At 71.5% G+C, this 55,866-nt stretch carries 52 protein-coding genes (2 of these 52 only partly in view); 23 read left to right on the top strand and 29 right to left on the bottom strand.

The features are described from left to right. A protein-coding gene (locus OG715_RS14100) for a hypothetical protein (RefSeq protein ID WP_266269065.1) crosses the window boundary here: on the top strand, positions 1 to 6 show its 3' portion. Its footprint begins 210 nt before the window's first position; 6 of the gene's 216 nt are visible here — the last part of the coding sequence; its start codon lies beyond the left edge, outside the window; its stop codon occupies positions 4 to 6. A 452-nt stretch (positions 7 to 458) separates the two neighbouring features. After that, positions 459 to 1,943, top strand: coding sequence for a restriction endonuclease (locus OG715_RS14095; protein ID WP_266269064.1), 1,485 nt, complete (start codon positions 459 to 461; stop codon positions 1,941 to 1,943). Positions 1,944 to 2,047: 104 nt separating this feature from the next. Here OG715_RS14095 and OG715_RS14090 read toward each other — a convergent pair whose 3' ends face one another. The 4 genes from OG715_RS14090 to OG715_RS14075 form a co-directional block, all read right to left on the bottom strand. Further along, complete coding sequence (locus tag OG715_RS14090; RefSeq protein WP_266269062.1) at positions 2,048 to 2,575, bottom strand: hypothetical protein; 528 nt, start codon at positions 2,573 to 2,575, stop codon at positions 2,048 to 2,050. A 79-nt stretch (positions 2,576 to 2,654) separates the two neighbouring features. Continuing rightward, positions 2,655 to 2,987 (bottom strand): hypothetical protein, encoded by a 333-nt coding sequence (locus tag OG715_RS14085; protein WP_266269061.1) that lies wholly within the window; start codon positions 2,985 to 2,987, stop codon positions 2,655 to 2,657. 120 nt (positions 2,988 to 3,107) lie between these two features. Continuing rightward, a complete protein-coding gene (locus OG715_RS14080; protein ID WP_266269059.1) occupies positions 3,108 to 4,613 on the bottom strand; it encodes an ATP-binding protein in 1,506 nt (501 codons plus the stop codon). Between the two features lie 17 nt (positions 4,614 to 4,630). Further along, the gene (locus OG715_RS14075; RefSeq protein WP_266269058.1) at positions 4,631 to 5,080 is read right to left on the bottom strand and encodes a DUF6238 family protein; all 450 of its coding nucleotides are present in this window, start codon (positions 5,078 to 5,080) and stop codon (positions 4,631 to 4,633) included. A 269-nt stretch (positions 5,081 to 5,349) separates the two neighbouring features. On the opposite strand from OG715_RS14075, the gene OG715_RS14070 reads away from it, so the two are divergent. Further along, entirely contained in the window at positions 5,350 to 6,540 is a 1,191-nt protein-coding gene (locus tag OG715_RS14070; RefSeq protein ID WP_266269057.1) for an IS110 family RNA-guided transposase, read from the top strand. An 8-nt stretch (positions 6,541 to 6,548) separates the two neighbouring features. On the opposite strand, the gene OG715_RS14065 is transcribed toward OG715_RS14070, so the two are convergent. From OG715_RS14065 to OG715_RS14045, 5 genes are all read right to left on the bottom strand, one after another. Continuing rightward, positions 6,549 to 8,018: a PrgI family protein gene (locus OG715_RS14065; RefSeq protein WP_266269056.1), complete on the bottom strand. Its 1,470-nt coding sequence runs from the start codon at positions 8,016 to 8,018 to the stop codon at positions 6,549 to 6,551. 147 nt (positions 8,019 to 8,165) lie between these two features. Next, complete coding sequence (locus tag OG715_RS14060; RefSeq protein WP_438268099.1) at positions 8,166 to 9,650, bottom strand: SCO6881 family protein; 1,485 nt, start codon at positions 9,648 to 9,650, stop codon at positions 8,166 to 8,168. A 22-nt stretch (positions 9,651 to 9,672) separates the two neighbouring features. Further along, the gene (locus OG715_RS14055) at positions 9,673 to 10,374 is read right to left on the bottom strand and encodes a hypothetical protein (protein ID WP_266269054.1); all 702 of its coding nucleotides are present in this window, start codon (positions 10,372 to 10,374) and stop codon (positions 9,673 to 9,675) included. Positions 10,375 to 10,376: 2 nt separating this feature from the next. Beyond that, positions 10,377 to 10,688 carry a DUF6112 family protein gene (locus OG715_RS14050; RefSeq protein ID WP_035800273.1) on the bottom strand — a complete coding sequence of 104 codons (312 nt, stop codon included), beginning with the start codon at positions 10,686 to 10,688 and terminating at the stop codon, positions 10,377 to 10,379. Between the two features lie 72 nt (positions 10,689 to 10,760). Next, on the bottom strand, positions 10,761 to 11,927 hold the full coding sequence (locus OG715_RS14045; protein WP_266269053.1) for a C40 family peptidase: 1,167 nt from the start codon (positions 11,925 to 11,927) through the stop codon (positions 10,761 to 10,763). 565 nt (positions 11,928 to 12,492) lie between these two features. Between OG715_RS14045 and OG715_RS14040 the strand changes: the two genes are divergently transcribed. After that, entirely contained in the window at positions 12,493 to 13,242 is a 750-nt protein-coding gene (locus OG715_RS14040; protein ID WP_266269052.1) for a DNA-methyltransferase, read from the top strand. Between the two features lie 90 nt (positions 13,243 to 13,332). Here OG715_RS14040 and OG715_RS14035 read toward each other — a convergent pair whose 3' ends face one another. Beyond that, the gene (locus OG715_RS14035) at positions 13,333 to 14,265 is read right to left on the bottom strand and encodes a DUF5655 domain-containing protein (protein WP_266269051.1); all 933 of its coding nucleotides are present in this window, start codon (positions 14,263 to 14,265) and stop codon (positions 13,333 to 13,335) included. Between the two features lie 176 nt (positions 14,266 to 14,441). On the opposite strand from OG715_RS14035, the gene OG715_RS14030 reads away from it, so the two are divergent. Continuing rightward, positions 14,442 to 16,073, top strand: a complete 1,632-nt coding sequence (locus tag OG715_RS14030) for an ATP-dependent nuclease (RefSeq protein WP_266269050.1) — start codon at positions 14,442 to 14,444, stop codon at positions 16,071 to 16,073. Next, positions 16,070 to 17,698: a UvrD-helicase domain-containing protein gene (locus tag OG715_RS14025; RefSeq protein ID WP_266269048.1), complete on the top strand. Its 1,629-nt coding sequence runs from the start codon at positions 16,070 to 16,072 to the stop codon at positions 17,696 to 17,698. Before OG715_RS14030 ends, OG715_RS14025 begins: the two co-directional genes overlap by 4 nt. Before the next feature lie 101 nt (positions 17,699 to 17,799). On the opposite strand, the gene OG715_RS14020 is transcribed toward OG715_RS14025, so the two are convergent. From OG715_RS14020 to OG715_RS14005, 4 genes are all read right to left on the bottom strand, one after another. Continuing rightward, entirely contained in the window at positions 17,800 to 18,600 is an 801-nt protein-coding gene (locus OG715_RS14020; RefSeq protein ID WP_266269047.1) for a hypothetical protein, read from the bottom strand. Positions 18,601 to 18,755: 155 nt separating this feature from the next. Next, on the bottom strand, positions 18,756 to 19,409 hold the full coding sequence (locus OG715_RS14015) for a hypothetical protein (RefSeq protein WP_266269045.1): 654 nt from the start codon (positions 19,407 to 19,409) through the stop codon (positions 18,756 to 18,758). Continuing rightward, positions 19,410 to 19,679 (bottom strand): hypothetical protein, encoded by a 270-nt coding sequence (locus tag OG715_RS14010; RefSeq protein WP_266269044.1) that lies wholly within the window; start codon positions 19,677 to 19,679, stop codon positions 19,410 to 19,412. It abuts the gene before it with no gap. Next, positions 19,676 to 19,942: a helix-turn-helix domain-containing protein gene (locus tag OG715_RS14005; protein WP_327064141.1), complete on the bottom strand. Its 267-nt coding sequence runs from the start codon at positions 19,940 to 19,942 to the stop codon at positions 19,676 to 19,678. Before OG715_RS14005 ends, OG715_RS14010 begins: the two co-directional genes overlap by 4 nt. A gap of 131 nt (positions 19,943 to 20,073) precedes the next feature. Between OG715_RS14005 and OG715_RS14000 the strand changes: the two genes are divergently transcribed. Both OG715_RS14000 and OG715_RS13995 read left to right on the top strand, forming a co-directional pair. Beyond that, a complete protein-coding gene (locus OG715_RS14000) occupies positions 20,074 to 20,811 on the top strand; it encodes an integrase core domain-containing protein (RefSeq protein WP_266269041.1) in 738 nt (245 codons plus the stop codon). Between the two features lie 166 nt (positions 20,812 to 20,977). Continuing rightward, complete coding sequence (locus tag OG715_RS13995) at positions 20,978 to 21,748, top strand: transposase (protein WP_266269040.1); 771 nt, start codon at positions 20,978 to 20,980, stop codon at positions 21,746 to 21,748. Positions 21,749 to 21,805: 57 nt separating this feature from the next. Here the strand turns inward: OG715_RS13995 and OG715_RS13990 are convergent, their stop codons facing one another. After that, positions 21,806 to 22,549: a hypothetical protein gene (locus tag OG715_RS13990; RefSeq protein ID WP_266269038.1), complete on the bottom strand. Its 744-nt coding sequence runs from the start codon at positions 22,547 to 22,549 to the stop codon at positions 21,806 to 21,808. An 809-nt stretch (positions 22,550 to 23,358) separates the two neighbouring features. On the opposite strand from OG715_RS13990, the gene OG715_RS13985 reads away from it, so the two are divergent. Both OG715_RS13985 and OG715_RS13980 read left to right on the top strand, forming a co-directional pair. Next, complete coding sequence (locus OG715_RS13985; RefSeq protein ID WP_266269037.1) at positions 23,359 to 23,640, top strand: helix-turn-helix domain-containing protein; 282 nt, start codon at positions 23,359 to 23,361, stop codon at positions 23,638 to 23,640. A 169-nt stretch (positions 23,641 to 23,809) separates the two neighbouring features. Then, entirely contained in the window at positions 23,810 to 25,063 is a 1,254-nt protein-coding gene (locus tag OG715_RS13980) for a tyrosine-type recombinase/integrase (RefSeq protein ID WP_266269036.1), read from the top strand. A 194-nt stretch (positions 25,064 to 25,257) separates the two neighbouring features. Here OG715_RS13980 and OG715_RS13975 read toward each other — a convergent pair whose 3' ends face one another. Next, positions 25,258 to 25,515, bottom strand: a complete 258-nt coding sequence (locus OG715_RS13975) for a hypothetical protein (protein ID WP_030391599.1) — start codon at positions 25,513 to 25,515, stop codon at positions 25,258 to 25,260. A gap of 113 nt (positions 25,516 to 25,628) precedes the next feature. Further along, positions 25,629 to 26,027 (bottom strand): ACT domain-containing protein, encoded by a 399-nt coding sequence (locus tag OG715_RS13970; RefSeq protein ID WP_266269035.1) that lies wholly within the window; start codon positions 26,025 to 26,027, stop codon positions 25,629 to 25,631. A gap of 181 nt (positions 26,028 to 26,208) precedes the next feature. On the opposite strand from OG715_RS13970, the gene OG715_RS13965 reads away from it, so the two are divergent. After that, a complete protein-coding gene (locus tag OG715_RS13965; protein ID WP_266269034.1) occupies positions 26,209 to 26,868 on the top strand; it encodes a PadR family transcriptional regulator in 660 nt (219 codons plus the stop codon). Between the two features lie 34 nt (positions 26,869 to 26,902). Here the strand turns inward: OG715_RS13965 and OG715_RS13960 are convergent, their stop codons facing one another. Further along, a complete protein-coding gene (locus OG715_RS13960; RefSeq protein WP_266271859.1) occupies positions 26,903 to 27,058 on the bottom strand; it encodes a hypothetical protein in 156 nt (51 codons plus the stop codon). 71 nt (positions 27,059 to 27,129) lie between these two features. Then, the gene (locus tag OG715_RS13955) at positions 27,130 to 27,360 is read right to left on the bottom strand and encodes a hypothetical protein (protein WP_107452606.1); all 231 of its coding nucleotides are present in this window, start codon (positions 27,358 to 27,360) and stop codon (positions 27,130 to 27,132) included. A gap of 467 nt (positions 27,361 to 27,827) precedes the next feature. Here OG715_RS13955 and OG715_RS13950 point away from each other — a divergent pair, with 467 nt between their 5' ends. Beyond that, positions 27,828 to 28,529, top strand: coding sequence for a bifunctional DNA primase/polymerase (locus OG715_RS13950; RefSeq protein ID WP_266269032.1), 702 nt, complete (start codon positions 27,828 to 27,830; stop codon positions 28,527 to 28,529). 54 nt (positions 28,530 to 28,583) lie between these two features. Here the strand turns inward: OG715_RS13950 and map are convergent, their stop codons facing one another. After that, on the bottom strand, positions 28,584 to 29,429 hold the full coding sequence (map, locus tag OG715_RS13945) for a type I methionyl aminopeptidase (RefSeq protein ID WP_266269031.1): 846 nt from the start codon (positions 29,427 to 29,429) through the stop codon (positions 28,584 to 28,586). Between the two features lie 134 nt (positions 29,430 to 29,563). Here map and OG715_RS13940 point away from each other — a divergent pair, with 134 nt between their 5' ends. Then, a complete protein-coding gene (locus OG715_RS13940; RefSeq protein ID WP_266269030.1) occupies positions 29,564 to 29,797 on the top strand; it encodes a hypothetical protein in 234 nt (77 codons plus the stop codon). Positions 29,798 to 29,813: 16 nt separating this feature from the next. Here the strand turns inward: OG715_RS13940 and OG715_RS13935 are convergent, their stop codons facing one another. After that, positions 29,814 to 31,157, bottom strand: a complete 1,344-nt coding sequence (locus OG715_RS13935; protein WP_407661106.1) for an MFS transporter — start codon at positions 31,155 to 31,157, stop codon at positions 29,814 to 29,816. Between the two features lie 150 nt (positions 31,158 to 31,307). After that, positions 31,308 to 31,931 carry a hypothetical protein gene (locus tag OG715_RS13930; RefSeq protein ID WP_266269027.1) on the bottom strand — a complete coding sequence of 208 codons (624 nt, stop codon included), beginning with the start codon at positions 31,929 to 31,931 and terminating at the stop codon, positions 31,308 to 31,310. 47 nt (positions 31,932 to 31,978) lie between these two features. Here OG715_RS13930 and npdG point away from each other — a divergent pair, with 47 nt between their 5' ends. Together npdG and OG715_RS13920 are read left to right on the top strand one after the other, a co-directional pair. Then, positions 31,979 to 32,671 carry an NADPH-dependent F420 reductase gene (gene npdG, locus OG715_RS13925; RefSeq protein WP_045940430.1) on the top strand — a complete coding sequence of 231 codons (693 nt, stop codon included), beginning with the start codon at positions 31,979 to 31,981 and terminating at the stop codon, positions 32,669 to 32,671. Positions 32,672 to 32,810: 139 nt separating this feature from the next. Beyond that, positions 32,811 to 32,996, top strand: coding sequence for a hypothetical protein (locus tag OG715_RS13920; RefSeq protein WP_266269026.1), 186 nt, complete (start codon positions 32,811 to 32,813; stop codon positions 32,994 to 32,996). Between the two features lie 36 nt (positions 32,997 to 33,032). Here the strand turns inward: OG715_RS13920 and OG715_RS13915 are convergent, their stop codons facing one another. Continuing rightward, entirely contained in the window at positions 33,033 to 33,848 is an 816-nt protein-coding gene (locus OG715_RS13915) for a site-2 protease family protein (protein WP_266269025.1), read from the bottom strand. Positions 33,849 to 34,054: 206 nt separating this feature from the next. On the opposite strand from OG715_RS13915, the gene OG715_RS13910 reads away from it, so the two are divergent. After that, positions 34,055 to 37,450, top strand: a complete 3,396-nt coding sequence (locus tag OG715_RS13910) for an AfsR/SARP family transcriptional regulator (protein WP_266269024.1) — start codon at positions 34,055 to 34,057, stop codon at positions 37,448 to 37,450. A gap of 92 nt (positions 37,451 to 37,542) precedes the next feature. Here the strand turns inward: OG715_RS13910 and OG715_RS13905 are convergent, their stop codons facing one another. The 3 genes from OG715_RS13905 to panB all read right to left on the bottom strand — a co-directional run bounded on the left by OG715_RS13905 (position 37,543) and on the right by panB (position 40,397). Further along, the gene (locus OG715_RS13905; protein ID WP_266269023.1) at positions 37,543 to 38,355 is read right to left on the bottom strand and encodes an ABC transporter permease; all 813 of its coding nucleotides are present in this window, start codon (positions 38,353 to 38,355) and stop codon (positions 37,543 to 37,545) included. Next, entirely contained in the window at positions 38,352 to 39,383 is a 1,032-nt protein-coding gene (locus OG715_RS13900; RefSeq protein ID WP_266269022.1) for an ATP-binding cassette domain-containing protein, read from the bottom strand. The genes OG715_RS13905 and OG715_RS13900 overlap by 4 nt, the downstream gene beginning before the upstream one ends. A 144-nt stretch (positions 39,384 to 39,527) precedes the next feature. Beyond that, complete coding sequence (gene panB / locus OG715_RS13895) at positions 39,528 to 40,397, bottom strand: 3-methyl-2-oxobutanoate hydroxymethyltransferase (RefSeq protein ID WP_266269020.1); 870 nt, start codon at positions 40,395 to 40,397, stop codon at positions 39,528 to 39,530. A 265-nt stretch (positions 40,398 to 40,662) separates the two neighbouring features. On the opposite strand from panB, the gene OG715_RS13890 reads away from it, so the two are divergent. The 3 genes from OG715_RS13890 to OG715_RS13880 all read left to right on the top strand — a co-directional run bounded on the left by OG715_RS13890 (position 40,663) and on the right by OG715_RS13880 (position 44,403). After that, the gene (locus tag OG715_RS13890) at positions 40,663 to 42,309 is read left to right on the top strand and encodes an MFS transporter (protein ID WP_266269019.1); all 1,647 of its coding nucleotides are present in this window, start codon (positions 40,663 to 40,665) and stop codon (positions 42,307 to 42,309) included. A gap of 123 nt (positions 42,310 to 42,432) precedes the next feature. After that, positions 42,433 to 43,074, top strand: coding sequence for a TetR/AcrR family transcriptional regulator (locus OG715_RS13885; protein WP_266269018.1), 642 nt, complete (start codon positions 42,433 to 42,435; stop codon positions 43,072 to 43,074). Positions 43,075 to 43,356: 282 nt separating this feature from the next. Continuing rightward, complete coding sequence (locus OG715_RS13880) at positions 43,357 to 44,403, top strand: endonuclease/exonuclease/phosphatase family protein (protein WP_407660978.1); 1,047 nt, start codon at positions 43,357 to 43,359, stop codon at positions 44,401 to 44,403. Between the two features lie 25 nt (positions 44,404 to 44,428). Here the strand turns inward: OG715_RS13880 and OG715_RS13875 are convergent, their stop codons facing one another. Next, positions 44,429 to 46,183 (bottom strand): NAD+ synthase, encoded by a 1,755-nt coding sequence (locus OG715_RS13875; protein ID WP_266269016.1) that lies wholly within the window; start codon positions 46,181 to 46,183, stop codon positions 44,429 to 44,431. 151 nt (positions 46,184 to 46,334) lie between these two features. Between OG715_RS13875 and OG715_RS13870 the strand changes: the two genes are divergently transcribed. Together OG715_RS13870 and OG715_RS13865 are read left to right on the top strand one after the other, a co-directional pair. Then, a complete protein-coding gene (locus OG715_RS13870; protein WP_266269015.1) occupies positions 46,335 to 47,696 on the top strand; it encodes a glutamine synthetase family protein in 1,362 nt (453 codons plus the stop codon). A 186-nt stretch (positions 47,697 to 47,882) separates the two neighbouring features. Then, the gene (locus tag OG715_RS13865; protein WP_266269014.1) at positions 47,883 to 49,094 is read left to right on the top strand and encodes a hypothetical protein; all 1,212 of its coding nucleotides are present in this window, start codon (positions 47,883 to 47,885) and stop codon (positions 49,092 to 49,094) included. Here OG715_RS13865 and OG715_RS13860 read toward each other — a convergent pair. After that, positions 49,061 to 50,221, bottom strand: a complete 1,161-nt coding sequence (locus tag OG715_RS13860; RefSeq protein ID WP_266269012.1) for an acyltransferase family protein — start codon at positions 50,219 to 50,221, stop codon at positions 49,061 to 49,063. The genes OG715_RS13865 and OG715_RS13860 overlap by 34 nt on opposite strands. Before the next feature lie 183 nt (positions 50,222 to 50,404). Between OG715_RS13860 and OG715_RS13855 the strand changes: the two genes are divergently transcribed. Continuing rightward, the gene (locus OG715_RS13855) at positions 50,405 to 53,422 is read left to right on the top strand and encodes a bifunctional [glutamine synthetase] adenylyltransferase/[glutamine synthetase]-adenylyl-L-tyrosine phosphorylase (RefSeq protein WP_266269010.1); all 3,018 of its coding nucleotides are present in this window, start codon (positions 50,405 to 50,407) and stop codon (positions 53,420 to 53,422) included. Between the two features lie 72 nt (positions 53,423 to 53,494). Here the strand turns inward: OG715_RS13855 and OG715_RS13850 are convergent, their stop codons facing one another. Further along, positions 53,495 to 54,403: a phosphatase PAP2 family protein gene (locus tag OG715_RS13850; RefSeq protein WP_266269008.1), complete on the bottom strand. Its 909-nt coding sequence runs from the start codon at positions 54,401 to 54,403 to the stop codon at positions 53,495 to 53,497. Between the two features lie 329 nt (positions 54,404 to 54,732). On the opposite strand from OG715_RS13850, the gene pulA reads away from it, so the two are divergent. Further along, on the top strand, positions 54,733 to 55,866 hold the 5' end (the start) of the coding sequence (gene pulA / locus OG715_RS13845) for a pullulanase-type alpha-1,6-glucosidase (protein WP_407660977.1). 4,425 nt of this gene lie beyond the right edge of the window; the window shows 1,134 of its 5,559 coding nt (coding positions 1-1,134); it begins with the start codon at positions 54,733 to 54,735; the stop codon falls past the right edge of the window.

Below are 55,866 nucleotides of genomic sequence, written 5' to 3'. Positions count from 1 at the left end.
CGCTGACAGGCCGACGGTCAAGATCGGTTGGCAACCGGTCAAGATCACTCGTCAGAGGACGGCAGGGGCCGGTCCGGTCCTACCAGGCTGGCTGATCATGAACGCCGAACACCCCGCCGCCCGTTGTACCGCCCGTTCTCCGAGCCCGCCACCGACACTCCCGTCCAGGTGGACTACCGGGCCCGGCTGCTCCCGGTTGAGCGGGCCGGCCTCTTCCGCGAGCCGGCCGACGGAGGCCCCCGTTCCCGCGCCGGGCGGGTGCCGCTGACTGGAGCAGGGCGCGCTCGCCGATGTCAGCGACCGCTGGGGGTACTGACACTCAATCAGCTCCTTGAATCCGAGTCTCTGGGGTGCACATCTCCCCATTAGGATTCCGTCATCACCGAATCCCAGGGGGGACCTTGTCCAGTGCCAGCGATCGACCCGAAGACCCGGCTGTGCACGGCACGGATCGGACCTTGGCATTCGAGTCGGTCATAGGACAGGTCATCCACGGTTGGAGCCCGAATAGGAGCGCACTGGGGACCTGCAAGGCCAGTGACCCCGGGGCTGTTCGCCTCATCTGGCTTCGGCACATCGGACGCGACGGATCAATCGCTGAACGGGATGAGGATTCCGACTGGCGAAGCGATGTTCCGGATCGATCGCGTCTTCAGGCCGGCGACATTGTGCTGTCCCGCATCGTCTCCGGTCGTCCTAAGGCGGCAGGTGTTCAGGAGGCCGACCTTCCTGCGGCTGCCATGGGCGGCACCGTAGTCCTGCGCCCTGTGAGCCCCCTGGCACCGGAACATGAGCGCCTGATCCTGGCGTTTCTCCGTTCTGACGCCGTCGGTTCGTTGGTCTCTGGAGAGGTTATTCCGCGCATCCAGTTGACGGCCTTGAAGGCGTTGGGACTACCTCGGAACGATGAAGCACTGTCCGCAGCCTTGGGCGACCTCGCCGCCGCCGGGCGGCGGCTGGGAGCCTGGAGCACCGACGCGGTGGCGCTGGCCGATACGGTCTTTGACAGGGGAACAGACCTTACGGAGGCCAGGCGGGCGATCCTTGCTGCGGGGCAGGTCACCCGCCTGAGGGCTGAGGCGGCTGCAGAGCTGGACGCCCCGGACTACATCGCGCGGACCCGGCTCCCGTATCCCGTTGCTTTGCGTTGGCGGGAGGCCGAGGTGCGAATGAGTGCTGGCGATCGGAGGATCGCCTACACGGCCACCCTTGGTGCGGCAGAGTCACTGCTGGCTTACACCGCCCTTGTCGCGGCTGCACTTGCCAGGGAAGCCAAAATCGACCTGACCTCCGTCGCGGACGTCCAGCGCAAGCTGGCGAATGCCCCCGGAGGGCCGGGATTCGGTGATTGGGCCAGCATCCTGACAGAGGTGGGGGGAAAGAAGTGCCGCAGCTTGCGGCTCGACCATCCGCTTCACGAACTGGGGGCGCTCCTCAAGGACGAAGCGGCCGACAAGGCGCGAATCCGCCTCGCCGGCCGACGGAACGACTATGCCCATGACCGGCAGCCGACCGATGTCGAGCTCCCGGCCGCACTGGACGAGGTGTACGAGGACCTGTCCACCCTGCGCACCCGTGCTCTCTTCCTCGCTGACCTTCCCTTGATCCACGTGACGGGCGTGGCCTGGGATGACTTCCGAGGGGAGGAGACGATCAGCTTCCGGCGCCTCATGGGTGATCACAGCGTGGTCCCGACCTCTACCATGCCGTACAAGGGCGACAGGGTGGAGACGGGAAGCCTTTACCTGGCGGACCGGGACCATCGGCTGTACCGGCTCAGGCCCTTCCTGACCTGTGAGTTGTGCGAAAAGTGCCACACCTGGTCGGTCTTCCACGCCGACAAGATCAAGGCCGTGGGGCTGGTGCAGAAGAGCCTCGAACATGGTCATCACTACCCCTACCGCGGTGACACCCAGGTTCTCCAAGCAGCTGGCCTGTTGTAGTCGCGGGTGCGGCACGGCCGCGACGAGTACAGGCGCACCGTCTAGACCTGACTCTCGGCCTCCCCATCGGTCAAACTCACCTGGCAAAGGGTCAAGATCGCTTGTCAGAGGACACGGGGCACCGGGTCCGGCCCCCGCACGCCCTCCCGGGCGGCGGCCGGAGCCACTGAGGTGGGAGCGGGCCGAGGCGGACGCGAGGGGGACCGGCTGACAGCGGCGGCCAGCCGGTTGCTCCGGGAGGCAAGTTCACGGCCGAGGCTGTCGTTGACGAGGTGCAGCTCCTCGCCGAGGTCGGCGACTCGGTCCGCCAGGGTCTCCAACTCGGCCCCGTACTGACGCGCGGCGTGGTCCCGGCACCAGTCCGCGGCGGCGCTGAGCAGCTCGTGGAGCTGGTTGACCGCGCCGAAGCTGCTGCTGACGAGTTCGCCGAACAGGCTCGGGAACTCCGCCTCGTCGGCGGCAGCCAGACGGCGGGTGGCGCGGTCGAGGCTCTCCGGCGAAGACGCCTGCACCCGGGAAGAGGACGGGCGGTAGAGCGGCGAAGCGTTGTCGGGGAGATGGGCCGGATCGCTCGCCAGCTCGCCGGGCCTGCGACGGCTCCCCTCGTACACCCAGTAGCTCAGGTTGCTCATGGTGGTGAAGTCCCTGCCCAAGTCGGTTGGCGGTTGGAATCGTTGCCTGCGGGGCCGTGGCCGCGAAGGACGCGAACGGTCAGCGGGTGCGGCGCACTGTTGGTGCGGTGGCCGGGGCGGCGGTGGCCGCCTCGGCCACCGCACCGTGGCGTCCGCCGGTGCTGCGGGCGAGGGCGACGGTGGTCCGCTGCCGGTCGGCCCCGGCCGGGATGTCCGGCAGGGCTTTTCCCTCCCGGCTGAACTCCATCTCGACGTAGCCCAGAGGCACGGGGCGAGTGAGCCGTTCCTCCGGAGCAGGGCGGAAGACACCGGTGGTGTGCAACCACCCGTTCCTGTCCGAGCCCTCCTCGGTGAGGATCAGATCCCAGTTGGCGTCGTGGCCGCTGCCCCTGGCGATGCGTTGGGCGGCCATCAGGGACTCGAAGGCGGTGAAGTCCTCCTCCGTCAGCTCGGAGTGGTCGGTATAGACGATGCGCGGGCGTCCGGCGTGTGATACTGATCCTCAACTCGGTTTATTTGATTGGTAGTTCGCCTAGGCGGCCATGCGGAAGTCGGTGTCGTAGAGACGGCGCTCGCGCTGGTGGAGGAGGTGCTGCACGATGAAGCTGAGGCCCGCCACCTTCCACAGGCCACGCCCGCGGGGCAGAGCGGCGATGGCCTGGGCTTCGACGCCGGTGAGGCCGAGCAGGACCATGGACGCCGCGATCTGGTCCGGCTCCTGCCGGTAGATGATCCGGGTGCTGCAGTCCGCGAGGAGGCCCTCAGCCAGGACCCGGCCGCGCGATCCCGCGTCACCCGCGGACAGCAGATCGGAAAGCCGGTGCAGGATCAGCAGGTTGGCGATGCCCAAGCCGCGGCTGAGCTTCCACTGCTGCTGCATGCGCTCCAAGAGACCGACATGCCGCATGATCCGCCACGCCTCGTCGTAGATCACCCAGCGCCTCCCGCCGTCGGGGTCGGCGAGTGCGGACTCCATCCACGCGCTCGCGCACGTCATGGCCAACACCAAGGCCGTGTCGTCGCCGCTGGAGCCCAGGCGTGACAGGTCGATCGACAGCATCGGCGCGTCCGGGTCGAAGCTGACGGTCGACGGCGCGTCGAACATGCCGCTGAGGTCACCGTGGACGAGGCGGCGCAGGGCGTGCGCCAGGTCGTCGACAGACCGGCCGAGACCGCCGGCCTCGTCGCCGAGGGCGGCGTCCAGGTGCTCGGGGCGGCCGAGGGCGTGGGCGATATCACCCAGCAGCGGCACGGTGCCCGCCGCCTCGGCCTCGGCGACGACCAGGTCGAGCGCGACATCGAGACCGGTGTGCTCCATCGGCAGCAGATCGCGCTTGAGCACAGTGGCCGCGAGGCTCGCCAGCAGCAGGAGGCGCCGCTTACGGACCTCACTGGTCCAGTCCTCCTCGCTCACCCCGGCAGGCCGCGCCGGTGCGTCCAGCGGGTTCAACTTCCCGGGCAGGCCGGGGCCGAGCGCGATGGTCTGGCCGCCGAGGGCCTCGGCGAGAGCAGACCACTCACCCTTCGGGTCGGACGGAATGTAGATCTTGTACCCGTGGGCGATGGCCCGGGTGGCGATCGACTTGGCCAGCGCCGACTTGCCCATTCCGATCACCCCGCACAAAACCGCATTCGGGTTCGTGAAGCCCTCTATTCGGCCGGAGTTGTACAGCGCGAACGGGTCGTAGCAGAAGCTGCCTTCGGCGTGGAGGTCCCGGCCGATGAAGATCCCCTCGGAGCCGAGTCCGGCCTCGGCGAGGAACGGATACGCGCCGCCCGCGACGGCGGTGGTCATCCGGTGCTTGGGCAGGCGGAGCTTTCCGCCGCGTGCCGAGGCGCGTCCGGGCCGGCCGGAGGCGGGGTAGGTGGCTCGCAGTTCGGGGTCGACGCCCTCGAACTCCTTTCGCTCCGAGGGGGCTTCGGCGCGGCGGGCCTTGGTGCGGGCCTCGGCGAACTCGGCCCGTGCGGCGCGCTGTTGGGCGCGGGAGGTCTTGCGGGGGACGAACAGGGGGCTGGCGGTGGCGCGGTTCCTGGGCATGATCACGGATTCCGGGGTCAGTGGCGGACGAGGCCGGTGAACGGCGAGTGCAGATCGGCGGGGGTGGTGCGGCGCCGGACCAGCTGGGCGGCCTCCTGGTGGCGGCGGCAGATGCTCAGCTCCGGGGCGCCTTCGGGTCGGCGGGCCCGGCAGGCTTCGGCGTCGGGGACCTCGCCGCTGCCCGGCCGGGGAGCGGAGTGGTAGGCGGCGTGGAGGTGCTCGGCGGCCTGCCACAGGCGGGTGCGGGTGGCCTTGAGGTGGTCGCCCTCGACCGGCAGCAGCGGGGAAACGCGCTGGGCATGCGCGTCGAGGAGGCCGTGCAGCGCGACCAGGTGCTCGTGGAGGGAGTCCAGCTCGGCCCGTGAAGCGACGAGCGGGCCTGCGGGGATGTTCAGGGCGCGGTGGAAGTCGATCGCGGCGGTCGCGTACGGGATGAAGTCCTGCGCGGTGGCGGTGGTGGCCGGCATCGGGGTGCTCTTTCGGCGAAGGGGGTGGCCGGCATCAGGCGGCCCTACGTTGTTGATGGGTCGGTCGGGCCAGTCGTAAGGTCCAGATCACCCGGGGGTGCTGGGTGTGGCTTTCAGGCGGCTGCCGTTCGTGGCTCACCTCGCTTCGCCGCCCGGCACCCCACGACGACTCGGCCGCTGATTAGGAAGTGCGACGAAGATCGCTGAGTAGGGCAATGCCGGCGAGGTCGTCCGTGGTACGTACGGCAACGACGAGCTCCAGGAGCGCGATGAACCGGATATGGGCGGGGATCGACAGCGGCAAGAGCCACCACCACTGCGTCGTCCTCGACGTCGAGGGCAGGAAGCTGCTGTCCCGGCGGGTGGCCAACGACGAGCCGGAACTGCTCCAACTGCTGGGCGATGTGCTCGCGCTGGGCGAGGAGGTCACCTGGGCGGTGGACATGGCCGACGGCGGCGCCGCACTGCTGATCACGCTGCTGGTCGACCACGACCAGCCCCTGCTCTACATCCCCGGCCGGGCGGTCAACCGGGCCACCGACGGCTACCGCGGTGAGGGCAAGACCGACGCCCGCGACGCGCTGGTCATCGCGGACCAGGCCCGAGTGCGCCGCGACCTGCGACCGATGCGCCCGAGCGACGAGGCGACCATCGAACTCAAGCTGTTCACCGCCCGCCGCACCGACCTCGCGTGCGACCGAACCCGGGCGATCAACCGCCTGCGCGGCACTCTGACCAGCATGTTCCCGGCGCTGGAGCGCGCGTTGGACCTGACGACAAAGGGCCCGCTGATCTTGCTGACCGGCTACCAGAGCCCGGCGGCCATCCGCCGGGCCGGCGCCGGCCGCCTGGAGAGGTGGCTGCATAACCGCAAGGTCCGCAGCGCCTCCGCGCTCGCCGCCACCGCCTACGAGGCGGCGGAGCGTCAGCACACCTCCGTTCCAGGGGAGAAGACCATCGCCCAGATGGTGCGGACCCTGGCCGAGGAGGTGATGATCCTCAACGAGAAGGTCGCGGAGATCGACAAGCTCATCGAGGGTCGGTTTCGCGAGCACGAACTCGCCGAGGTGATCGCCAGCATGCCCGGCATCGGGCCCGTGCTCGGCGCCGAGTTCCTCGCTGCGATCGGCAGCGACATCACGTCCTTCGCCACCCCGGACCGCTTGGCGTCCTTCGCCGGCCTGGCCCCGGCCCCGCGCGACTCCGGACGGATCAGCGGAAACCTGCACCGTCCTCAGCAGTACCACCGCGGGCTCCAACGTGTTTTCTACACCTCGGCGTTGATCAGCATCCGCTTCAATCCGGACTCCCGGCGTTTCTACGACCGCAAGCGCGCCGAGGGCAAGCGACACACCCAAGCGGTCCTCGCCCTGGCCCGTCGGCGCGTCAACGTCATGTGGGCGCTCATCCGTGACGGTCGGTGTTTCCAACCTGCACCTCCAGTGACGTCAGCGGCTTGACAACTTGATTAGGAAGCGAGGGCGAACGGCAGGGCGGATGCGGTGAACGCCTCGGCCTGCTGCCAGGTAAGGGGGCGCAGGTCGAGCTGGGCACCGACGGCGGCCGTCTCGACCACCGCGCACGCGGAGCGCAACTGCTCCTCGGTGTCGGCCGAGACGGTCAGCAGGCCGGTCAGGGCGACGTCGGCGTGGCCGGCGATCAGCTGCCGCTCGCGGGCCTGGATGTCCTGGTACTCGACCGAGTCGGCCTCGGAGGCGACCTGGCCCTTGCGGGCGCGCTCGGCCGAGTCGGCGATCACGCTGGCCTTCTTGCGCTGGACGTCGCGCATCGCGGCATCCAGGTCCTTCGGCTCGTAGGCGAGGGAGACGGTGCGGCGCACGCCGGGGGCGAACATCACCTGGTGCAGGAACCCGGGGCTGGTCTCGGTACGGGGCCAGTTCTCCACCCAGTAGGTGGTGTGGTGGGCGGAGTCGGTCGAGATGTGGTCGGCCTTCTCCACCACGACCACCGGACCGGCCGCTGCCGGATCGGCGGCCGGGCGGCCGTCCTCGGACCAGCGGTCCAGTGCCGCAAGGGCCTTGGGGTCGTAGGTGGTGCGGGCGACGGCGGCGATCTCGGTGGCGGACAGCCAGCCGTTCGGGTTGAGCCCGGCGGTCCGGGCGGACTGCTCGAACGCCGAGGTCAGCTGCGCGAGGACGCTGAAGCCTCCCGTCAGGCCGCCGCCGGCCTGGTTGATCAGCCGCCGGGCGGCCTTGAAGTCCAGCGCGATGGCGACGTAGGACTCGTGGGGGGCGGCGGCTGGGCCCGCGCCGCGGATCAGTTCGTCGTAGAGGGCGCCGGCCAGCGGGGCGTCGGGCTTGCCGTGCTCCTCCCAGTACCGGCGCAGGGCGTCGCCGGAGTCGGGGACAGTCCGCTCGATCACCTGGATGCGGGCGACGTGGCCGGTGCGGGCCAACGCGGCCAGAGAGCGGCCCCAGCCGTTGACGTTGGCGTTCTGGGTGCCGGGGTCGAGCAGGGCGTACGCGCGGCTGCTGACCTTCACGACGGCGGTGAGGCTACCGGCGTGCGGGTCGTGGACGGCGCCGTAGCGGCGGTCCGGGGCGGTGAGTACGCGCAGGCTGGCCGCGCTGCCGGGCAGGTGCAGCAGTCCTTCGCGTACCGGCCGTCGGGAGGGGCGGGCGAGCCAGATCAGCTGGCCCCGGAAGCGGCGGAGCGCGTACCGGACGGCGATCGGTGCCCAGTCGGCCAGGGTGCGGCCCCGGTAGCGGATGAGGACGAAGGCGGCGACACCGGCCCACAGGGGTATGAGCTGGAGCGCGCCGACGACTCCGCGCGTGACGAGGACGGCGAGCAGGAGCAGGCCGGTGGCCGAGACGGTGATCAGCTGCGAGGCGCTGAGGCCGAGAAGGATTCCACGGCGGCTGCGGTGCGGGAACTTGACCGACGCGGGAGCGTCGGGCTTCGGGATTGAGGACATCGAGGTTCCAGAGGGGGTGAGCGTGCGGGCGGCGGGCGGGGGCGCGGCGCTCTTCTGGACTTCATGGCCGGACTCCTTCAGCAGAGGGAAAGGGCGGTGGGGCCGGGGTGGGCCGCAGGACGCGGCCCACCCCGGGTGGTGGTCCGGTCAGGAGCCGGACGCGGGCGGCTGGTTCGGGTAGATGAACCTGACCGGGTCCGGCGCGGAGGTCCCGGTGGAAGGCGGTACGGCCGCCGACGGGCCTTCCGGAGCCGGAGCCGGAGCCGGAGCCGGAGCCGGAGCCGGGGCTGACGGCGAAGGCGTGGCTGGGGCCGAGGGTGCGGGCGAACCCGTGCCAGGCGGGGCGACGGTGCCGGCGGTGAAGAAGCCCCCGGTGCCCGGAGTGGCCGAGGCTGCCTGCTCTCCGCCGCCTTCGGCCTGCGGCTGTCCGCCGCCGCCCTCGGAGGACGGGCGGGTGACCAGGGCAGGGATGCCGGGCCGGGTGACCAGGGCCCGTCCGCGGTCGCCGGGCGCGCTCGGGTCCTCGCCGAAGCGGAAGGTTGTCGGCTGCTGGGCGGGGCCGGCGTCGATGCCTTCCTTGCTGATGCGCCCGGTCGGGTCGATGCCGCCGGCACCGCCCCCGTCCATGCCGGGGACCTGGCTCGGCCCCTGCGGCATGGGGGTGCCGGTGCCCATCTGCATCGCGAGGCTGCCTGCGGTCTTCGCCGCTCCTGCCGCGACGGCCATCCCGGCGACGCCGGTGCGGTGGAGGTCGTCGTGACCGCCGCCGTCGGTCGCCCAGTGGACGAACTTGTAGACGGCGTAGGGGCAGAGCAGCACCAGCACCATGATCACAATTCCGGCCATGGCGTCGGACAACGCGCCGAGGCCGTCCTTGGCGTCCGTCTTGCCGATTGCCGAGACGCCCACCAGGAAGACCACGGTCATCAGCAGTTTGCTGACCACCAGGGTGGCGGTCGCCTCGATCCAGCCGCGCCGCCAGCGCTTGGCCACCTCCCAGCCGCCGCCGGCCCCTGCGAACGCGGCGAGCGCAACGAGGACCAGGACGCCGACCTTGCGGGCGACCATGACGCCCCAGTACAGGAACGCCCCGATCGCGCAGCCGACCGCGACCAATGCTGGGATCGCCCAGCCGAGGGGGAACATCGCTCCCAGCTCTGACACCTTGACCAAGCGCCTGACCGCGTCGTCCACCGATGTGTTCGCGGCTTTGAACAGGCCGGCGGACAGGGCGTCCACCGTGGTGACGGCCACGGCGGTGAAGCTGATCGCGCAGAAGGAGAAGAGGACGCCGGTCATGGTGCCCCAGGCGGCCTGGGCGAGGGCGCGTTCGTCCCGGCGCCAGGCGGCGAGGATGAGCTGGGCGCAGAACGTGCCCACCGTGAGGATCAGCCCGATCGGCAGGATGAGCTGGTAGTTGTCCCTGAACCACGGGGCGCTCAGGTCGATGGCGGTGGTCTGGTCGACCGCGCGAGCGGCGAGGTCGGTGGCGCTGGCCGCCAGCTCGCCCATGCTCTTGGCGATCCACGCGCCGATGCCGTCGGTGATGGACTTGCCGGGGTTGGAGACGAAGCTGACCGCGTCGACCACGGTGCAGACTTGGCTCATCAGGGGTATGTCGCAGACGCCCACGAAGGGCACCTCCTTCGTGGTGTCAGGGCGCGACGGACGGCATTACGCCGACCAGAGCGCAGGGACGGTCGGGGCGGCACTGCACCGCGAGGGTGGCCGAGCGGTCCTCGGCGCCGCCCTGGGGCGAGCCGTTCCAGGCGATCGACTGCTTGCCGGAGACGGTGACGGCGTAGACGTACGCCTGGGTGATCGCCCCCGGATCGGCCTGCAGCGCACGGGTGAAGGACTCCGGGAAGTGCGCCTCGGCCGCGGTCGCGGTGGCGAACTGGCCGGAGTCGGCCATCCGCCCCCACAGCATCGGCGAGGGCACCTGGCGCTCGACCGAGTCGGCGTCGACGTACTGCCCCTCGGCCGTCAGCCACCGGTGGAGCGCGGCCACCAGCTCGGGCTGGGAGTAGACCCGGGTGTCGTACGACCACAGGGCCACCGCCGCCGCCTTCCCGAATGCGATCGGGTCACGGGTATCCGGCGGCGAGGGCAGAGCTGCCGACCGTCCGCTCGGCAGAGCCGACGGCGAAGCCGGGGCGGAGGCCGTAGCGGGCGAAGTCGGCTGTACGGAAGAGTGGTTGGACGGTGCCCGGTTGTCGCGGGTGAGGTAGGAGAACAGGCCGGTCAGCGCGACGAGCGCCACCAGGACCACGGTGCCCAGCAGCGCCCGGCGGCGCACGAGGGCGCCGCCGGATATCCCGCTGCGGGAAGCAGAGGAGGGGAATCGTTTCTGCATGATCACTTGACCTGGCTGCCGAGCGCGCTGAAGAAGGCCACGACGCCGTTGGCCGCGCCCAGCAGCAGCGCGGCACCCGCACTGACGAGTACGCCCTTCTTGCCGTTGGCCTCGGCCTGGTGGCCGCCCGAGTGGTGGCCCCAGGCCCACACACCCGCGCTGACCGCGAGCGCGCCGACCACCGCGATGATGCCGAACAGGTTCAGCGAGCCCATCACCTGCTTGAGTACCGAGAGGCCGGGCAGGCCGCCCTCGTTGGGCTGGATGCCCGGGTCGTAGGCGAGCTGGGTGACCGCATCGGCGAGGTAGGACATGAGAACTCCAGGGGAATGCGGGCACGCGAAGGTGCACCGAAGAGAAAGGGGAAGAAGGGGAGAAAGCGCCGGTCAGAGGACTCGGCGGGCAGCGAGGATGTCCGGCTGCCAGGAGGCGAGGGTCGAGACCTTGACCACGTCACCGGTCTTGGGGGCGTGCACGACGAGCCCGCCGCCGATGAACATCCCGACGTGCTCGGGCCGCAGGGCGGTACCCCGGGTGAACAGCAGGTCGCCGGGCTTCAGGGCGCCGGCGGAGACGGCGGTGCCCTCGGTGACCTGCGTGTAGGTCGTCCGGGTCAAGGTGATCCCAGCGGCCTTGTAGGCCATCTGCATGAGCGAGGAGCAGTCGCACCGGCCCATCGGGTCGGTGCCGTGGGAGTCGGTGCACGAGCCGCCCCACTGGTAGGGCGTGCCGAGCTGGCCGAGCGCCCAACGGATCGCGGTCTGCACCTGGGGCGGTGCGTCGGCCGGGATCGCGTAGCCCTCGGGGAGGGTGCCGGGCGGGATCGTCCCGAAGCCGCTGCCGTCGCCACCCGCAGTCGAGCAACCGCCGCCCGCCGAAGGGGCGGTGGGAGACGGGGTGGCCGGAGACGGGCTCGCGGTCGGCGACGGTGACGGGTTCGAGCCGGTCCCGGGGTTGGCCAGCAGCGGTGCGATGGCCTGCTGCAACGCCGTCGCCAACGGCTCCCACTTGGCGTAAGCGTCCGGGTAGCCGCTTCGCTGTACCGCCTGGGCGGCCTGGGTGATCGTCATCGACTGCCAGCCGGAGACCTGCTGGAGACCCTCGTAGAACTTCGTCGAGGCGTACACCGGCTGCATGATCTGCTCCGGTGTGCCCCAGCCCTGCGACGATCGCTGCTGGAAGAGGCCCAGGCTGTCGCGGTCGCCGTAGTTGATGTTCCGCAGCCCGCTCTCCTGGAGCGCGGTCGCCAGCGCGACGACCTGCCCGCGGACGGGGATGTGCATCGCGATACCGGTGGCCTGGATGGCCTGGGCGTTGGGGATCTGCTCGGCCGGCTTGTCCAGCCCCGCGACGCCCGGAGCGCTGAGCGGGCTCGATCCGTTCAGGATCGCCTTCACCTGCTGAGCGACGGCGGCGGTATCCACAGGCTGTGAATCACTGCCAGGGACGCAGGTGGCGGAGGCGCTCCCGGCGGCGGCGACCACGATCGGCAGGGCCAGAACCAGCGGGCCGACCGCGACGAGGCTGAGGAAGCTGCCCGCAGTCTTCCTCATCGTCGCCGCCGCTCTGCGAAGCGGACGACGGCAGGAAGTGGTGGATCGAGGCAGGGCTGTGCCAGGGCATGCTGCATCGCAGCGGCTCCTCGGAGGTTCGTAGGAGACGCGGTGCCAGCCTCTCGTGCAAAGAAGTCGCCGGCACCGCGCCGGTGGTGAATCCGCCGCTCAGGGCGGGCCCGGGTCAGGGGAGTTGGTAGCTCCGGGACGCCGGTCTCGGGTCATGCGCGGCAGCCAGCCGCGCTCGTAATCTCAGCCGGAACACGAGGTCTCCTCGAAGAGTGCGAAGGGGAGCGCAGACCCGCAGGGTGCCCCGCTGGACGGGACAACACGGATCAACACGAGCCTTCCCGGGCCGAGTTGGCCTCCTGCCCGGTTGGCATGGCGAGACAGTAGACCCGAAGTCCGGCCGGACCAAACAGGGCCTTCACCAGCCACGACTCCCATCGCGCCGCCGTTAGGTCCGGCCGGGAATCGCGGCTACCGTCCCGCTCATCCCCGCTCCCGGCGGCAGCCGCCGGGCACCGCCGGGAGCGGGTCCACCCCTGCCCTGAGAGAGGCCCCCATGAGCAACTACACCCTCCACCGAGGCGACGCCCTGACCGTCCTCAAGTCCCTTCCCGACGAGTCGGTGAACGCCGTCATCACCGACCCGCCGTACAACTCGGGCGGGCGGACCTCCTCCGAGCGCACCAGCCGCGACGCCCGCGCCAAGTACGTGACCTCCAACTCCGCCCACGACCTCAAGACCTTCCCCGGCGAGAACCGCGACCAGCGCTCCTACCGCTCCTGGCTGACCGAGCTGCTGACCGAGGCGTACCGAGCGAGCACCGAGCACTCGGTCGCGATGGTCTTCGGCGACTGGCGCCAGGAACCCACCACGAGCGACGCGCTCCAGATGGCCGGGTGGACCTGGCAGGGCACCATCCCGTGGATCAAGCCCGCCAGCCGCCCGCGCAAGGGCGGCTTCAAGCAGTCCGCGGAGTTCATCACCTGGGGTGTCAAGGGCACGCTCGACAACAGCCGGGCGATCTACCTGCCCGGCCACTTCGTCGCCAGCCAGCCTCGCAAGGACCGGGTCCACATCACCCAGAAGCCGGTGGAGATTATGCAGCAGCTCGTCCAGATCTGCCCCGAGGGCGGCACCGTCCTCGACCCGTTCACCGGCAGCGGCTCAACCGGCGTCGCCGCCCTGCGTGAAGGCAGGAAGTTCCTGGGCGTCGAACTGTCGCCGCACTACGCCGAGGTAGCCGAGAAGCGCCTGCGAGCAGAGCTGACCCAGGACGACTTCGTCCTCGCCGGGCCGGAGGCGTGACGGTGAGAACCACGGGCAGCCGGCACCGCACGGGTCGCAGACGCAGAAGGGCGGCTGGAGCATCATGCTCCAGCCGCCCCCGCGCTTTCGTCAGGCCGCCTCGACCGCCCGCCGGGTCAGCGGCACCGCCTTCTCCAGGTCGGCCGCCGAGGCGATCCGCACCTCCAGGTCACCGGTCCCCAGGTGACCGATCCCGCGCATGTCGCGCGTGAACCCCTCCTCCAGCTCCACCGTGTCCGGGTCCAACCGCAGGTACAGCAGGATTGCGCGGTGCGAAGGCGACGGCCGGAAGATCACGCTCGCCACGTTCTGCAGACGGCGGTACGCGATGTAGTGCCGCAGCGGGACGACCTCCACCTCCCCGGACGCGGTGAGTGCCTCGTCCAGCTCGCCGTACAGATCCCGGAGGCACTCCGGGGCCTCACCGAGAACCGGCAGCTCGGACGCCTCGGCAGCCGGCGGCACCACAGTCGCGTTCGATCTGCGTACGGCCGCCGTGCTGACGGCAGCGGAGACCGGCTCGACCAGCTGAAGGCTCAGCAGCCCGCCGTCGAAGACCCGGTAGCGGACCAGCCCGATCGGCCAGACCCGGCCCAGGTCGCCGACCGCCACCCGGTCGTGGTGCGAGAACCCGGCCGCGATGCACAGCGCCCGCGGAGCACGCCAGTCGACGGACTCCGCCACCTCGGCGCCCAGCTTCTCCCTGACGAGCGCCTCGAACTCGTGACGGCTGCTCTTCAACCAGGTGAGGTAGGAGACCGCCTGTGAGACGACCCCGCTGTCGTTGCCCTTCTTGAACTCGATCACGACCGGCACGCCGTTCTCGTCCAGGCCCAGCGAGTCCACCCGGCCCCGGTGCCACGGACCGGTCGGGTACTCCGACGCCAGGAACCGGATGCCGAGCATCGCCTCCATGCTCGCCTCCACTCGGCGCTGCAACTGCACCTCCAGCGCCACCGTCGAGCTGCGCAGCTCCACGTCCTGGCCGTCCGCCCCGAGCCGGAACACCTTGAGATCGCTCACTCAGCCCCCTTCGCACGATCGTACGGAGAGACGAATCAACGAACGGAACGGGATATTCCCCCTTCGCTGGCGACCTCGTGCGGCCCGCAGATGAGCAGCTCGGACGGCTTCCAGAATGAGGTGGTGATCAAGTGGCCATAGCTGGGAAGATCACCCCTACGGGGCCAACTCGGACGATGAGGTACAAGTTGCGGATTATCAGGATCGCGTGGGAGAACTACCGTCGGCTGCCTGACGGTGAGATCGATGTACGTAACCACATGGTGCTGGTCGGCCCCAACGACTCGGGTAAGTCGAGCATCCTCCGCGCCGTACACATGTGCCTCGGCATGACCCGCGCGCAGCTGATGTCCGCGGTCACCGTTCGGGACCTCACTGATGCGACCAAGCAGCTGAGGTTGGAGGTCGAGCTCTCGGACCTCGAACCGGACGACCTCGCGGCGTTTCCGGACGAGGTGATCGTCGGTGACGCGAACACGATCAAGATCGCGGTCGAGGCGGACCTCAATCTCGTGGACGCCGAAGGCGATGACGCCGAGGAAACCAAGGAGGTCCGTCGATTCTTCATCGATGCCGGACACGGGCGCGGTCCATCGAGGGCTCAGTTCGATGCCATCGGGTGGGCCTACGTTCCTGCCGCTCGCTCGCTGGTGCGAGAGCTGGCCGGCGCCGGCGGGACGATGCAGGAGCTGCTCGGCAGCCTCGATCTAGGCCGCGACGCCGCAGCTATCGAGGAGGCCGCCAAGCAGCTGAGGGAGGCAGTCCAACAGGCCGCAGCAGTAGGCGCGTTCGGTGCTGAGCTCGCAACTACGCTCTCCGATGCACTGCCGAAGCCCGTGAGGGCGGACCAGGTCCACATCTCGACCGCCGGTGATCTGATCGGCTCCCCCCTCGCGGGGATGACGGTCGCGATCCAGGACGGAGATCACCTGGCTCCCCTCGCCGAGCAGTCCGATGGCGTGCGAGCTCTCTCCGTGCTCGCGCTTCTGGGCATGTCTCAGCGGGCGGCCCGAATCGTCGGGGTCGATGAGCCCGAGACGCACCTGCACGCCAGCGCCCAGAGAGCCGTAGCGCGATCCTTCCGAAAGAGCGCCGGGCAACGCCTCGTGGTCTCCCACTCCGCCGCCCTCGTCGGCCAGATGGACCCCCAGGACATCGTGGCATTCGGCGCCGACCGGAGGCCCCGACAGCTTCCAGCCGATGCGTTCCCAGCGGGCGGTGCTCAAGCCGCCAAGTACTGGATTCCCAGCATCATAGATGCCCTGACGGCACGTCGGCTGCTCTTCGTCGAAGGTCCGAGCGACAAGATGATCTGCGAGACCGTCGCGGACCTCATCGGCCTCTCACTCGACCGAGTCGGCGTAGCCGTCATCGCGCTCGGTGGCGGTGCCTCCTTCGGGCCCGCGTACAAGGTACTCGGACCGACGGGCTTCGACGTGCCCATCTATGGGGTCACCGACGAGGACAAGCGGGACGAATGGGCGAAGGTTCTCGGAACGGCTCCGGAGACGTTGGAGGCCCAAGGCATCCTGGTCTGCAGCCCTGACCTTGAAGCCATGTACGGAAAGGCGCTCGGGCGGGACAAGCTGCTCAAGCAGCTCCTCAAGAGCCCGGACTTCTACGAGGCCGCGATCGTCGCGGCGAGCGGCGCCCAAAGCCTGGACGACGTCACGGAGGCAGACCTGGTCGCATTCTGCGGAAAGCGGAGGAAGGTCCAGGCTGCTGCCGCAGTTACGGCGGGACTCACCCTTACCGATGCAGAGCGCATGACCGAGCTGTGCGACCACCTTCGGGCGGTAGCGGAGTGACGGAGACCGATCCGCCCGCTGACCCGCGCCAGAAGCTCCGTGAGCTCGGCCCCGCCGACCTTCTCGTGGTAGCTCCCGCGGGCTGTGGGAAGACCTATGCCCTCGCAGACCGTGCCGCCGGCCTGATCAGGGCGGGCCACATCGCCTCCCCGCGCAAGATCCTCGCGCTCACCTTCTCCAACAAGGCCCGGGACAACCTCAACGCGCGCCTACGGCAGGTAATGTCCGCGCGGGAGAGCGCCTCGGTTGCCGTGAGCAACTTCCACGGACTGGCCGGCCGGATCCTCCGGGCGCACGGCAAGGTCCTCGACCTCGACCCCCAGCAGGCGTTCCCCGAGCGGGTACAAATCAACCGCCACCGCGAGGCGGCAGGGATCAACTACAAGAACAGCCAAGCCGCCGACCTCGCTCTCTCCCAGGCCAAGGTCGGGCTCTGGGACGACGACGAGGTCCTCCGCCGCCTTGCAGCAGCAGGCAACGCCGAGGCACTCCGGTACGAACTGGCGCTGCGCGGAGCAGGGCACATCGACTACAACGACCTCATCCGCCAAGGAGCGCGCCTCCTCGCCGACCCCCGAGTGGCCCAGCTCTACCACGAGCACTTCGCCGTGGTCCTCGTCGACGAGGTCCAAGACCTGAGCCTCCTCCAGTTCGGCATGGTCCAAGCGATCGGGACCGGGCGAACGACCTACGCAGGCGACCCAGCACAGGGCATCTATGCCTTCGCCGGCGCCGAGCCGGACCTCGTATTCGAGGCAATCCACGCCGTCGTCCAGGACACCGTGGAGCTCAACGTGTCCTACCGTTCCAGCCCGGCCGTCCTGGCCGCCGTCAACGTGCTCGCCGACGAACTCGGCACCACCCGCCTTCGCTGCGCGAATCCCGAGAAGTGGGGGGACGACGCCAGCGTCGAGATGGTGATCAGTGACGATCCCGACGACGAGGCCCGTGCACTGGTCCCAGAGATCCGCCAGCAACTGGAGGCCCAGCCGGACCTGACCATCGGGGTAGTCGCTCGCCGAACCACGAGGCTGAACGAGCTGATCACCGCCCTCGACGCCGACGGGATCGCCTTCCAGAACTGGCAGCTGGACACGCACCAGCCGGAGATCGTCGGCCTGCTCCAGCGCCACGTGCGAGAAGCCACCGCGCGGCAGATCGCGCCCGAGGCCCAGCTTCAACGGTTGGCCGAGCTGTGCCAAGCAGACCTGCCGGTCGACGCGGCCGAGGCAAGCGACCACTTGAGCGGTGCAATCGCATCGTTGCGAGAACAGCTCGATGCGGACATGACAGTCGCACAAGCCGTAGCAACCTGCAGTGCCGCGCAGGCCTCCGAAGCGCCGGTCACCCCTGGGCTTCATCTCCTGTCGGGGCACGCCGGCAAGGGCCAGGAGTTCGACGTCGTGTACATCGTCGGCCTGGAGGAGGGACAGATTCCAGACTTCCGCTCGACCACCGACGCTCTGCTGGCCGAGGAGCTCCGGGTGCTGCACGTCATGGCCTCACGGGCCAAGAAGCGCCTTGTCTGCACTCGGGTCGAGAACCGGTGGTGCACAGAGACGTGGTACAAGGCAGAGGGGCCGTCTCGGTGGTGGCACCTCCTGGCGAATGTGGCCACCAACTGACTCGTGCGTGGGCGTCGGCAGCACCATGGCCGACCGTCCGCGTGGGCCTCGGGCGTGACGGCCCTGCCCACAGGCGGGCGACGTGCTGGTTCGTCCAGGCCCTACACCCGGTCGCGCCTGAGAGTCGTCTCGCCGAGCCCGAGGGCCATGCTGCCCATGAGCTGACGAGCGAAGTCCTCCAGGATCGAGGGGTTGGTAGCGAGGAACTCCATGACCCGCTCGGTTCGCTGCTCAGGCGAAAGCTCTTTCAGTTCCTGCTGCCATGCCAGGGTGGCAGCACCGCCATCCTCGACCTCGGCACTCACGATGAGGCTCCAGAGCGCCTGCTGGGCGTCCTCACGAGCGAGCCAAGTCATGAACATCTGCTGGAACTGCTCGCTCGTCACAGTGGCCTTCGGGCCGCTGGGCGCGATGGCAGCATCCTGGGAAAGCGCGTCAGCCTCAACCCCCGGAACAGCAACAGGAGGTGTCGCCGCGACCCCGGCTCGCAAGGTCTTCTTCCGGGCTCTGCGGGCCTGCTGCTTCAGCACCAAGGCTTCGCGCCTGGCAACGAGGACCGGCACGGCCTGGGTGTGCAACCAATGGGCAACGAGAGGTTTCGCGATTTCTACGAGACCATCGATGACCTGGACCGCGATGTTAACCATGGCCTGTTGGCCGGGGGTGAGCTGAGGACGCTGATCCTCCACGTACTCGGTGACGTAGACGATCTCGGGCTTGTCTGTGAAACCTGACTCCTTTTCGGCCTTCAGGCGGATCTCAACGTGCTCCGGCCCCTTGTCACTCGTCTTGGGAGTGAACCCACGACTCCAGCCTTCGCTCTTCCGCGAGTCGGCGAGACGCTCGCCCCTGGGGATGCGAACAACTGCGTCGACCTCTTCGTACTTCTGGTCCTCGGCCATGCGTCCTCGGCAGTGCTCGGGTTGTCCTCGGCGCTCGTTCGACGAGGAAGTCGCGGTAGTAGAAACTTACCCATAACCGTAGCTGCAGCGTCCGACGATTCGGCAGGTTCGGCGAGCATCGCATCAGCCGCCACAGAGCCGCAGGTCCAAGGTTGTCACCAGTCCCCTTGCCGGATCCGCTCGTCGGACACGATCCCGTAGACGTACCGCCCAGAACGTTCGGGGCATCGTGGAATCTCCGACGGCCCCGCGATCGGCCATGCCTCCAGCGCTGACCTGATCTCGTGCCACTGCACGTTGCGCCGGCTCTCGACGATGACCAGGGTGTAGCGGTTGGTTTGGTAGGTGAAGGGCTTGCCGGTCTTCGTGTAGAAGACATCGCCCTGGTGCTCCTCGATCCGAGGCCTTGCCGTCTCCATGTTGGGACCGGCCGGCACCGGCTCGGGCGGAGGTGGCGGCACTGGATGCCCTGCCCACCGGAGCCGTTCCTCCAGCGTTGGCTCCCGGCTGCTCCGATGCCAGGATGCACTCCCTCGCACGGTGGTCGAGGTGACCGCCAGCTTTGTTCCGTCCGGCAGCACCCCACGGCCAGGCTCTCGGTAAGGCTCCGCAATCGTGATGTCACGCCGCTCATAGCCAAGCCTGCTGGCAACTGACTCCAGGGTCCCCATCTGAGTGTTCCCGACGTACGACCACTGGTCCTCGCTCGCATCGTCCGAGAACTCCACGACGCCGACAAGGTAGACCCCGTCCTCGTTCGGGTCGCCGAAGAGCTGCCGCAAGCGGTCGGTTCCAAAGTCGCCCGTCATCTATCCGTCCACCCCTGCATCGCCGCTATCAGATTCTCCGTCGATCAACGCGATCACAGTCTCCTTGGCTTGCGGCTGAGTGTCACGCGTCAGACTTTGTGCCAGGGATCGTTTCTTGCGGGTCCTGCTGTTTGAAGGAGTTTGATCGATCATGGCGAGGCCACCGGCGCTGCCGCCGGGGGAGAAGGTCCGGCGACGCCAGGCCCGCTCGGGCACGCCGATGAGCCAGCAGAACCTCGCGGTCGGCATGCCCGCCTCGGTGCGGATCACCTTGAGGTCCTCGAAGGGCCCAGCCGGCCCGCCGCGGACTTCTTCCACACCCGCAGCTCGACCGCGGCCTCACCCAGCGCCTGGGTCAAGTCGGCTACCTGGGCCTCGAATTGCTGTTCCCGGGTGCTGGGGCCAGACTTGCCCGCAAGGCCGGCCCGGCCGGACTCCAGGAACTGGCGCCTCCTGTTCCCGATCGACTGCTCGGACACCTTCGCCCGCCGCACGGCCTCGACAACGGTCATCTCACCGGCCAGGATCGACACGCCAGGCCCGCGCCCGCCAGGGCGCGCAGGCCGCAGGACCGTGGCTGTGTCCGGCGCGCGAGGGTGTCCGGGAGAACGCCCCCCCGTACGCGCTCGTGCACCCGGCCTGGGGCCGCCGCAAGGTGTGGGCGATGTGCCCCCATGACGGCCAATGCGTCTCCCAGGCGACCGTGCTGCGGCTGCTGCGGGACGAGGGCCTGCTGTTGGAGGCGAACTACCAGCGGGAACGGCGCCGGCTCGCCGCCCGCCGCAAGGCTGCCTTCGCGACCGAGCCGACCGGCCCGAACCAGGTCTGGCAGCTCGACTTCTCCGAGTTCGAGACCACCTCGGGCGGGACCTGGCGGCTCGCGGGCTGCCGTGACTACTGGTCGAAGTACGAGCTGGGCCGGCACGTGTCGCCCACCGGGAACCAGTACGACGCCGTCGCCGCGATCGAACTCGCCATCAAGGAAGCGGAGCTGCTGGCCGGAAAGCCACTGGCCGAGCTGGCCCCGCGCGACGCGGACGGGACTGTGAAGCCGCTGGTCACGATCGTAACGGACAACGGCGGACCGTTCCGCTTGTTCCGGTTCGAGGCGTTCATCGCTACCCGGCCGGAGCTGCGGCACGTGCGCACCCGGGTCCGCACGCCCGGGCAGAACGGCTCACGCGAGCGCGGCTTCGGCTCGCTGAAGTACGAGAAGCTGTTCCTGGAGGAGATGCCCGACATCCTCGACCTGGTCCGCCACGCCGAGGATTACCGGATCGAGTACAACACCGTCCGCCCCCACGAGGCCCTTGCCTGGAACCGGCCCCACGACGTCCAGACCGGCGCCGCCGACCCGCTCGCCCCTAACTTTCCCCAACCCGAAAACCTGCCAGTTACTTGACGCAGGACACCCGACCGCGGCAGGAGACGGGACAGCACCTCCCACTCCACATCCGAAAGCTCATGCCGACGCACCACAACCCACATGATCCCACGCCAGCTTGAACCCTTTGAAGACAGAACCTAAAGGTTGTTCCGGAAGGTCGGTGGCTGGGCATTTCTCCGGTATGGGTGGGGTGCTTCGGGCTGAGCCGGTGTGGGTGGAGACGTTCACGGGGCTGCGGATGCGGCAGTTCGAGGGTCTGGTGCGGGTGGTGCGCGAGCGCGGCGGCAACGGGCCGGGCGGCGGCAGGCCGTGGTGCCTGCCGCTGACGGACCGGGTCCTGCTGGTCGCCGTGTACTACCGGACGAACCTCACGATGCGCCAGCTCGCGCCGCTGTTCGGGATCTCGACGGCCACGGTCTGGCGCATCGTCCGGCGCCTGGGCCCGCTCCTGGCCCTGGAGGCCGCTGCCCGCCCGACCCCGGGCGTGGAGCGGCTGTGGATCGTCGACGGCACCCTGATCCCGGTGCGCGACCGGAGCGTCGCCGCGTCGAGCCGCAACTACCGGTTCTCGGCGAACGTGCAGGTCGTCGTCGACGCCGACACCCGCCTGGTGGTCGCCACCGCCCGCCCCGTGCCGGGCAACAAGGCCGACGCCCACGCCTGGCGGGCCTCCGACCTGCCCGCCACGTGTGCCGACGCCACCGTCCTGGCCGACGGCGCCTACATCAACACCGGCCTGGTCGTCCCCCACCGCAAACGCGCCGGCCGTCCCCTCCTGCGGGCCCAGGAGGAGGACAACGCCGAACACCGACGCGTGCGCGCCCGCGTCGAACACACCTTCGCCCGCATGAAGAACTACAAGATCCTCCGCGACTGCCGACAGAAGGGCGACGGCCTGCACCACGCGGTGCAGGCCGTCGCCCACATGCACAACCTCGCCCGAACCGCATGAAACCAGCAGGCCAGACCACACACCGACCCGCCCACACCCAGACTTCTGCAACAACCTTTAGGACCGCTCCTCGATGGGGCTCGGGCCCATGGCCTCGGCCGCCGGCCGGTCCGCCTCCGGGCACCTGTGGGCTCGGGTCAGCGGCACGAAGCCCGAGGGCAGGTCAAAGCCGGGGACGAACAGCACGGTCGTTGCCAGGATCCCGGCGCGCCCGAGGTGGAACTCCATGAAGACCGCCGACAGGACGTCCTGCTGCTCCTTGACCTCCCGGCACTCGTCGGTGAGTAGTTCGGCGGCCCAGGCCCAGCGGCGCGCCTCACTGGGCAGGCAAGCCTGCAAGGCGTCGAGCGCGCGCAGCCGGTCGTCCAGCAGAGCGACGTGCTGAGCGACCACTGCGGCGACTCCGTCGTCTCCGGCCAGCAGGTGCTCAAGCTTGAGAGCTTCGACGTCCGGCAGAGTGGAGCTGAGGCGCTCGCGGGTGTCGGCGTACACGGCGACCGGGTGGCGGTACTCGGCGGGCACGTCGCCGAACTCGCTCCACCGAGCCCAGCTGCCGGGGAAGAGGTCGGCGTGCCAGCCCCCGGCCGAGGGCTGCAGGCGCAGCTCGAAGTCGCCGTGGCCGAGGGTGTGGATGTCCGCGCCGACCCGGCACCAGCGGCCCTCGGAGACGAACGCCTCGGCCAGGTGTTCGGCCATTGTCAGGTCCGGATCGGTGTAGGACTCCGCGAGTTCCCGGCTGGCGGTCACGATCGGGCGATCGTCGAAGACCAACCCGTAGGACAGGATCGGGATGAGGGTCATACGGAAGGTGTCGGCAGCGCGGGCCGCCGCCTTGAGGATGCCCCCGCGCACGGTCCGCCGCCAGCGCCCTGTGACACCCTCGCGCTGCGGCGCACCTGCCGGACTGCGTCAACGCCGCACCGTAGGCTCGGGATCCTCCCAGAGTAGGCAACGGTCTTCGGCGGTTGTGGAGTACCGAAAGCCCCGATCTTGGCCCAGACTGGTGCGTCTGGTGTGGCCATGTGCGGCCGGACGCCTCTGGACGAGGTAACACCAGGTGGACGAAGCTGAACAGCCGCACGTGCCCTGATCAGGCAAAATGGCACTACGGAGCACTAGGCAAGACCAGCCGTCACGATCGCTGATGGTCTCGTAATGCGTCGGTCTCGGGTTTCGAATCCTGAAGGCTGTCGGCGACGGCTGAATTTGAGCCACCGCCGACACTCGCTGCTGGCGCCGGTGCGAGAGGGCGATCGGCTGACACCTCTCGAGCTACTCACGCTCGCAGGTAGCCCGGCTCCCGCCGAGTCATATGTACCCCCCAGATCGGCTACTTGCTGATCTGGGCCGTTGCTATTCCTCGGCCTTGAACCGGCGATCCGCGGAAGGGCCGCATTGCAGCTCCCGCGGTCGAAGTCCGTGGCATGCCTTGAGCTCGAACTGCCCCTGCGCCCTGGGGCGGCGACTCCTATCACTGGATGACGGCCCAGCCAAACCGGCGATCGTCCGGATCCTGGTCGTCCGCCGGCAGGGCTTTGCAGATACGGCCCACAGGTCGGCGGGTGACCAGCCCCCGCCGTTGTGGCGGCGCCCTCGCCAGGAGATTCGTGATGCGCAATCAGGCCCAGCCCGCCGTCGAGACAGCGTTCCTGAACGTGCAGAATGCGGCGGCGTACCTCGGCATCTCGGTGAACACCCTCTACATCTGGCGTCATCGGAGGCAGGGTCCGCCCAGCTTCCGTATGGGCCCGGGGGGTCGGGTCATGTATCGCCGAGATCTGCTCGACGCATGGCTGCTGGAGCAGCAAGAGGCCGATTCGCGCTCGAATCCGGTTCTCAACCCGCTGAACAAGCAGTCGGAGGCGCGCTCTCGGCGCCGAGCAGTTCGATGATGACGGGCTCCGAGGGGCCAGCCGGGAAACGCGCGGGCCCGTAGGGACAAGTGCTTGAAGAGGTCGTCTGCATGCGGAATTTCTTGCACGCGGAAGTCGTCTGTGTGGTGCGCGCGCGACACGGAGGTGCGCCGGGCACGTGAGTGAAGCGGAACAGAGGAGGTCTCGAGTGGCGGGGTACATAGAAGACAGGTGGCTGAAGAAGCGGCCTAACAAGGAGACGGGCAAGCGTGAGCGAACGGACCTGTGGGGGAAGTGCACCCGCTACCGGGTGAAGGGCATACCGGGTGTCCGCGACCGCTCGTTCGACACCGCTGCAGACGCCAAAAGCTGGCTGGCCGACACTCAAACGGACGTCAAGCGAGGCGATTTCGTCGACACGCGACACGGTCAGATCACTATGCGCGACTACGTCGAAAAGCACTGGTGGCCGTCCCAGGTGCACCCAGCGCAGACGCTGGAGAGCATGCGCTACCGGATCTGGGGTCAGATCATCCCCCAACTCGGCGAAACCGCCCTGCGGGACATCGGAGTTCCGGAGCTCCGGAAGTGGTCCGCTGACGTCCAGCGCGAGGTTGGCCAAGGCACGGCGTATCTCGCATGGGTGTACCTGAAGGCGATCATGCAGGCCGCAGTGGAGGACAAGCGCCTGTTCCGCAACCCCTGCAAGGGGAACAGCACGATCAAGCCGCCGAAGAGGCCCGAGCGGAAGGCGCGCTCATGGTCACGAGACCGCGTAGGCGCTGTACGCGAGGGGCTGCCCGAGCGATACCGAGTCGCGCTCGATCTGGGCCTCGGTTGCGGGCTCCGGCAAGGGGAGGCGTTCGCATTCAGTCCGGGTGACGTGCAGGGGGACTCCGTCCATGTCGAGCGCCAGATCTTGCGCTACAAGTCGCAGCTGTACTTCGGCCCGCCGAAGGGCCGCAAGGAGCGTGACGTCCCCCTGACTGCCGGTCTGGCGAAGAAGCTGCTGTCGCACCAGGAGAGGTTCGCGCCGGTAGAGGTCACGCTGCCCTGGCTCGACCCGGAGGAGCCGGACCTGCCGCGAGAGGAACGCCGCACGATCACGGTGCCGCTGCTCGTCAGCACGACACGCCGTGGCGCCATCAACCGGACCACCTGGAACACGAAGACCTGGAAGCCGGCACTCGCCGCAGCCGGAGTGATCCCGCCGCTGCCCGAGCCGAAGAAGGGCGAGAAGGCGACCCGGGTCTGGGAGCCGAGCCGGGAGCACGGGTTTCATGTCCTGCGCCACAGCTATGCCTCGGTGATGCTCGAAGCGGGTGAGTCGATCGTCTCCCTTGCCGCCTGGCTGGGGCACTCGGACCCGGCGTTCACCCTTCGGACCTACACTCACTTCATGCCGGAGGCTGGCGCCCGCGGCCTCGCTGCCATCGAGACGTGGTTCGCGGATCTCGGCTAAAAGTCCCTGAGAAGTCCCTAGCGGGGTCTCAGCCGCCTCCTGATCATGCAAAGCCGCAGGTCAGGGCATGATCAGCGCCAAAGATGATGTTTACCCGGCGTACAGGCCGACTCTTCCGCCCCTGACGTCCGCGAAGGCCCCCCGACCTGCGAAACAGCAGGTCGGGGGGCCTTCGGTGGTTCCGGGGCCGGGGGTCAGCCCGGGTGGGTGCCGACGGCGTCGCGGATCTGGTCGCCGAGGCCGCCGTTGACGCGGGCGCAGTGGGCGCAGCAGAAGAACATCCCGGCGACCTCGACGCCGTGGCCGACGATCCTGACGCTGCACTGCTCGCAGCGCGGGGCGAGCTTCTCCATGGCGCACTCGAAGCTGTCGAAGGTGTAGACGTCGCCGGTGACGGTCTTGATCTCGAAGGCGAGCCAGTAGTCGTTGCCGCAGGTGACGCAGGTGGCCATGGCGGCGCACTTCCTTCCGGGCGGGTGGGGCGGACGGCGGGGCCGGGCGGCTGCCCGGCCCTTCCCAGTGTCCGAGCGCCCTCGGCGGGCGGCCACCCGGTGGAGCCACCCGGTCAGGTCGAGCGGGTGGAGAGCTTCTCCAGGGCGCCGAGGACGCGTTCGGCGTCGTCGGCGGCGACGAAGAGGTGGTCGTGGTGGTGGCCGGCGACCACGTTGCAGCTGAGCCCCTCCTCGGCGAGCCGGGTCGCGACGGCGGCGGTCAGGCCGACGGCCTCCAGGGCGGAGTGGATCCGCAGGGTGATCCAGGCGGCCACGTACTCGTAGCCCAGGCCCAGCGCGTCCGCCTCCTCCTGGGCCACCACCACGGTCACCCCCTCGGGTTCGGCGACGGTGACGACCGGCCGCAGTCCGGCGGGCACCTTGGTGGGGAGCGTGCAGTAGACGTACCGCCCCGGGTTGAGCACGGGGCGCAGGTCGCGCAGCAGCGTTGCGAGGTCTCGTTCTCCGGCCATGGACGCACCGTAGCGGCCGAGGGGGCGGCAGTGTCGGAAGGTGTATCGCTGGCCGTTGACGGCCGACAGTCAGCGATATATCGTCGAGTTATCGAGACAGTAACTCGACTGTCCCGAACGATCGTCTGACGATCGTCGCGACGGGGCCGCGTCCGAGCGGCCCGAACTGGAGGTGGGTGCCATGCGCCCAGGACGATTCCGCGGAGAAGGCGGTCCCGGCGGTTGCCGCCCGGGGCCGGAGTTCGCCGGCACGCCCGGTGAGAGGTACGAGGGCCGGGGGGCGTTCGGTCCCTTCGGGCCGCCCTTCGGCGGCGGTGGGCCGGGCGGACGCCCGGGTCCGCCGTGGGCCCGGGGCGGGTTCGGCGGGCCGCCGCCGTGGGTGCGCGGTCGGCGCGGCGGGCGGGCCAGGCGCGGGGACGTGCGTGCCTCGCTGCTGGCGCTGCTCAAGGAGCGGCCGATGCACGGCTACGAGATGATCGCCGAGATCGCCGAGCGCTCGGGCGGGGCCTGGCGGCCCAGTCCCGGTTCGGTCTACCCCACCCTCCAGCTGCTGGAGGAGGAGGGCCTGGTCACGGCGGAGGAGGTCGGCGGCAAGCGGCTGGTCCAGCTCACCGAGGCGGGCCGGACCGAGGCCGAGGCCGGACCGGACGAGCCGTGGGCCGAGGCCGGTCAGGAGGTCGACTGGGCCGCGGTCCAGGAGGTCGGCCAGGCGCTGGGCGCGGTGGAGCAGGCCGTCCGCCAGGTCATGGCGACGGGCACCGAGGCGCAGCGCGCCAAGGGCCTGGAGGTGCTCAACGAGGCCCGGAAGAAGCTGTACCTGATCCTGGCCGAGGACGCCTGACCGGTCCCGGTAGAGGTGCGGGCGGTGCGGCTGCTCAGCTGCGGACGGCGAACAGCGCCACGCACGCGAGCAGCAGCACCGTCCAGCCGAACCAGAGCCAGCCGTTGGAGCCGAGCACCGCGCTGTAGACGCTGACCGCCACCAGCAGGCCGGCCGTGACCCCGGCCACCTGCCGGTTGTGCAGTGACACCGACCGGGAGCGGTTCCTCGGGTGCCGTTCGGTTCTCGCCATCGCCGTCCTCCCGCGAGGGGAGGCGGTCGTCACCCGGAAGCGCGGGCGGTGGCCGCCTCGTCGTACTCGTAGCGCCAGAACCAGCGGGTGCCCCGCTGCTGCTTGGCCCGGACGTACACCAGTGTGCGCGCCGGAGTGTCCCCGTGCGAAGGGACCGGCACGGTGTACTTCTTGGGCACCCCGTACATCGGGCCCAGCGGGATGGGGAGGATCCGGCCGTCCAGGGGGCCGCCGACGAATTCGGTGTCCGCGCTCTTCACCCCACCAGGGTCTCACCCCGGCGGGGGTCCGCGGAGGGCCGGGCGCGGGGCCGGGCGGACGGGGCGGACCCGGTCGCCGAGGGCGCCCCGGCGGAGGCGGTGTGAGGGCCGGGTGCCGGGAGTGTGACCGGAGAGGCACCGCCCCCGGTCATCCGAGGGGCCCGCGCACCCTTATCCTTCCTGTTACGCCCTCGGGGTCCACCCGGGTCAGCGGGCCCGTACGGGCCGGGCGAGGCGCATCTCATCGTGCCCGCCGGGCCGCCGAGCCGCAGCCGTCGTGCCGCCATGACTCCGTACCGTGACCCCCGGGCGTCGACCGTCCGGCAACCCCGGCTCCGGCCGGCGGGGCGCGGGACCGCAGTGCCGAGCACCACCCGGGGAAGCAGCGGGGGGCGCCGTGCGTTGCGTCGGAGTGGTACGTCGAACGCTGTGTCACACCAGGCACGGCAATGCGCGGAAGGGGCCCGATGGAATCCGGCGGCAGGTGGACGGCCTGGTGGCAGAAGCGGGATCGTGAGCGGGCCCGGTCGGCGGCACCCGACACCCCCGCCGCCAGACTGGACCAACTGCTCGGCGCGGTGCGCGCCGGGTTCCCGCTCGCTCCCGCCGCGCATCCGGCCGGGTACCGCTGTTCCTGCGACCGGGTGGCCTGTCCGGCCCCGGCCCAGCACCCGGTCTCCTTCGCCTGGCAGACGCAGGCCACCACCGACCCCGAGCAGCTCGCCCGCTGGCTCTCCCGCGACCCGTTGGCCAACTTCGTCACCGCCACCGGCCGCGCCCACGATGTCCTGGACGTCCCTGCCGAGGCCGGCCGGCTCGCCCTGGAGCGGCTGACCGCACTCGGCGTCGAGGGCCCGGTGGCCTCGGTCGGCGAGGACCGCTACCTGTTCTTCACCGCCACCAGGGGCACCCCGGTGGACGAGGACGAGTGGTGGCCGAGCGCCCTGGACTCCACGCCGGACACCATGTCCGAGCACCCCGGCCTGCGCTGGCACTGCCGCGGCTCGTACACCCTGCTGCCGCCGGCCGCGCTGCCGGACGGCTCGGAGGTGCGCTGGCTGCGCGGGCCGGAGCAGCCGCTGCCGGACCCGCTGCGCGTCCTGGACGTGCTGACCGACGCCTGCACCGAGGTCGGCGCGGTGGCCGAGGAGCAGTGGCTGATCGGCTGACGAGCCGTCCGCCGACGTGGGCCGGCCCACCGGGCCGGCCCGCGTCGTCCGGCGCTACGGGAGGGTGAGGACCTCCGCGCCGTCCGCAGTGACCACCAGGGTGTGCTCGAACTGGGCGGTGCGCTTGCGGTCCTTGGTGACGACGGTCCAGCCGTCCGCCCAGATCTCGTAGTCGTAGGTGCCCAGCGTGAGCATCGGCTCGATGGTGAAGGTCATGCCCGGCTTGATGACCTCGGTGGCCCGCTCGCTGTCGTAGTGCGGGACGATCAGGCCGGAGTGGAACGACGTGTTGATGCCGTGTCCGGTGAAGTCCCGGACCACGCCGTAGTCGAAGCGCTTGGCGTAGGACTCGATGACCCGTCCGATCACGTTGATCAGGCGGCCCGGCTTGACCGCCCTGATCGCCCGGTCCAGCGACTCCCTGGTCCGCTCGACCAGCAGCCGGGACTCCTCGTCCACGTCGCCGACCAGGTAGGTGGCGTTGAGGTCGCCGTGCACCCCGTGGATGTACGCGGTGGCGTCGATGTTGACGATGTCGCCGTCCTGGAGGACGGTCGAGTCGGGGATGCCGTGGCAGATGACCTCGTTGATCGAGGTGCAGACCGACTTGGGGAAGCCCCGGTAGCCGAGGTCGGACGGGTAGGCCCCGTGGTCGCACATGTACGCGTGCGCGACCGCGTCCAGCGCGTCCGTGGTGACGCCGGGCGCGATCAGCTTCGCCGCCTCGGCCATCGCCCGGGCGGCGATGCCGCCGGCGATCCGCATCTTCTCGATCGTCTCGGCGGTCTGCACCTCGGGCCCGGTGTACGGCGTCGGCGCGGGCTTCCCGACGTACTCGGGGCGCGGGATGTGCGCCGGGACCTTGCGGATGGGGGACTGGATGCCGGGTACGAGTGCCATGGCGCCGATTCTAATTGTCGGGCCCTCCGCTCCGGGGGCGGGCACCTGGTGTGCGGACGACGCCGGGGCGGGGAATGATCGGGACGACGCGACGCCAAGGCGGGGACACGACCGCCGCTACGGAGGTGACCACCATGGCCCTGGGATTCCGCCGGAACAAGCCGACCGGCCGACCCGGCGAATGGTTCTACTGCATCAAGCACGCCAAGGTCGAGGAGGGGCCGGAGTGCCCGGCCAAGGACCGCCTGGGCCCGTACTCCACCCAGCAGGAGGCGGCGCACGCGCTGGAGACGGCGGAGCTGCGCAACCGCGAGTGGAAGAACGACCCCCAGTGGAACGACCGGCCGCAGGACGGCGCGGGGGAGTAGTCGCGGGCGGGCAGCACTAGCCGGCGGTGGCGGGGCTCTCCTCGGTCGGGGAGAGCCCCACCGCCCGTTCCGCCGCCTCCCGTTCCGCCGCCGCGCGTTCGTGCTCGGCCCGGACGGCGGCCGCGTGCGGATCGGTGCGGTCGTCGTAGGACAGCAGCCGGGGCAGCGCGGTGGCCAGCGCGAGCACGCCCACCACACAGGCCACGCCGCCGACCCACACCGAGGCCCGGACGCCGACCAGCCCGGCCATGCCGCCCGCCCGGACCTGGCCGAGCTGCGGCCCGACCGAGTAGCTGAGCAGTTCGACCCCGGCCATCCGGCCGCGCAGCGCGTCCGGGATCGACTGGTTCCAGAGCGTGGAGCGGGCGATCCCGCTGATCTGGTCGGCGCCGCCGGCCAGCGCCAGGCAGAGCAGTACCGGCCAGACCGAGCCGGACAGGCCGGCCAGGGCGATCGCCACGCCCCAGCCGAGCGCCGCGACCAGCAGCAGCCGTCCGTGCCGGTGGATCCGGGACGTCCAGCCGCCGGTCACCGAGACCAGCAGGGCGCCGACCGCCGAGGCGGCGTACATCGGGCCGAGCGCCCAGCCGGCGTCGAGCTCGGCGGCCAGGAACGGGAAGATCGCCACCGGGAAGGCGAACAGCATCGCGCACAGGTCGATCGCGTAGGTGCCGAGCAGGTCCTTGCGGCTCCACGCGTAGCGGACGCCGGTGAGCACCGCCCGCACCGAGGGCTTCTCGGCGCCGGTGGGCGTCGGCACCGCCCGGATCCGGGAGAGCAGCAGCAGCGAGGCGGCGAAGGTGACCACGTCCAGGGCGAACGCGGTCTGCACCCCGGCGAAGGTGACCACGATGCCGGCCAGGGTCGGACCGGCCACCGAGGCGGCGTTGCGGTAGAGGGAGTTGAGCGCGAAGGCGGCGGTCAGCTGGTCGTGCGGGACGATCCGCGGGGTGAGCGAGTCCAGGGCCGGGCGCTGCAGGCCGTCGGCGGCGGCGACCAGCGCGGCCACCAGGTAGATCGGCCACAGCACGGGGGTCGGCAGCAGCGCGTTGACCAGCAGCAGGACGGAGAGCAGACCGAGCCCCGCCTCGGCGAACAGCACCAGGCGGCGGCGGTCCAGCGCGTCGGCGAGGGCGCCGCCCCAGAGGCCGAAGACGATCAGCGGGACCAGCTCGAAGGCGCCGACCAGGCCGACCGCGACCGAGGAGTCGGTCAGCTCCTTGATCTGCATCGGCACGGCGACGTAGGTGAGGAAGCTGCCGAAGCCGGTGACGCAGCCGGAGAGCCACAGCAGGCGGAACTCCCGGGAGGAGCGCCAGGGGGTCAGGTCGGGTGCGACCGTGCGCAGCAGGGACTTCACCCGACCGCTCGGTGACGGGGCGGCTTCGTTCACGAGCGACCATCCTCGGCGGGGGCCGGGCCCGGCCGCAACGGATTTTCCGGCCGCCGCACGGCGTGGTGCCCCGTCCGCCGCCCCGCCCGCTGCCTCCGGCCGCCGCCCGGCCCGCCGTCACCAGCGGCTGATCGTCGGCCCCGCCGTGAGCCGCTCGGCGAGCGCGGCCAGCCGCCCCAGCGCCGAGCGCTGCCCGGGCGGCTGCCCGGCGGCGGCGCTGACCAGGTGCTGGGCGAGGTCGAAGGGCTCGTCCTCGGCCGTGCCGACGGCGAGCCGCCGGTGCGCCAGCCCGGCCAGCTCGCCCTGGCCGGCGGACCCGTCCGGGGTTCCGGGCGCCGCGCCCTCCAGCGCCAGCACCGTCGCCCCGTGCCGGCGGGCGTCGTGCACCCGCTCCAGCAGCCGTTCCTCCGCCGAGGTCGGGGCGACCACCAGGACGGTCGCCCCGCGCCCGGCCCCGGTCAGCCGCCCCAGACCGTGCGCCAGATGGGCCGGGGCGGCGGCCGGGACCCGGTGCCGCAGCAGGGTGGGCGCCAGCCGGGGGACGTCCGACCAGGCGGCCTCGTCCTCCAGGTGGGCGGCCAGGTGCCATGGCTCGTACCCGGTGGTGCCGACGAGCAGCAGCTCGCCCGCGCCGCGCCGGGTGACCGCGTGCCGGAGCTCCCCGGCGAAGCCGCCGACGGCTTCCAGCCAACCGGTTCCGGCCAGACGGTCCCTCAGTGCCGAAACTCTCACCGCGTCCATGGCGCTCAGGATGTCGCGACGGGCCGCTCGTTTGGCAGGATCGGCCCATGACTTCCCTCGATTCAGCGACAAACCCGGCCCATGAGCTGCCGGACGTCTCGCAGCTGGTGGTCGGTGTCCTCGGCGGCACCGGCGACCAGGGGCGGGGGCTGGCCCTGCGGCTGGCCAAGGCCGGCCAGCAGGTGATCATCGGTTCGCGCGACGCGGCCCGCGCGCAGGCCTCGGCGGACGCGATCGGCCTCGGGGTGCGCGGCGCGGACAACGCCGCCACCGCCCGTGAGAGCGACATCGTCATCGTGGCGGTGCCCTGGGACGGGCACGCCGCCACCCTCACCGCCCTCCGCGAGGAGCTGGCCGGCAAGATCGTGGTGGACTGCGTCAACCCGCTCGGCTTCGACAAGCAGGGCGCCTTCGCGCTCGTCCCGGAGGAGGGCAGCGCCGCCCAGCAGGCCGCCGCCCTGCTGCCGGACTCCCGGGTGACCGCGGCCTTCCACCACCTGTCGGCGGTGCTGCTCCAGGACGAGTCGATCGAGCGGATCGACACCGATGTGATGGTGCTCGGCGAGGAGCGGGCCGCCACCGACATCGTGCAGGCGCTGGCCGGCCGGATCCCCGGCATGCGGGGCATCTTCGCGGGCCGGCTGCGCAACGCGCACCAGGTGGAGTCGCTGGTGGCGAACCTCATCTCGGTCAACCGCCGCTACAAGGCGCACGCGGGGCTGCGCATCACGGACGTCTGAGCACCGGCGTCCACCGGCTGCCCGGTCCGGTCGTCCGACGGTCGGACCGGATCGCCGACCTCACCCCTGGACCCGGTCCGGGGGTGAGGTCGGCGACAATGGGGGCCGACCTCACCCCCGGCCGCAGGAGTACCCCGCCATGCCCCGCACGTCCGTCCTCGCCTCGCTCGTCGTCGTTCTCGCGCTGGCCGCCGCCGTGGTCTCGCTGGTGCAGGGCTGGTGGCTCGGCCTGGTCTGGCTGCCGATGGCCGGCATCGCCAGCAATGTGCTCTGGATGAACCTGCGCCGGGAGAAGCTGGCCCGCGCGGCGGCCGAGCGCGCCTGAAGCCCGCCCCGGAGGGCACGCCCCGGCCCGGCCCGGTCAGTCCTTCCAGAACATGAAGAGCTCGTGGCCCACCTGCGGGTAGGCCCGCTCGACGCCCAGCAGGTCCATCGCCCCGTACACGGTCTCGAAGAACCAGTGGTTGATCTCCGGCTGCCAGAGCAGCGCGAAGACGGCCAGCATGCCGTACGGCGCGAACGGCTCGATCGCCCGCCGGGTCTTGGCCGAGAGCCAGGGCTCGACGATCCCGTAGCCGTCCAGGCCGGGCACCGGCAGCAGGTTGAGCAGGGTCGCGCTCAGCTGGAGCATGCCGAGGAAGCCCAGGGCGAGCGCCAGCGGCGAGACGTTCAGCTCGTAGCCGTTCCAGACCGCGTGCACCGCGGTGTCGTCCAGCCAGCCCGCGCCGATCGGGAGCAGCAGCAGTACCGCGGCGAGCAGGTTCACCAGCGGCCCGGCGGCCGAGATCAGGCTGTGCTTGAGCCGCCCCCGCACCCGGTGCCGCTCGATCCAGACCGCGCCGCCGGGCAGGCCGATGCCGCCCAGCAGCACGAAGACGATCGGCAGCACGAAGCTGAGCAGGGCGTTGGCGTACTTGAACGGGTTGAGGGTCAGGTAGCCCTTGGCGCCGACGCTGATGTCGCCGCCGTGCAGCGCGGTGCGCGCGTGCGCGTACTCGTGCAGGCAGAGCGAGACCATCCAGCCGGCCACCACGAACAGGAAGATCCCGAACCGGGCGTTGCCGTAGCCCTGGAACACCGCCACGGCGGAGGTGGCGAAGATCGCGAGCAGGGCCCAGAACACCGGGCTGATCCGGCGGTCCTCGCTGCGTGAGCGCTGCGTGGCGGCGAAGGTCATGGTGTGGGTGCTCCGGTGGTCGGGGGATGAGGGCGGGGCAGAGGCCGATCATGCCGGGCGGGCCCGCGCCGGACAAGCCGTCCAGGGTGAACGTACGGCGCCCGGCACCGGGTTCCTGGCGCGGTCCCCCGGACTCAGGGTGCAGTCAGGGTCGAGGGCTGGACAAATGTGCGTGGGGGACGGGGTCGATCCACCAGAATGGTGCGGTGCACTACGGCATCCTCGGCACCACCACGGCCCACCACGACGACGGCACCCCGGTCCCGCTCGGCGGAGCCCGGCTGCGCGCCCTGCTCGCCGCGCTGGCACTGCGCCAGGGGCGGCCGGTGCCGGCCGACCTGCTGGTCGACGAGGTGTGGGACGCCGAGCCACCGCAGGACGCGTCGGCCGCGCTCCAGACCCTGGTCGGCCGGCTGCGCCGGACCATCGGCCGCGACCGGGTCGGCTCCGGCCCGGCCGGGTACTGGCTGACCGAGCCCGCCACCGACCTCGCCGAGTTCCAGCGGCTGGCCGGGGAGGGCCGCCGGGCGCTGGAGCAGGGCGACGAGGTGTCGGCCGCCGAGCGGCTGCGCGCCGCGCTCTCGCTGTGGCGCGGCCCGGCGCTCGCCGACCTGCCGGACCGGGGCGGCCCGGCGACCAGGCTGGAGGCGCAGCGCGAGGAGGTCCGCCGGCACCGGATCACCGCCGAGCTCGGCCTCGGCCGGGCGGCCGAGCTGGTGGCGGAGCTCGCCGAGCTGTGCGAGGGCCGGCCGCTGGACGAGCCGTTGCAGTACCTGATGGTCCGGGCGCTGCACGAGTCCGGCCGCACGGCCGAGGCGCTGCGCCACTACGAGCGGACCAGGCGGGCCCTGGCGGACGAGCTGGGCGTGGATCCCGGGCGCCGGCTCCAGTCGCTGTACGCCGAGCTGCTGAGCCCGGCCGGTCCGGCCGCCCCGGCCGAGGCGGGCGCCCCGACCCCCGGCGCGGCGACCGCGGAGCCCGCGACACCGGCACCGACATCGGCACCGGCACCCGCACCGGCGCCGCCCGCCCGCGCGCCCGGCAATCTGCGCGGCCGGCTGACCAGCTTCGTCGGCCGGGAGAACGACCTCGCCGCGCTGCGCTCCGTCCTGGCCACCAGCCGGCTGGTCACCCTGACCGGCCCCGGCGGCTCCGGCAAGACCAGGCTCTCGGTCGAGGCCGGCCGTCTGGAGCAGGGCGCCGGGCACTGGCCGGACGGCGTCTGGGTGGCCGAGCTCGCCCCGGTGGAGCGCCCGGACGCGGTGCCGGGCGCGGTGGTGTCGGCGCTCGGCCTGCGCGCGACCGTCCTGCACACCGGCGCCAGCATGGTCGCCGAGGTGATCGAGGGCCGCACCGACGACCCGGTGCGCCGGCTGATCGAGCACTGCGGACGCCGCCGGATGCTGCTCGTCCTGGACAACTGCGAGCACCTGATCCAGTCCGCCGCCGACCTCGCGGACACCCTGCTCACCGAGTGCCCGGGCCTGACCGTGCTGGCCACCAGCCGGGAGCCGCTGGGGGTGCCGGGCGAGACCGTGCTGCCGGTCGAGCCGCTGCCGGACGCGGTGGCGCTGCGGCTGCTGACCGAGCGGGCCGCCGCCGCCCGCCCCGGCTTCGACCCGCGGAGCGACCCGGAGGCCTGCGCCGAGATCTGCCGCCGGCTGGACGGTCTGCCGCTCGCCATCGAACTGGCCGCCGCCCGGCTCCGGGTGATGACGGCCCGGCAGATCGCCGACCGGCTGGACAGCCGCTTCGCGCTGCTCACCGCGGGCAGCCGGACCCTGCTGCCGCGCCAGCAGACGCTGCGCGCGGTGGTCGACTGGAGCTGGGACCTGCTCGGCAAGCAGGAGCGCGCGGTGCTGCGCCGGCTGGCGGTGTTCGCGGGCGGCTGGACCCTGGAGGCGGCCGAGTCGGTCTGCTCGGACGGGGCCGAGGTGCCCCGCGAGGAGGTCGCCGACCTGCTGCTCTCGCTGGTCGACAAGTCCCTGCTGGTGGCCGACCTGGACGGCGAGGGGCCGCCGCGCTACCGGATGCTGGAGACCATCCACGAGTACACCGACGAGCGGCTGGCCGAGGCCGAGGAGACCGCCGACACCGGGGGCCGGCACGTCTCGTACTTCCGCGAGCTGGTCCGCGGCGCCGACCTCCAGGTCCACGGGCCGGAGCAGCTGCACTGGCTGGCGGTGCTGGAGCGCGAGCACGACAACATCAGGGCGGCGCTGCGCCGCGCCGTCTGCCGCCACGACGAGGGCGAGGCGCTGGTCCTGGCGCTGGGCATGAGCTGGTACTGGTCGCTGCGCGGCTACAGCCAGGAGGCCCGCCGCTGGTACGACGCGGTGCTGTCGATCGGTCCCGACCCGTTCGACGACGCCGCCCGCCCGGTGCCGCTGGACCGGCATGTGCTGGAGTACCCGGCGCCGATGCCGCCGGAGGCGCTGGGGGAGGCCCGCCGGGCGATCGTCATCTACCGGCTGATCACCATGTTCGAGGGCAATCTCGACGTCCTGGCCGACGAGGAGGCGGTCGCGACCGCCCGCAAGGTCACCGAGGCCTACGGCCGCGACCTGCCGCAGTCCTACCGTTTCCCCGGGCTGATGCGGGTCTTCGGCGCCTTCCTGATCGGCCAGCTGGACACCATGCGCGACCTGCTGGACGACGCGGTGGCGGGCTGCCGGGAGCACGGCAACGCGAGCGACCTGGCGTTCATCCTGCAGATCCGGGCCAAGATGATGAACGACTGGCCGGGCGGGGCGGAGCAGAGCACGCTGGACGGCGAGGAGTCGCTGGAGCTGTACCGCCGGGCCGGCGACCGCTGGGGGATGTCCCAGGCGCTGTCCGCGCGCGGTGAGTCGCTGGCCAACCAGGGCCGCTCGGAGGAGGCGGTCGAGGCGTACCGCCGGGCGATCGAGCTGGCCGAGGAGCTGGGCGCGCCGCAGGAGGTGCCGATGCTCCAGGTGCACCTGGGGTCGGCGATGCTGGACGACGACCTCGTGACGGGGGAGCGGCAGATCCGGGCGGCGCTGGACGGGATCGAGCCGGGGGACAACCAGGCGACCAACGGCGCGCTGCTGTTCGGTCATCTGATGCTCTGCGGCATCAATGTGCAGCGCGGGGACTACGAGCGGGCCCTGGCCGAGCTGGACGTGCTCCGGTGGACCCGGATCGGCGCGTTCGCCCCGGACGTGGTGGGCGGGATGCTGACCGTCACCCGGGGCTGGATCACCGCCCGGGCCGGCGATCCCGACCTCGGGCGGGAGCTGGTCCGCGAGGGCCGGCAGCTGATGCGCTCGGTGCCGGCTGCGGCGAGCGGCTTCGTGGAGCAGATGTCGGTGATGCTGCTGCCGCCGGTGATCGGGCTGCTGGAGGCCTTCGCCCGGCGGGACGGCGACCTGGCGCAGGCCCGGCTCGCCGCGGTGCTGTTCGGCGCGCACGCTGGGATGAACGGGCCGAAGGGCGGCTACCTCGACCGGGTCGAGCGCGAGCGGGCCGAGCACATCCTGCGCGGGATGCTCGGTGACGCGGAGTTCGAGGCGGCGGTCGCCGAGGGGCGGACGATGTCCATGGCGGAGAGCAACGCGATGCTCGACGAGCTGGTGCGCTGACCCCGTGCCGCCCGGAGCAGGGCGGCACGGGGTCGGGCAGCCGGCACCGGGCGCTCCCCTCGCGCGTCCGGGGCCGGCCGGTCGGCCGGGGCTCAGGTCCGCTTGCGGAACCGGGCGACGGCGAGCGGGGCGAAGACCGCGGTGATGCCGACCGACCAGGCCAGCACGATCAGCACCGGGTGCGCCACCGCGCCCTGGCCGTTCATCAGGGCCCGGCAGGCGTCGGCCAGCGCGGACAGCGGGTTGACCTTGGTGAAGGCCTGGAGCCAGCCCGGCATGGTGTCGGTCGGGGCGAAGATCGAGCTGCCGAACTGCATCGGCATCAGGACCAGCATGGCGACTCCCTGGACGGCCTGGGCGCTGCGCAGCGCCATGCCCAGCAGCATCGAGATCCACACGATGGACATGCCGAAGAGCAGCGAGAGTCCGACTGCGGCCAGCAGCTCCAGGAAGCCGCCCTTCAGCTCGAAGCCGAGGATCAGCGCGAAGACGATCAGGATGGTGAAGGAGAGCAGGGCGCGGCAGGTCTCGGCGGCGATCTTGGAGAGCAGGACCGAGGACCGGCCGATCGGCAGGGTCCGGAACCGGTCCATCACCCCGGTCTGGAAGTCGCTGTTGAGGCCGGTGCCGACGGCCATCGCCAGGGTGATGCCGGTCTGCCCGAGCAGGCCGGGGATCATGTACTGCTTGTAGGCGTCCTGGCCGCCGGAGATGGCGCCGCCGAAGACGTAGACGAAGAGCACGGTGAAGATGACCGGCATCAGGACGGCGTCGAACATCGACTCCGGGTCGGCCTTGATCCGCATCAGGTTGCGGCGGGTCAGCGCGCCGACGTGCCGCAGATGGCCGGGCAGGCCGATCCGGCCCTCCTCGGCCCGGGCGGGGGCGAGCGTGGCGGTGGTCATGCGACGGGCTCCTTGGCGAGGCTGGGGGCGGCGTCCTCGGCCGCCGGGCGGTCCGAGGGCTTGCCGGTGATGGCGAGGAAGACCTCGTCCAGGCTGGGCAGCTTGGTGTCGATGTCGGCGATGCCGAAGCCCCGGGTGCCGAGGACGCCGATCACGGCGGTCAGCTGCTCCTCGGAGGTGAGCGGCACCGACAGCAGGCCGGTGTCGGCGGAGAAGGTGGCGGTGGCGATGCCGGTGTCGTGCAGGCAGCGGGCCATCTCCGGCAGCTCGGCCGGGTGGTTGGGCCGGACCTGGAGGGTGCGGCCGCCGACCTGGGCCTTGAGGTCGGCGATGCCGCCGGCCGCGATCACCCGGCCCCGGTCGATGACGGTCAGCTCGTTGGCGAGCTGCTCCGCCTCCTCCATGTACTGGGTGGTGAGCAGCACGGTGGCGCCCTCGGCGACCATCCGCTGCACCTCGTCCCAGACCTCGTTGCGGGTGCGCGGGTCCAGGCCGGTGGTGGGCTCGTCCAAGTAGAGGACCCGGGGCCGGCCGATCATGGAGGCGGCCAGGTCGAGGCGGCGGCGCATGCCGCCGGAGTAGGTCTTGGCGACGCGCTTGGCGGCCTCGGTGAGCGAGAACCGCTCCAGCAGCTCGGTGGCGCGCGCCTTGGCGTCCTTGCTGGAGAGGTCCAGCAGGCGGCCGATCAGGTAGAGGTTCTCGTAGCCGGAGAGCAGTTCGTCGACGGAGGCGTACTGGCCGGTGAGGCCGATGGTGCGGCGCAGCTGCTTGGGCTGGCGCAGCACGTCGTAGCCGCCGACGAAGGCGGTGCCGGCGTCGGGCTTGATGAGGGTGGAGAGGACGCGGACCAGGGTGGTCTTGCCGGCTCCGTTGGGGCCGAGCACGCCGAGGACGGTGCCCTCGCGCACGGTGAGGTCGACGCCGTCGAGCGCCTTGGTGCTGCCGAAGTGCTTGACGATGCCGCGGACCTCGACGGCATTCCCCGCAGCGGGCCCCCGGTCGTTCGGGGCGGTGGAGATTCGTGTCATGCGGTAAGACTGTCCGGCCCGGCTGTCAGCCCGCTGTCAGCGGGGTGACGGGCGGGCGGCCCGCCGGCGAGCCGCTGTCGGCGCGCTGTCAGGCGGCTGTCACCGGGTCCCGGCCGTGGCCGGGACCCGGTGACGGGGAGCGCGTCAGTGGAAGGTGTGCTCCGGGGCGGGGAAGGCGTCGCCGCGGACGTCCTCGGCGAACGCGCGGGCGGCGTCGCCGAGGACGGCCCGCAGGTTGGCGTACTGCTTGACGAACTTGGGCACCCGGCCCGCCGTCATGCCGGCGAAGTCGGTCCAGACCAGCACCTGGGCGTCGCAGTCGACCCCGGCGCCGATGCCGACGGTGGGGACGGTGAGCTGCTCGGTGACCTGCTTGGCCAGCTCGGCGGGCACCGCTTCCAGGACGACCGCGAAGGCGCCGGACTGCTGCACCGCCTTGGCGTCCCGCAGCAGCTGGTGCGCGGCCTCGTCGCCGCGGCCCTGGACGGGGTAGCCGCCCAGCGCGTGCACGGACTGCGGGGTGAGGCCGATGTGCGCCATCACCGGGATGCCGGCCTCGACCAGCAGCTCGATCGAGCGGGCGCTGCGCTCGCCGCCCTCCAGCTTGACCGCGCCGACCCCGGCGTCCTTCATCAGGCGGACCGCGTTGTGCATCGCCTGGGCCGGGGACTCCTGGTAGGAGCCGAACGGCAGGTCGGCGACGATCATGGCCCGCTTGGTGCCCCGGACGACGGCGCCGGCCAGCATGACCATCTGGTCCATGGTCACCGGCACGGTGGTCTCGTAGCCGAGGTGGCAGTTGCCGGCGGAGTCGCCGACCAGCAGGACGGGCGTGCCGGCCTCGTCGAAGACGCCGGCGGTGAGGGCGTCGTAGGCGGTCAGCATCGACCACTTCTCGCCGCGCTGCTTGGCTGCGGCGAGGTCGCGGACGGTGACGCGGCGGGTGGTGACCCCACCGTAGAGGGTGGTGGTCGACGCCTGGTTCTGGGCAGGCGAAGGCGAAGAAGCGTTCATCGAACAGGCTCCTGAAGGGTTGTCGTCTCGTGGCGCCGTGCGGCGTCCCCGGATCACCTCCATGCTTGCACGGCCCGGCGCGGGTGCAAAAGGGGCGAGGCCGCGCCGGGTGCGGGAACGGTACGGCGGATCTTTGCCAGGGTTTTACGAAACGGAGCCGTCTCGTATCGAAATGAGCGCTACGCTCACTGCGGGGGGATTACGAGACGACCGCGGCTCGAATTTGCCCGCCAGTGCCACGCCGTACCACGGACGGGAAGAAGCCATGACCACCGCCGCCGCGCCACCCCGGGTGCCGGAAGCCATCCACCGCCGCCGCTGGGCGATCCTGGGCACCCTGGTGCTCGCCCTGCTCGTCGTCGTCCTCGACAACTCGATCCTCAACGTCGCGATGAAGACCATCGCCTCCCCGGCGCCCACCGGCATCGGCGCCAGCCAGAGCGACCTGGAATGGTCGATCAACTCCTACACCCTGGTCTTCGCCGGACTGCTGTTCACCTCCGGACTGCTGGGCGACCGCTTCGGCCGCAAGCGGGCCCTGCTGGCCGGCATGGTGGTCTTCGGTATCGCCTCGCTGCTCTCCGCGCTCGCCTCCACACCGGGCGAACTGATCGGCTACCGCGCCCTGATGGGCGTCGGCGGGGCGCTGGCCATGCCGGCCACGCTCGCCATCATCATGAACGTCTTCGAGCGCGCCGAGCAGCCCAAGGCGATCGGCATCTGGGCCGGCGCGGTCGGACTCGCGATCGCGATCGGCCCGATCACCGGCGGCCTGCTGATAGAGCACTTCTGGTGGGGCTCGGTCTTCCTGGTCAACGTGCCGATCGTGATCGTCGCGGTGATCGCGATGGCCCTGCTCGTCCCGGAGTCCAAGGACCCGAACCCGGGCCGGATGGACCCGGTCGGCGTGCTGCTCTCCATCGTCGGCCTGGTCGCGCTGATCTACGGCATCATCAAGGGCGGCGAGCTGGCGGACTTCACCGCCGTCGCGGCCTGGGGGCCGGTGCTGCTCGGCCTGGTGGCGCTGACCGCCTTCGTGCTCTACGAGCGCCGCACCGCGCACCCCGCGCTGGACGTCAACTGGTTCCGCGAGAAGGTGTTCAGCGCCTCGGTGGTGGTGATCGGCGTGGTGTTCTTCGCGCTGATGGGCGTCTCGTTCTTCGGCGTCTTCTACACCCAGAGCGTGCGCGGCTACAGCGCCCTGGAGGCCGGTGTGCTGATGCTGCCGCTGGCCGCCGCCCAGCTGGTCTTCGCCCCGCGCGCCCGGCTGGTGGTCGACCGCTTCGGCGTCCGGGCCACCTGCGCCGCCGGCATGGCGTTCATCGCGGCCGGGTTCCTCGGCTACCTGCTGCTGAGCGCCACCACCCCGATCTGGGTGCTGGTCGTGCTCGGCCTGCTGATGGGTACCGGCATGGCGCACGTCATGCCGCCGATCACGGTCGCGATCATGGGTTCGCTGCCGCGCGAGAAGGCCGGTGCGGGTTCGGCCGTCAACAACACCTTCCGCCAGGTCGGCGGCTCGCTCGGGGTCGCGGTGCTCGGTGCCGTGCTCTCCACCGTCTACCGCGACGGGATGTCCGACAAGCTCGCCCAGCTGCCCACCCCGGAGCTCCGGGAGAAGGCGGGCGAGTCGTTGGAGGCCACCATGGCCGTCGCCGCGCGGCTCGGCGAGCGGGGCAAGGACCTGATCGGTCCGGCCAACGACTCCTTCATCCACGCGATGCACGTGGTGGCCGGGCTCTCCGCCGGGATCACCGCGGCCGGCGCCCTGCTGGCCTGGCTCCTGCTGCCCGGCAAGGCGCCGGCCGGCGGCCCGGGTGCCGGCCCCGCCGGACCCGGCGCGGCGGCGGACGCGGCCCAGCACGGCGAGCGGGCCGGTTCGGCCCCCCGCAAGGCGGCCGCGGACGCCTGACCGGCGGCCGGACTGAGCGAGAATGGGGCCCTGTCGCCGGGAGGACCGCCGGTGACAGGGCCCACGAGCGCGTGCGACCCCCGCCACTCTCCGGGCGGGGGCTCCACAACCGGGAGATGCGAGATGAAGACCGACCCGACGGCCGCGCCGCCGCCCTGCACCGGCCCGCGCCGAGGCAGGCCCCGCAGCGAGGCCGCCGAACAGGCGATCTTCGCCGGCGTCGAGGAACTGATGGCGGCCGGCACCAGCCTGGCGGAACTGACCATCGAGGGCATCGCCACCGCCGCCGGCGTCGGCAAGGCCACCATCTACCGCCGCTGGCCCAACAAGGAGGCCCTGCTGATCGACATGGTCAGCAGACTGGAGGAGCCGCTCCCCGAGACCACCGGGTCGATCCGCGGCGACCTCGTCGCGATGGTCGAGTACATGCGGCTGCGCGGCCTGGCCAAGCGCTCCCGCTGGGTGCTCAAGGCGGCGCTCGGCCAGATGCACAGCTGGCCCGAGCTGCACGCCGCCTACCGCGAACGGGTGATCGCACCCCGCCGGGAGGCCGCCCGCCAGGTGATCCGGCGCGGTGTCGCCGGCGGCGAGCTGCGCGCCGACCTCGACGAGGAACTGCTCGGCGACCTGCTGATCGGCCCGATCCTCGCCCGCAGCGTGCTCTGGGACGACTCCGACCTCGACGACCCGCGGCTCGCCGAGCGGATGGTCGACGCCCTCCTCGGCGGCGTCGCCGGCCCCGCCCTCCGGCCCGCCCGGACCTGACCGGGCCTGACCGGGCGGGCACTCCCGCGGCCGTTCCGCGCCCCCGGCCCGCCCTCCCGTCGGCATCGCCGCAGGCCGGGAGACGGTTCCGGCCCGACCGACCGCGCAGTGGCCTGGCTCACCAACCCGGCCACGCCGGAACCCGGGTCGGCCGACCGAGCGTCTGTCCCGACATAGGCTGGGCCGGAATCCGACCGAACCGGCACAGGTCCGGCACGCCCTCCGCCACCCGGCGGCGGCGCACCGCGGACGGACAGACGGCGCGAACGACGGGAGTCACGGATGGCGCAGGCGGACAGGGCGGACCGGGTGTCCCCGGCAGCGGCCGGCGACCCGGGATCCGGCCGACGCCCGGCCGGGTTCCTCGGCGTGCGCGGCTGGGGCCGGGACGCCCGGGGCAGCAGCACCTGGTGGCGCGGCCTCGTCGTCGCCGTCCTGGCCCTGCTGCTCGGCGCCCTGATGGCCTTCCACGCCGAGGTGCCGAACAGCGTCGGCAACCTCGGCAGCCTGCTGGAGACCTTCCTGCCCTGGCTGGGGCTGGCCGTGCCGGTCCTGCTCGTCCCCGCCCTGCTGCGCCGCTCCGCCACCGCGCTGCTCGCGCTGCTGGTGCCGGTGGTGATCTGGGCCAACATGTTCGGCGGCCTGCTCACCGACAAGAGCGGCGGCACCGGCGACTTCACCGTGGTCAGCCACAACGTGGCCGCCGCCAACACCGACCCGCAGGGCACCGTCCGGATGCTGGAGAAGTCCGGGGCGCAGATCGTCGCGCTCCAGGAGCTGGCCGGGAAGCCGCTGCGCGCCTACGAGACCGGGCTGGCCGCGAGCTACCCGTACCACGCGGTGGAGGGCACGGTCGGGCTCTGGTCCAAGTACCCGATCGGCGACGTCTCGGTGGTGGACATCAAGATGGGCTGGACCAGGGCGTTCCGGGCCGAGGTGACCACCCCGAAGGGCCCGCTCGCGGTGTACGTCGCCCATCTGCCGTCGGTCCGGCTCAAGGCCGAGGGCGGCTTCACCGTCAACCAGCGGGACGTCAGCGCCCAGGCGCTGGGCGACGCGGTCGAGGCCGAGCCGCTGAAGAAGGTGCTGCTGCTCGGCGACCTCAACGGCACCATGAACGACCGCAGCCTGGCGCCGGTCACCTCGCAGATGCGCTCGGCCCAGGGCGCGGCCGGGGACGGCTTCGGCTTCAGCTGGCCGGTGTCCTTCCCGATGGCCCGGATCGACCAGATCATGAGCAAGGGCGGACTGGAGCCCACCGACTCGCGGACCCTGGAGCGGGACGGCAGCGACCACCTCGCGGTGGCCGCCACCTATCGCTACAAGTGAGCCCGGCGAACAATCGAGGCAGTACTCAGCCCCGGCGCCACCGGTTGGTGATCGGGAGCCGGCGGTCCCGGCCGAAGCCCTTGACCGAGATTTTCGGGCCCGGCGGGTACTGCCGGCGCTTGTACTCGGCGGTGTCGACCAGCCGCACCACCCGGTCCACCACGGCCGGGTCGAAGCCGGCCGCCACGATCGCGTCCCGGCCCTGGTCGCCCTCGATGTAGAGGTCGAGGACGGTGTCCAGCAGGTCGTAGTCCGGCAGCGAGTCGGTGTCCTTCTGGTCCGGCCGCAGCTCGGCGGACGGCGGCTTGACGATGGTGTTCTCCGGGATCGGCGGCACCGCGCCGAGCCGCCCGGCCTCCTCGTTGCGCCAGCGGGCCAGCCGGAAGACCAGCGACTTGTAGACGTCCTTGATCGGGCCGTAGGCGCCGACCGAGTCGCCGTACAGGGTCGAGTAGCCGACCGCCAGCTCGCTCTTGTTGCCGGGCGCGAGCACGATGTGCCCCTCCTGGTTGGAGATCGCCATCAGCAGGGTGCCGCGCAGCCGGGACTGGAGGTTCTCCTCGGCCAGTCCGGTCAGCTCGGTGGCGGCCATGTAGGCGTCGAACATCGGGGCGATCGACACCGTGCGGAAGTTCAGCCCGGTGCGGTGGGCCAGCTCGGCCGCGTCGTCCCGGGAGTGCTGCGAGGAGTAGCGGCTCGGCATCGAGACGCAGTGCACGTTCTCGGCGCCGACCGCGTCCACCGCGATGGCGGCCACCACGGCCGAGTCGATGCCGCCGGACAGGCCGATCAGCACCGAGCGGAAGCCGTTCTTGCGCACGTAGGCCCGGGTGCCGGCGACCAGCGCGGACCAGATCTCGGCCTCGTCGGTGATCCGCGGCGCGACCTCGGCGCGGACCGCCTCGGCGGGCGCGTCGGCGCTCCCGCTGCCCAGCTCGGCGCGGACCAGGTGCAGGCCGTCGGAGAGCAGCAGCCCGTCGGTGTGGTCGCTGCCGGCGGCCGGCAGGTCGAGGTCCAGCACCAGCAGGTGCTCCTCGAACTGCGGCGAGCGGGCCAGCACCTCGCCGTCCGGGGCGACCACGATCGAGTCGCCGTCGAAGACCAGCTCGTCCTGGCCGCCGACCATGTTCACGTAGGCGAGCGCGCAGCCGGCCTCGGCGGCCCGGCGCCGCACCAGCTCCAGCCGGGCGTCGTCCTTGTTGCGCTCGTACGGCGAGCCGTTGATCACCAGCAGCAGGCCCGCCCCGGCCTCGCGGGCGGCGGTCACCCGGCCGCCGTCCTGCCAGATGTCCTCGCAGATCGCCAGCGCGACGTCCACCCCGTGCACCCGCACCACCGGCAGCTGGTCGCCGGGGACGAACCAGCGGTACTCGTCGAACACGCCGTAGTTCGGCAGGTGGTGCTTGGCGAACCGGGTGGCGACCTCGCCGCGGAACAGCACCGCGGCGCAGTTCTGCGGGGAGCCGGCCGGCCGGCCGAAGCGCGGCGAGGGCTGCTCGGAGCGGCCGAGGTAGCCCACCACCACCGGCACCTCGCCGAGCCCGGCTGCGGCGAGCCGCCCGGCCAGCTCGGCCAGTCCGGACCGCGACGCCTCGACGAAGGAGCGGCGCAGCGCGAGGTCCTCGACCGGGTAGCCGGTCAGGGCCATCTCGGGGAACGCGACCAGCTGGGCACCGGCCTCGACGGCCTGCCTGGTCCAGCGCACCACCTCGTCGCCGTTGCGCGCGATGTCACCGACCCAGGGGTCGGTCTGGCAGAGGGCGAGACGCAGATTGGGCATGCCACCGAGTCTAATCGTCGATCTGACGAAATGTCTTGGCCGGGGTCGCCACTGCCTCCGGCGGCCGCGATCCGCCATGATGGGAGCAGTCGCTGCCGGGGTGGTTTCCGGGCGTAACACGAACGTAAAGAGCAGAGGTGAGACTGTCCCCATGGGCAAGCAGCAGGAGTTCGTGCTTCGGACGCTCGAAGAGCGTGACATCCGGTTCGTCCGGCTGTGGTTCACCGATGTCCTGGGGTTCCTCAAGTCGGTCGCGGTGGCGCCGGCCGAGCTGGAGCAGGCGTTCGAGGAGGGCATCGGCTTCGACGGCTCGGCGATCGAGGGATTCGCCCGGGTGTACGAGTCCGACATGATCGCGAAGCCGGACCCGACCACCTTCCAGATCCTGCCGTGGCGCTCGGAGACCCCGGGCACCGCGCGGATGTTCTGCGACATCCTGATGCCGGACGGCTCGCCCTCCTACGCCGACCCGAGGTTCGTGCTGAAGCGCACCCTGGAGAAGGCCTCCGCCCAGGGCTTCACCTTCTACACCCACCCCGAGATCGAGTTCTTCCTGCTGAAGAACCTGCCCGGCGACGGCACCGCGCCGATCCCCGCCGACCACTCCGGCTACTTCGACCACACCCCGCGCGGGGTGGGCCACGACTTCCGCCGCCAGGCGATCACCATGCTGGAGTCGATGGGCATCTCGGTGGAGTTCTCCCACCACGAGGGCGCCCCGGGGCAGCAGGAGATCGACCTGCGCTACGCCGACGCGCTCTCCACGGCCGACAACATCATGACCTTCCGGCTGGTGATGAAGGAGGTCGCGCTGGAGCAGGGCGTGCACGCCAGTTTCATGCCGAAGCCCTTCTCCGACCACCCCGGCTCGGGCATGCACACCCACCTCTCGCTGTTCGAGGGCGACCGCAACGCCTTCCACGAGACGGGCGCCGAGTACCAGCTCTCCAAGGTCGGCCGCTCCTTCATCGCCGGCCTGCTCCGCCACGCCGCCGAGACCGCCGCCGTCACCAACCAGTGGGTGAACTCCTACAAGCGGATCTGGGGCGGCTCCCAGCGCACCGCCGGCGCCGGCGGCGAGGCCCCGTCGTACATCTGCTGGGGCCACAACAACCGCTCCGCGCTGATCCGGGTCCCGATGTACAAGCCGGGCAAGCAGGGCTCCACCCGGGTCGAGGTCCGCTCCCTGGACACCGGCTGCAACCCCTATCTGGCCTACGCCGTCACCCTGGCGGCCGGTCTGAAGGGCATCGAGGAGGGCTACGAGCTCCCGCCGGGCGCCGACGACGACGTGTGGGCCCTCACCGACCCCGAGCGCCGCGCCCTCGGCATCCAGCCGATGCCGCAGAACCTGGGCGAGGCGATCGACCTGATGCAGCGCAGCGAGCTGGTCGCGGAGACGCTGGGCGAGCATGTCTTCGACTTCTTCCTGCGCAACAAGAAGCAGGAGTGGGAGGAGTACCGCTCCGAGGTCACCCCCTTCGAGCTGCGCAAGAACCTCCAGGTCCTGTAGGGGGAATCCCCGCCACAGGGGGCTGACGCCACGTCAAGCATCACCGGGCCCGCCGTCGTTCCAATGGATGACGGCGGGCCCGCCGTTTGGGTTGGCCCGTTCCCTGATGGCGGTACGTGAGGGGATTGTGACGTTGCGTTGTGATCCGATAAGCGTGATCAATCCCCTCCCCCCTGAGAGGACCTCATGCCCTCCTCCACCGTCAGCCGCGCCGCCGCCGTCCGTACCCTCGCCCGTCGGATCGGGATCAGCGGTGTGGCCGTCGTCGCCGTCGCCGGACAGCTGCTCACCGCCCCGATCGCGGACGCCCGCGGCTCGGGCCCCAAGGGCCCGCAGCAGCGTGCCGACACCATCGTCTCCAACCCGCTGCCGTTCAAGACCCGCTTCCAGGGCGACTTCCACGGCTCCGTCACGCGGATCAGCAACTCCCTGATGACCTGTGACGAGACCCAGCCGCCGGTCGACCCGGCGCAGCCGCCGTGCGTGGACGCCCGGACCGGTGCGGGCAGCCGGCCGATCAACAACAACTACCAGATGAAGTACATCAACATCGATCCGGGCAGCATCGGCCCGCTCGGCGACGAGATCTACTCGGCCAGCTCGGCCGACCTCGGGCTGCTGGAGGGCTCCAAGGTCAAGTACGCCCGGCTGTACTGGGGCGGCACCCGGGGCATCGGTACCACCGTCCTGCCGGAGAGCCGGATCGACGAGATCTACCTGAAGGTCCCGGGCGAGAACCAGTACCGCAACATCGCCAACGACCAGCCGTCCATCGGCTACATCACCACCACCGACGAGAGCAGCTACCAGGCCTCCGCCGACATCACCGACCTGGTGAAGAACGCCGGCAACGGCACCTACACCGCCGCCAACATGGACTCGGTGGTCAAGCCGCACAGCTGGGGCGGCTGGTCGATCGTGGTGGCGTACGAGAACGACTGCAAGCCGCTGCGCCACGTCCACATCTGGGACGGCTTCCAGGTGGAGCTGCCGGACAGCCCGCCCCGCGAGTTCACCCTCGACGGGCTGCAGACCCCGGCCACCGGGCCGGTCGCCGGCAAGCTCGGCTTCATCGTCTACGACGGCGACCTGAAGTGGACCGGGGACACCCTGGCGATGAAGTCCACCAACGGGCCGCTGTCGATCTTCTCGGACGTCAACCACGCCTCCAACGACGCGTTCAACTCCACCATCGAGGAGTTGGTCCCCGCGGACCAGTTCGTCCGCAACCCGTACAACCGCAACAACTTCGGCTACGACTCCAACCGCTGGGACATCTCGCCGTTCCTGCGCAACGGGGACACCGACATCAGCATCAAGTTCGACACCGACAAGGACGGCTACGACCTCGGTGTCTTCTACGCCTACGTGAACCTGGACGGCTCGCTGGAGGGCTGACCGCCCGGCACCGACCGGCGCCGCTGCCGCACCACCCGCACCGGGGGGTGCGGCAGCGGCGTTCCGGCGGGCCGGGGCGCCCCGCGCAGCAGTCGCTCGCAGGGGCGCTCCACCCACCGGTGGAGGGCGCCCGCCGCGGCCAGTGTCCCGGTGGCGAGCAGCAGGTCGACGGCGAGCAGCGCGAGCGTCCCGGCCGGTCGGCCGGCCGTCCACAGCCAGCAGCGGATGCCGATCTCGTGCACCAGGTACCAGGCGTAGGACCACTCGCCGAGCAGCACCGCCGTCCGCCCGGAGAGCAGCCGGGGCGCCGTGCCCGCCGCGTCCCGCCCGGCGGCGGCCACCAGCAGGGCCGCGAACAGCGGGGCCGGGAACAGCTGCGAGGCGCTGTACGGGCCCCACCACAGGGTGTCGGGGACGGCCGCGTGCCAGGGCACCAGCAGGAGGTGCCAGCCGGCCACCGCCGCCGCGGCCGCGCCGAGCCGCACCCGGGGGAGCAGCCCGTGCCGGGCGGCCAGCCCGGTGACCACCCCGAGCACGAACTGCGGGGTGCGGGTCAGCGGCAGGTAGTCCAGCAGCCAGCCGCGCAGGGCGGGATCGGCGGGCAGCAGCGCGCCCGCCGCCCAGAGCACCGGGCCGAGCGCGGCGCAGGCCGCCGCCAGCGGCAGCCAGCTCCGCCGGCGCGGGGCCAGCAGTCGCAGCAGGGCCGGGAACAGCAGGTAGAACCAGGCCTCGGCGCCCAGCGACCAAGAGGCCGGGTTGCCGCCGAAGACCGTCCCCGGCGCCCAGGCGTGCAGCAGCGGCAGCGACCAGAGCACGGCCGCCAGCGGCACGGCCAGGCCCAGGGCGGCGTTCGCGCCCAGCGACAGCGCGGTGGTCAGCGCGTGCAGCGGCCAGATCCGGGCGAACCGGCGCCGGGCGAAGGACCGGGCGCCGGCGGGCGAGCCGTCGTACGTCCAGGCGAGGACGAAGCCGGAGAGGACGAAGAAGAAGGTGACCCCGGAACGCCCGTACCAGGAGAGCGGGCCGAGCAGCGGCAGCTCGCCGAGCTTGCGCGCCAGGTGGTAGAGCACCACCAGCAGCGCGGCCCAGAAGCGCAGCCCGGTGAGCGAGGGCAGACGGCCGGGCATCGGACCCTCCGGGAGGGTGGGGGAGGCGGCGGGCGGGGACGCCGGGTGAACGAGCGCGGCGGCCCCGGGGTCACGGACGGGCGACACCGGTGTCCGTCCGGCGGTCACGCCCGGGCGTGCCGCGCCGGGGGCGCGTAGCCTGCTGGGGCGGACGGGGGGCGGACGGACGGAGGGGCGGTAGCGGTGGAGGAACAGCGGGCCGGCAGCCGGGTGAGCCGACCGGAGACCAGACTGGCGCGACGGGGGTTCACCGACCCCGCCAAGGCGCTGCGGCTGCTCGCCGAACCGGCCCTGGACGGGCTGGCCGCGGACCCGGTCGTGCTCGACGCGCTCGCCGCCACCGCCGACCCCGACCTCGCCCTGCTCGGCCTGTCCCGGCTGCTGGAGGCCGCCGAGGAGACCGACCGGCACACCCTGCGCGACACCCTGACCACCTCCAAGCCGCTGCGCGACCGGCTGCTCGGGGTGCTCGGCGCGTCCACCGCGCTCGCCGACCACCTCGCCAGGCACCCGCACGACTGGCACGTCCTGGTCACCTTCGAACTGCGCGACATGCACCCCGGTCCGGCGGACTTCCGCCGGGCGCTCGCCGAGGCCGTCGCCGCCGACCCCACCGGCCGCCCGGCCGACGCGCTGCGGGTCGGCTACCGCCGCTGCCTGCTGGCGGTCGCCGCCCGTGACCTCACCGGCACCACCGACCTCGCCCAGACCGCCGCCGAACTCGCCGACCTGGCCGGCGCCACCCTCCAGACCGCCCTGGACCTGGCCGCCGCGCAGGACCCGGAGGCCGCCGCCGACTGCCGGCTCGCCGTCATCGGCATGGGCAAGTGCGGCGGCCGCGAGCTCAACTACGTCTCCGACGTGGACGTCATCTTCGTCGCGGAGCCGCGCGAGGGCGTCGAGGAGCACCGGGCGGTCAAGGCCGCCACCCGGCTGGCCGCCGCGCTCACCCGGCTGTGCGCCGACACCACCGGCGAGGGCACCATCTGGCCGGTGGACGCCAATCTGCGCCCCGAGGGCCGCAACGGCCCGCTGGTTCGCACCCTGGCCAGCCATGTCGCCTACTACCGGCGCTGGGCCAAGACCTGGGAGTTCCAGGCGCTGCTCAAGGCCCGCCCGGTGGCCGGCGACGCCGAACTCGGCGAGGCGTACGTCGCCGAGCTGGCGCCGATGGTCTGGCAGGCCGCCGCCCGGGAGAACTTCGTCACCGATGTGCAGCAGATGCGCCGCCGGGTGATCGACTCGATCCCCGCCACCGAGCTGGACCGCCAGCTCAAGCTGGGCCCCGGCGGGCTGCGCGACGTCGAGTTCTCCGTCCAGCTGCTCCAACTGGTGCACGGCCGCACCGACGGGGCACTGCGCAGCGGCAACACCCTGGAGGCGCTGGCCGCGCTCTCCCGGGGCGGCTACGTGGGTCGCGCCGACGCCGCCTCGCTGGACGCCGCCTACCGGTTCCTGCGCTCGCTGGAGCACCGGATCCAGTTGCACCGGCTGCGCCGCACCCATCTGATGCCCACCGACGAGGAGGACCAGCGCCGACTGGCCCGCTCGCTGGCGCCGCTGATCAACGACGACACCAGGGCCGACCCGGTCGCCGCGCTGCGGCGGGAGTGGAAGCGGCACGCCGTCGAGGTGCGCCGGCTGCACGAGAAGCTGTTCTACCGGCCGCTGCTGGACGCCGTCGCCGAGCTGCCGCCGGGCGCGGCGGGTCTGCGCCAGGACGCGGCCCGGGCCCGGCTGGAGGCGCTGGGCTACGCCGACCCGGCCGCCGCACTGCGGCACCTGAGCGCGCTCGCCGCCGGGGTCAGCCGCAAGGCGGCGATCCAGCGCACCCTGCTGCCGGTGCTGCTCGGCTGGTTCGCCGACTCCGCCGACCCGGACGCCGGACTGCTCAACTTCCGCCAGGTCTCGGACGCGCTCGGCCGCACCCCCTGGTACCTGCGGCTGCTGCGCGACGAGAGCGCCGCCGCCGAGCAGCTGGCGCGGGTCCTGTCGGCCGGACGGCTCGCCCCCGACCTGCTGCTGCGGGCACCGGAGGCGGTCGCCATGCTCGGCGACCCGCAGGGACTGGTGCCGCGCGGGCGGCCCGCGCTGGAGCAGGAGGTGCTGGCCGCCGTCCGCCGGGCCGACTCGGTGGCCGGCGCGGTCGCGGCGGTGCGCTCGGTGCGCCGCCGGGAGCTGTTCCGCACCGCCGCCGCCGATGTGCTCGGGCGGCTCGGCGAGGACCCGGCGCAGGCGCTGGACACCGCCGGCGAGGCGCTCACCGCCCTCAACGCGGCCACCCTGCAGGGCGCGCTGCGGGCCTGCGTGGCCGGCTGGGAGGCCCGCAACGGCGAGCTGCCGACCCGGATCGCGGTGATCGCGATGGGCCGGTTCGGCGGGCACGAGCTGGGCTACGGCTCGGACGCGGACGTGCTCTTCGTCCACGAGCCGCTGCTCGGCTCGCTGGAGGAGGACGCCGCCCGGGCCGCCCAGTCGGTCTGCCACGAGCTGCGCACCCTGCTCGCCGCGCCGTCCACCGAGCCGCCGCTGGAGGTGGACGCCGACCTGCGGCCGGAGGGGCGCAACGGCCCGCTGGTGCGCTCGCTCGCCTCGTACACCGCGTACTACCGGCGCTGGTCGCACGCCTGGGAGAGCCAGGCGCTGCTGCGGGCCGAACCGGTGGCCGGGGACCCGGAGCTGGGGGAGCGGTTCCGGCAGCTGATCGACCCGCTGCGCTTCCCCGGCGAGGGGGTGCCCGAGCGGGACGTGCTGGAGATCCGCCGGATCAAGGCCAGGATCGAGGCGGAGCGGCTGCCGCGCGGCGCCGATCCGACCACCCACACCAAGATCGGCCGGGGCGGGCTGGCGGACGTCGAGTGGACCGTCCAGCTGCTCCAGCTGCGGCACGGGCACGAGCTGCCGGGGCTGCGCACCACCCGGACCAGGGCGGCGCTGGCGGCGGCGGTCGGGGCCGGGCTGGTCGGCGCGGAGGACGCGGAGGTGCTGGACGCGGCCTGGGTGCTGGCCTCCCGGGTGCGTTCGGCGGTGATGCTGGTGCGCGGCCGGCCGGGCGACTCCTTCCCGGTGGACACCCGGGAGCTGGCCGGGGTGGCCCGCTACCTGGGGTACGGGGCCGGGCACAGCGGCGAGGTGGTGGACGACTACCGGCGCACCACCCGGCGGGCCCGGTCGGTGGTGGAGCGGCTGTTCTACGGCTGACGGACTTCTGCGGGGAATGCCGAGAGGGGCCCCGGTCGCCCGGAGCCCCTCTCCACGTCCTCGTCCTCGGCCTCAGCGGCGGGAGCTGCTCACCGCGGGCTCGCTCCACTGCTCGGGCACGGTGACCGGCTCGGCCGGCAGCTCCCGGGCGGGCACCTGCGGAAGTCTGTACACCCAGGAGTGGTAGAGCCAGCCCGCGGTGAGGAAGCCCACCAGCAGGCACAGCAGGCCGCCGACGGCGTCCATCCAGAAGTGGTTGGCGGTGGCGACGATCACCATCAGGGTGGCCGCCGGGTAGAGCAGGCCGAGCACCCGGATCCAGGTCCGGCGGGCCAGGAAGAAGATGGTCAGCCCGCACCACGTCGACCAGCCGATGTGCATCGAGGGCATCGCGGCGAACTGGTTGGAGACGTGGGTGGCCGGGCCGGAGGCCATCGAGCCCCAGGTGCCGTGCGTCTTCACGGTGTCGATGAAGCCGCCGTCGGTCATCAGCCGGGGCGGGGCCAGCGGGAAGAAGTAGAAGCCGACCAGCGCGATCGCGGTGGTGACGAACAGCACCGTGCGGGTCGCGGCGTAGCGGCCGGGGTGCCACCGGTAGAGCCAGACCAGGACGCCGATGGTCACCACGAAGTGCAGCGTCGCGTAGTAGTAGTTCATCCCGGTGATCAGCCAGCCGACGCTGTCGACCGCGTGGTTGATCGAGCGCTCGACGGCGATGCCGAGGGAGCGCTCGAGGTCCCAGATCCAGCCGGCGTGCTTCTGCGCGATCGTCTCCTGCTCGGGGACGGCGTTGCGCACCAGGGAGTAGATCCAGTAGCTGACGCCGATCAGTGCCAGCTCGAACCAGAGTCTCGGCCGCGCGGGCGACCGGCGCTGCTCGCGGACGCGGTCACGCAGGGCCGCGGTACGGGTGCGGGCCGCACGGGTGGCTCCGTCGGGCATGCGGCCGCCGTTCTGCTGGATCTCGGTCGGTTCCCCCATGGACGAGAAGTCTGCCAGACGTCCCGTAGCCGTCTGCTCATCCTCCGGAAGTGGATTCTTCACCGGCTGTCCCCCTTCAGAGGTAGGGGGTGGCTCCCACCGGGGGAGGGGGTGCGGACGGATCTGGGGTCAACCGGTGGGACGGGCATACGTCCCATTGTCACGCCGGACGGGCGGGGCGGCGCAATCGGGGGTGGGAGCGCGGGAGCGGGGCGGATTTTCCCCGACCGAAACGCTTTCTGCATCTTGCTGAAACATATTGCAGGCCGCTAGCGTCTCGGCCACCCGACCACCCCATGACCCCGTATACCCGCGCAAGGGAGCCTTCAGTGGCCGAAGTCCCGCCCCGCCGCCGGCGGAGCACCCCTCGCAGACCCGGACGGACGGCGGTGCTCCTCGCCGCCGCGCTCACCGCCGCCACCCTCGGCACCGCCGGACCGGCCGCGCTCGCCGCCGCCCCGCCCGGACCGCCCTCGGACGCCGCGCTGGCCGCCACCGCCGGACGGCACGACCTCACCCGCGAGCAGTTCTACTTCGTCCTGCCGGACCGCTTCGCCAACGGCGACCGGGGCAACGACACCGGCGGCATCACGGGCACCCGCCTGGACCACGGCCTCGACCCGGCCGACAAGGGCTTCTACCACGGAGGCGACCTCGCCGGGCTGATCCAGCGGCTCGACTACATCCAGGACCTCGGCACCACCGCGATCTGGATGGCGCCGATCTTCACCAACAAGCCGGTCCAGGGCACCGGGGACGCCGCCAGTGCCGGCTACCACGGCTACTGGATCACCGACTTCACCCGGGTCGACCCGCACTTCGGCACCAACGAGCAGTTGAAGGAGCTGATAGCCAAGGCCCACGCCCGGGGCATCAAGGTCTTCTTCGACGTCATCACCAACCACACCGCCGACATCATCGACAACCGGCAGGGGCAGTCCGGCTACCGCAGCACCGGCGCGTACCCCGTGCTGGACGCCGACGGCAACCCCGTCGACGAGACCGCGCTCGCCGACGCGCCCCCAGCCTCCGGCCGGGAGGTGCCCCCAGAGCGGGCCTGGCCGAAGCTGACCAAGGACTCGTTCCCCTACAGCCCGGTGTTCCGCAAGCCCTCCGACGCCACCGCCAAGACCCCGGCCTGGCTCAACGACCCCGCGCTCTACCACAACCGGGGCGACTCCACCTTCGCCGGCGAGTCCGCCACCGAGGGCGACTTCTCCGGCCTCGACGACCTCGACACCCAGAACCCCAAGGTGGTCAAGGGCTTCGAGAAGGTCTACCAGCAGTGGGTCGAGGAGGCCGGCGTCGACGGCTTCCGGATCGACACCGTCAAGCACGTCAACATGGCCTTCTGGCAGCAGTGGGCGCCCGCGCTCAAGGAGTTCGCCGCCAAGCGCGGCAACAAGAAGTTCTTCATGTTCGGCGAGGTCTACTCCGGCGACCCGGCCGTCACCGCGCCCTAC

It is taken from the genome of Kitasatospora purpeofusca (assembly GCF_036010405.1).
GTDB lineage: Bacteria > Actinomycetota > Actinomycetes > Streptomycetales > Streptomycetaceae > Kitasatospora > Kitasatospora purpeofusca.
Note: the sequence above shows the minus strand (reverse complement) of the source record. Positions and strands in the feature narration are given on the sequence as shown.

What these genes read in the sequence shown, in the direction of transcription:
- OG715_RS13975 (WP_030391599.1), bottom strand. Translation starts at nt 25,515, where the DNA reads ATGGCCACCTGCGTCACCTGCGGCAACGACTACTGGCTCGCCTTCGAG.
- OG715_RS14080 (WP_266269059.1), bottom strand. Translation starts at nt 4,613, where the DNA reads ATGCCCAGGAACCGCGCCACCGCCAGCCCCCTGTTCGTCCCCCGCAAG.
- OG715_RS14020 (WP_266269047.1), bottom strand. Translation starts at nt 18,600, where the DNA reads ATGGCCGAGGACCAGAAGTACGAAGAGGTCGACGCAGTTGTTCGCATC.
- OG715_RS13850 (WP_266269008.1), bottom strand. Translation starts at nt 54,403, where the DNA reads ATGGGGGAACCGACCGAGATCCAGCAGAACGGCGGCCGCATGCCCGAC.
- OG715_RS13940 (WP_266269030.1), top strand. Translation starts at nt 29,564, where the DNA reads ATGGCCCTGGGATTCCGCCGGAACAAGCCGACCGGCCGACCCGGCGAA.
- OG715_RS13965 (WP_266269034.1), top strand. Translation starts at nt 26,209, where the DNA reads ATGCGCCCAGGACGATTCCGCGGAGAAGGCGGTCCCGGCGGTTGCCGC.
- OG715_RS13920 (WP_266269026.1), top strand. Translation starts at nt 32,811, where the DNA reads ATGCCCCGCACGTCCGTCCTCGCCTCGCTCGTCGTCGTTCTCGCGCTG.
- OG715_RS13990 (WP_266269038.1), bottom strand. Translation starts at nt 22,549, where the DNA reads ATGACCCTCATCCCGATCCTGTCCTACGGGTTGGTCTTCGACGATCGC.
- OG715_RS13915 (WP_266269025.1), bottom strand. Translation starts at nt 33,848, where the DNA reads ATGACCTTCGCCGCCACGCAGCGCTCACGCAGCGAGGACCGCCGGATC.
- OG715_RS13865 (WP_266269014.1), top strand. Translation starts at nt 47,883, where the DNA reads ATGCCCTCCTCCACCGTCAGCCGCGCCGCCGCCGTCCGTACCCTCGCC.
- OG715_RS14045 (WP_266269053.1), bottom strand. Translation starts at nt 11,927, where the DNA reads ATGAGGAAGACTGCGGGCAGCTTCCTCAGCCTCGTCGCGGTCGGCCCG.
- OG715_RS14015 (WP_266269045.1), bottom strand. Translation starts at nt 19,409, where the DNA reads ATGACGGGCGACTTTGGAACCGACCGCTTGCGGCAGCTCTTCGGCGAC.
- OG715_RS13985 (WP_266269037.1), top strand. Translation starts at nt 23,359, where the DNA reads ATGCGCAATCAGGCCCAGCCCGCCGTCGAGACAGCGTTCCTGAACGTG.
- OG715_RS14070 (WP_266269057.1), top strand. Translation starts at nt 5,350, where the DNA reads ATGAACCGGATATGGGCGGGGATCGACAGCGGCAAGAGCCACCACCAC.
- OG715_RS14055 (WP_266269054.1), bottom strand. Translation starts at nt 10,374, where the DNA reads ATGCAGAAACGATTCCCCTCCTCTGCTTCCCGCAGCGGGATATCCGGC.
- panB (WP_266269020.1), bottom strand. Translation starts at nt 40,397, where the DNA reads ATGAACGCTTCTTCGCCTTCGCCTGCCCAGAACCAGGCGTCGACCACC.
- OG715_RS14040 (WP_266269052.1), top strand. Translation starts at nt 12,493, where the DNA reads ATGAGCAACTACACCCTCCACCGAGGCGACGCCCTGACCGTCCTCAAG.
- OG715_RS13970 (WP_266269035.1), bottom strand. Translation starts at nt 26,027, where the DNA reads ATGGCCGGAGAACGAGACCTCGCAACGCTGCTGCGCGACCTGCGCCCC.
- OG715_RS13860 (WP_266269012.1), bottom strand. Translation starts at nt 50,221, where the DNA reads ATGCCCGGCCGTCTGCCCTCGCTCACCGGGCTGCGCTTCTGGGCCGCG.
- OG715_RS14085 (WP_266269061.1), bottom strand. Translation starts at nt 2,987, where the DNA reads ATGGCCGCCCAACGCATCGCCAGGGGCAGCGGCCACGACGCCAACTGG.
- OG715_RS13995 (WP_266269040.1), top strand. Translation starts at nt 20,978, where the DNA reads ATGGGTGGGGTGCTTCGGGCTGAGCCGGTGTGGGTGGAGACGTTCACG.
- OG715_RS13880 (WP_407660978.1), top strand. Translation starts at nt 43,357, where the DNA reads ATGGCGCAGGCGGACAGGGCGGACCGGGTGTCCCCGGCAGCGGCCGGC.
- OG715_RS14065 (WP_266269056.1), bottom strand. Translation starts at nt 8,018, where the DNA reads ATGTCCTCAATCCCGAAGCCCGACGCTCCCGCGTCGGTCAAGTTCCCG.
- OG715_RS13950 (WP_266269032.1), top strand. Translation starts at nt 27,828, where the DNA reads ATGGAATCCGGCGGCAGGTGGACGGCCTGGTGGCAGAAGCGGGATCGT.
- OG715_RS13930 (WP_266269027.1), bottom strand. Translation starts at nt 31,931, where the DNA reads ATGGACGCGGTGAGAGTTTCGGCACTGAGGGACCGTCTGGCCGGAACC.
- OG715_RS14090 (WP_266269062.1), bottom strand. Translation starts at nt 2,575, where the DNA reads ATGAGCAACCTGAGCTACTGGGTGTACGAGGGGAGCCGTCGCAGGCCC.
- OG715_RS13905 (WP_266269023.1), bottom strand. Translation starts at nt 38,355, where the DNA reads ATGACCACCGCCACGCTCGCCCCCGCCCGGGCCGAGGAGGGCCGGATC.
- OG715_RS13890 (WP_266269019.1), top strand. Translation starts at nt 40,663, where the DNA reads ATGACCACCGCCGCCGCGCCACCCCGGGTGCCGGAAGCCATCCACCGC.
- OG715_RS14000 (WP_266269041.1), top strand. Translation starts at nt 20,074, where the DNA reads ATGTGCCCCCATGACGGCCAATGCGTCTCCCAGGCGACCGTGCTGCGG.
- OG715_RS14075 (WP_266269058.1), bottom strand. Translation starts at nt 5,080, where the DNA reads ATGCCGGCCACCACCGCCACCGCGCAGGACTTCATCCCGTACGCGACC.
- map (WP_266269031.1), bottom strand. Translation starts at nt 29,429, where the DNA reads ATGGCACTCGTACCCGGCATCCAGTCCCCCATCCGCAAGGTCCCGGCG.
- OG715_RS13900 (WP_266269022.1), bottom strand. Translation starts at nt 39,383, where the DNA reads ATGACACGAATCTCCACCGCCCCGAACGACCGGGGGCCCGCTGCGGGG.
- OG715_RS14050 (WP_035800273.1), bottom strand. Translation starts at nt 10,688, where the DNA reads ATGTCCTACCTCGCCGATGCGGTCACCCAGCTCGCCTACGACCCGGGC.
- OG715_RS13885 (WP_266269018.1), top strand. Translation starts at nt 42,433, where the DNA reads ATGAAGACCGACCCGACGGCCGCGCCGCCGCCCTGCACCGGCCCGCGC.
- OG715_RS14030 (WP_266269050.1), top strand. Translation starts at nt 14,442, where the DNA reads ATGAGGTACAAGTTGCGGATTATCAGGATCGCGTGGGAGAACTACCGT.
- OG715_RS13870 (WP_266269015.1), top strand. Translation starts at nt 46,335, where the DNA reads ATGGGCAAGCAGCAGGAGTTCGTGCTTCGGACGCTCGAAGAGCGTGAC.
- npdG (WP_045940430.1), top strand. Translation starts at nt 31,979, where the DNA reads ATGACTTCCCTCGATTCAGCGACAAACCCGGCCCATGAGCTGCCGGAC.
- OG715_RS13875 (WP_266269016.1), bottom strand. Translation starts at nt 46,183, where the DNA reads ATGCCCAATCTGCGTCTCGCCCTCTGCCAGACCGACCCCTGGGTCGGT.